The organism is Lederbergia ruris, from assembly GCF_018332955.1.
GTDB classification, from domain to species: Bacteria; Bacillota; Bacilli; order Bacillales; family Bacillaceae_C; genus Lederbergia; species Lederbergia ruris.
This window is the reverse complement of sequence record NZ_BORB01000017.1, coordinates 1-57,671: the sequence shown is the minus strand read 5'-3', so window position 1 is coordinate 57,671 and position 57,671 is coordinate 1. Positions and strand designations below refer to the sequence as shown.

General features: G+C 37.8%; 52 protein-coding genes, 1 pseudogene and 1 riboswitch (1 of these 54 running past the window's edge). Of the genes and pseudogenes, 41 read left to right on the top strand and 12 right to left on the bottom strand.

From position 1 onward, the window contains the following. On the top strand, positions 1 to 291 hold the final stretch of the coding sequence (locus tag KI363_RS11365) for a 3-ketoacyl-ACP reductase (RefSeq protein ID WP_212966371.1). Its footprint begins 435 nt before the window's first position; only the last 291 of its 726 coding nucleotides appear in the window; its start codon lies off the left edge, out of view; its stop codon occupies positions 289 to 291. Positions 292 to 354: 63 nt separating this feature from the next. Here KI363_RS11365 and KI363_RS11360 read toward each other — a convergent pair whose 3' ends face one another. Continuing rightward, a complete protein-coding gene (locus tag KI363_RS11360; RefSeq protein ID WP_212966370.1) occupies positions 355 to 783 on the bottom strand; it encodes a DUF2383 domain-containing protein in 429 nt (142 codons plus the stop codon). 214 nt (positions 784 to 997) lie between these two features. Between KI363_RS11360 and KI363_RS11355 the strand changes: the two genes are divergently transcribed. Then, complete coding sequence (locus KI363_RS11355; RefSeq protein WP_212966369.1) at positions 998 to 1,564, top strand: DUF6036 family nucleotidyltransferase; 567 nt, start codon at positions 998 to 1,000, stop codon at positions 1,562 to 1,564. Then, complete coding sequence (locus KI363_RS11350) at positions 1,551 to 1,928, top strand: hypothetical protein (RefSeq protein WP_212966368.1); 378 nt, start codon at positions 1,551 to 1,553, stop codon at positions 1,926 to 1,928. Before KI363_RS11355 ends, KI363_RS11350 begins: the two co-directional genes overlap by 14 nt. Positions 1,929 to 1,947: 19 nt before the next feature. On the opposite strand, the gene KI363_RS11345 is transcribed toward KI363_RS11350, so the two are convergent. Next, positions 1,948 to 3,111, bottom strand: coding sequence for an MFS transporter (locus KI363_RS11345; RefSeq protein ID WP_212966367.1), 1,164 nt, complete (start codon positions 3,109 to 3,111; stop codon positions 1,948 to 1,950). 664 nt (positions 3,112 to 3,775) lie between these two features. On the opposite strand from KI363_RS11345, the gene KI363_RS11340 reads away from it, so the two are divergent. The 16 genes from KI363_RS11340 (at position 3,776) to KI363_RS11270 (ending at position 20,501) form a co-directional block, all read left to right on the top strand. Then, entirely contained in the window at positions 3,776 to 5,320 is a 1,545-nt protein-coding gene (locus KI363_RS11340; protein WP_212966366.1) for an ABC-F family ATP-binding cassette domain-containing protein, read from the top strand. A gap of 211 nt (positions 5,321 to 5,531) precedes the next feature. Beyond that, positions 5,532 to 6,044, top strand: coding sequence for a hypothetical protein (locus KI363_RS11335; RefSeq protein WP_212966365.1), 513 nt, complete (start codon positions 5,532 to 5,534; stop codon positions 6,042 to 6,044). 201 nt (positions 6,045 to 6,245) lie between these two features. After that, entirely contained in the window at positions 6,246 to 6,683 is a 438-nt protein-coding gene (locus KI363_RS11330; protein ID WP_212966364.1) for an OsmC family protein, read from the top strand. Positions 6,684 to 6,841: 158 nt separating this feature from the next. Continuing rightward, positions 6,842 to 7,045 (top strand): hypothetical protein, encoded by a 204-nt coding sequence (locus KI363_RS11325; RefSeq protein WP_158321802.1) that lies wholly within the window; start codon positions 6,842 to 6,844, stop codon positions 7,043 to 7,045. Positions 7,046 to 7,230: 185 nt separating this feature from the next. Next, entirely contained in the window at positions 7,231 to 8,718 is a 1,488-nt protein-coding gene (locus tag KI363_RS11320) for an MFS transporter (RefSeq protein ID WP_212966363.1), read from the top strand. Positions 8,719 to 9,110: 392 nt separating this feature from the next. Further along, positions 9,111 to 11,180: a bifunctional aldolase/short-chain dehydrogenase gene (locus KI363_RS11315; protein WP_212966362.1), complete on the top strand. Its 2,070-nt coding sequence runs from the start codon at positions 9,111 to 9,113 to the stop codon at positions 11,178 to 11,180. Positions 11,181 to 11,314: 134 nt separating this feature from the next. Beyond that, on the top strand, positions 11,315 to 12,733 hold the full coding sequence (gene rhaB, locus KI363_RS11310; protein ID WP_212966361.1) for a rhamnulokinase: 1,419 nt from the start codon (positions 11,315 to 11,317) through the stop codon (positions 12,731 to 12,733). Position 12,734: 1 nt separating this feature from the next. Beyond that, positions 12,735 to 13,985, top strand: a complete 1,251-nt coding sequence (gene rhaA / locus KI363_RS11305; protein ID WP_246516842.1) for an L-rhamnose isomerase — start codon at positions 12,735 to 12,737, stop codon at positions 13,983 to 13,985. A 109-nt stretch (positions 13,986 to 14,094) separates the two neighbouring features. Beyond that, positions 14,095 to 14,856: a DeoR/GlpR family DNA-binding transcription regulator gene (locus tag KI363_RS11300; RefSeq protein ID WP_212966359.1), complete on the top strand. Its 762-nt coding sequence runs from the start codon at positions 14,095 to 14,097 to the stop codon at positions 14,854 to 14,856. Between the two features lie 89 nt (positions 14,857 to 14,945). Beyond that, positions 14,946 to 15,665, top strand: coding sequence for a (Fe-S)-binding protein (locus tag KI363_RS11295; protein ID WP_158321747.1), 720 nt, complete (start codon positions 14,946 to 14,948; stop codon positions 15,663 to 15,665). A 12-nt stretch (positions 15,666 to 15,677) separates the two neighbouring features. Continuing rightward, positions 15,678 to 17,105: a LutB/LldF family L-lactate oxidation iron-sulfur protein gene (locus tag KI363_RS11290; protein WP_212966358.1), complete on the top strand. Its 1,428-nt coding sequence runs from the start codon at positions 15,678 to 15,680 to the stop codon at positions 17,103 to 17,105. Continuing rightward, a complete protein-coding gene (locus KI363_RS11285) occupies positions 17,105 to 17,827 on the top strand; it encodes a LutC/YkgG family protein (protein ID WP_212966357.1) in 723 nt (240 codons plus the stop codon). Before KI363_RS11290 ends, KI363_RS11285 begins: the two co-directional genes overlap by 1 nt. A gap of 308 nt (positions 17,828 to 18,135) precedes the next feature. Beyond that, a complete protein-coding gene (locus tag KI363_RS22025; protein ID WP_246516841.1) occupies positions 18,136 to 18,270 on the top strand; it encodes a P-loop nucleotide/nucleoside kinase family protein in 135 nt (44 codons plus the stop codon). An 80-nt stretch (positions 18,271 to 18,350) separates the two neighbouring features. Beyond that, entirely contained in the window at positions 18,351 to 18,722 is a 372-nt protein-coding gene (locus tag KI363_RS22020; RefSeq protein ID WP_246516840.1) for a hypothetical protein, read from the top strand. A gap of 112 nt (positions 18,723 to 18,834) precedes the next feature. Continuing rightward, entirely contained in the window at positions 18,835 to 19,536 is a 702-nt protein-coding gene (locus KI363_RS11275; protein WP_212966356.1) for an SDR family oxidoreductase, read from the top strand. 269 nt (positions 19,537 to 19,805) lie between these two features. Then, positions 19,806 to 20,501, top strand: a complete 696-nt coding sequence (locus KI363_RS11270; RefSeq protein ID WP_212966355.1) for a hypothetical protein — start codon at positions 19,806 to 19,808, stop codon at positions 20,499 to 20,501. Between the two features lie 687 nt (positions 20,502 to 21,188). On the opposite strand, the gene KI363_RS11265 is transcribed toward KI363_RS11270, so the two are convergent. Next, entirely contained in the window at positions 21,189 to 21,512 is a 324-nt protein-coding gene (locus tag KI363_RS11265) for a helix-turn-helix domain-containing protein (RefSeq protein WP_158321741.1), read from the bottom strand. 380 nt (positions 21,513 to 21,892) lie between these two features. Here KI363_RS11265 and KI363_RS11260 point away from each other — a divergent pair, with 380 nt between their 5' ends. The 3 genes from KI363_RS11260 to KI363_RS11250 all read left to right on the top strand — a co-directional run bounded on the left by KI363_RS11260 (position 21,893) and on the right by KI363_RS11250 (position 25,183). After that, entirely contained in the window at positions 21,893 to 23,245 is a 1,353-nt protein-coding gene (locus KI363_RS11260) for an ABC transporter substrate-binding protein (protein WP_191967424.1), read from the top strand. Positions 23,246 to 23,328: 83 nt separating this feature from the next. Beyond that, entirely contained in the window at positions 23,329 to 24,234 is a 906-nt protein-coding gene (locus KI363_RS11255) for a carbohydrate ABC transporter permease (RefSeq protein WP_158321739.1), read from the top strand. 28 nt (positions 24,235 to 24,262) lie between these two features. Continuing rightward, on the top strand, positions 24,263 to 25,183 hold the full coding sequence (locus tag KI363_RS11250) for a carbohydrate ABC transporter permease (RefSeq protein WP_158321738.1): 921 nt from the start codon (positions 24,263 to 24,265) through the stop codon (positions 25,181 to 25,183). Between the two features lie 386 nt (positions 25,184 to 25,569). On the opposite strand, the gene KI363_RS11245 is transcribed toward KI363_RS11250, so the two are convergent. Next, positions 25,570 to 26,748 (bottom strand): MFS transporter, encoded by a 1,179-nt coding sequence (locus KI363_RS11245; RefSeq protein WP_158321737.1) that lies wholly within the window; start codon positions 26,746 to 26,748, stop codon positions 25,570 to 25,572. Between the two features lie 106 nt (positions 26,749 to 26,854). Next, positions 26,855 to 26,955: riboswitch (purine riboswitch) on the bottom strand. A gap of 233 nt (positions 26,956 to 27,188) precedes the next feature. Between KI363_RS11245 and KI363_RS11240 the strand changes: the two genes are divergently transcribed. Continuing rightward, positions 27,189 to 27,695, top strand: a complete 507-nt coding sequence (locus KI363_RS11240) for a DoxX family protein (RefSeq protein WP_158321736.1) — start codon at positions 27,189 to 27,191, stop codon at positions 27,693 to 27,695. A 186-nt stretch (positions 27,696 to 27,881) separates the two neighbouring features. Continuing rightward, on the top strand, positions 27,882 to 28,937 hold the full coding sequence (locus KI363_RS11235) for a Gfo/Idh/MocA family protein (RefSeq protein WP_158321735.1): 1,056 nt from the start codon (positions 27,882 to 27,884) through the stop codon (positions 28,935 to 28,937). A 78-nt stretch (positions 28,938 to 29,015) separates the two neighbouring features. On the opposite strand, the gene KI363_RS11230 is transcribed toward KI363_RS11235, so the two are convergent. The 3 genes from KI363_RS11230 to KI363_RS11220 are packed head-to-tail and all read right to left on the bottom strand — an operon-like array spanning position 29,016 to position 32,741. Next, on the bottom strand, positions 29,016 to 30,143 hold the full coding sequence (locus KI363_RS11230; protein WP_212966354.1) for a Ger(x)C family spore germination protein: 1,128 nt from the start codon (positions 30,141 to 30,143) through the stop codon (positions 29,016 to 29,018). Next, complete coding sequence (locus tag KI363_RS11225) at positions 30,140 to 31,237, bottom strand: GerAB/ArcD/ProY family transporter (RefSeq protein ID WP_158321733.1); 1,098 nt, start codon at positions 31,235 to 31,237, stop codon at positions 30,140 to 30,142. Before KI363_RS11225 ends, KI363_RS11230 begins: the two co-directional genes overlap by 4 nt. Beyond that, positions 31,227 to 32,741, bottom strand: coding sequence for a spore germination protein (locus tag KI363_RS11220; RefSeq protein ID WP_246516839.1), 1,515 nt, complete (start codon positions 32,739 to 32,741; stop codon positions 31,227 to 31,229). Before KI363_RS11220 ends, KI363_RS11225 begins: the two co-directional genes overlap by 11 nt. A 214-nt stretch (positions 32,742 to 32,955) precedes the next feature. Here KI363_RS11220 and KI363_RS11215 point away from each other — a divergent pair, with 214 nt between their 5' ends. The 15 genes and pseudogenes from KI363_RS11215 to KI363_RS11145 all read left to right on the top strand — a co-directional run. After that, positions 32,956 to 34,035 carry an AI-2E family transporter gene (locus KI363_RS11215; protein WP_158321731.1) on the top strand — a complete coding sequence of 360 codons (1,080 nt, stop codon included), beginning with the start codon at positions 32,956 to 32,958 and terminating at the stop codon, positions 34,033 to 34,035. Between the two features lie 57 nt (positions 34,036 to 34,092). After that, a complete protein-coding gene (locus tag KI363_RS11210) occupies positions 34,093 to 34,458 on the top strand; it encodes a DUF2188 domain-containing protein (protein ID WP_158321730.1) in 366 nt (121 codons plus the stop codon). An 88-nt stretch (positions 34,459 to 34,546) separates the two neighbouring features. Beyond that, positions 34,547 to 35,377: a S1C family serine protease gene (locus KI363_RS11205; RefSeq protein ID WP_158321729.1), complete on the top strand. Its 831-nt coding sequence runs from the start codon at positions 34,547 to 34,549 to the stop codon at positions 35,375 to 35,377. 211 nt (positions 35,378 to 35,588) lie between these two features. After that, positions 35,589 to 36,551 carry a class II fructose-bisphosphatase gene (gene glpX / locus KI363_RS11200; RefSeq protein ID WP_158321728.1) on the top strand — a complete coding sequence of 321 codons (963 nt, stop codon included), beginning with the start codon at positions 35,589 to 35,591 and terminating at the stop codon, positions 36,549 to 36,551. 183 nt (positions 36,552 to 36,734) lie between these two features. After that, the gene (locus KI363_RS11195) at positions 36,735 to 37,688 is read left to right on the top strand and encodes a hypothetical protein (RefSeq protein WP_212966353.1); all 954 of its coding nucleotides are present in this window, start codon (positions 36,735 to 36,737) and stop codon (positions 37,686 to 37,688) included. Between the two features lie 225 nt (positions 37,689 to 37,913). Beyond that, positions 37,914 to 38,630 carry a GntR family transcriptional regulator gene (locus KI363_RS11190; RefSeq protein ID WP_158321726.1) on the top strand — a complete coding sequence of 239 codons (717 nt, stop codon included), beginning with the start codon at positions 37,914 to 37,916 and terminating at the stop codon, positions 38,628 to 38,630. A gap of 10 nt (positions 38,631 to 38,640) precedes the next feature. Further along, positions 38,641 to 40,176, top strand: a complete 1,536-nt coding sequence (gene gntK / locus KI363_RS11185; protein WP_158321801.1) for a gluconokinase — start codon at positions 38,641 to 38,643, stop codon at positions 40,174 to 40,176. Between the two features lie 28 nt (positions 40,177 to 40,204). After that, positions 40,205 to 41,563, top strand: a complete 1,359-nt coding sequence (locus tag KI363_RS11180) for a gluconate:H+ symporter (protein WP_158321725.1) — start codon at positions 40,205 to 40,207, stop codon at positions 41,561 to 41,563. 458 nt (positions 41,564 to 42,021) lie between these two features. After that, complete coding sequence (gnd, locus tag KI363_RS11175; protein WP_212966352.1) at positions 42,022 to 43,422, top strand: decarboxylating NADP(+)-dependent phosphogluconate dehydrogenase; 1,401 nt, start codon at positions 42,022 to 42,024, stop codon at positions 43,420 to 43,422. A 135-nt stretch (positions 43,423 to 43,557) separates the two neighbouring features. Further along, on the top strand, positions 43,558 to 45,087 hold the full coding sequence (locus KI363_RS11170) for a response regulator transcription factor (RefSeq protein ID WP_212966351.1): 1,530 nt from the start codon (positions 43,558 to 43,560) through the stop codon (positions 45,085 to 45,087). A 69-nt stretch (positions 45,088 to 45,156) separates the two neighbouring features. Then, positions 45,157 to 46,944 (top strand): cache domain-containing sensor histidine kinase, encoded by a 1,788-nt coding sequence (locus tag KI363_RS11165; protein WP_246516838.1) that lies wholly within the window; start codon positions 45,157 to 45,159, stop codon positions 46,942 to 46,944. A gap of 144 nt (positions 46,945 to 47,088) precedes the next feature. Further along, positions 47,089 to 48,378, top strand: coding sequence for an ABC transporter substrate-binding protein (locus KI363_RS11160; protein ID WP_212966350.1), 1,290 nt, complete (start codon positions 47,089 to 47,091; stop codon positions 48,376 to 48,378). A gap of 294 nt (positions 48,379 to 48,672) precedes the next feature. Then, positions 48,673 to 49,545, top strand: coding sequence for a carbohydrate ABC transporter permease (locus tag KI363_RS11155; RefSeq protein ID WP_212966349.1), 873 nt, complete (start codon positions 48,673 to 48,675; stop codon positions 49,543 to 49,545). Further along, positions 49,542 to 50,366, top strand: a complete 825-nt coding sequence (locus KI363_RS11150) for a carbohydrate ABC transporter permease (RefSeq protein ID WP_212966348.1) — start codon at positions 49,542 to 49,544, stop codon at positions 50,364 to 50,366. Before KI363_RS11155 ends, KI363_RS11150 begins: the two co-directional genes overlap by 4 nt. Positions 50,367 to 50,397: 31 nt before the next feature. After that, a pseudogene (locus KI363_RS11145) lies at positions 50,398 to 51,264 on the top strand (sugar-binding domain-containing protein); the annotation flags it as partial. Positions 51,265 to 51,404: 140 nt separating this feature from the next. Here KI363_RS11145 and KI363_RS11140 read toward each other — a convergent pair. The 5 genes from KI363_RS11140 to KI363_RS11120 form a co-directional block, all read right to left on the bottom strand. Then, a complete protein-coding gene (locus tag KI363_RS11140) occupies positions 51,405 to 52,550 on the bottom strand; it encodes a site-specific integrase (protein WP_246516837.1) in 1,146 nt (381 codons plus the stop codon). A 100-nt stretch (positions 52,551 to 52,650) separates the two neighbouring features. After that, on the bottom strand, positions 52,651 to 52,893 hold the full coding sequence (locus KI363_RS11135) for a helix-turn-helix domain-containing protein (protein WP_206093770.1): 243 nt from the start codon (positions 52,891 to 52,893) through the stop codon (positions 52,651 to 52,653). Next, entirely contained in the window at positions 52,890 to 53,687 is a 798-nt protein-coding gene (locus tag KI363_RS11130) for a rolling circle replication-associated protein (protein WP_212966346.1), read from the bottom strand. The genes KI363_RS11135 and KI363_RS11130 overlap by 4 nt, the downstream gene beginning before the upstream one ends. Before the next feature lie 158 nt (positions 53,688 to 53,845). After that, on the bottom strand, positions 53,846 to 55,156 hold the full coding sequence (locus KI363_RS11125; protein WP_212966345.1) for an FtsK/SpoIIIE domain-containing protein: 1,311 nt from the start codon (positions 55,154 to 55,156) through the stop codon (positions 53,846 to 53,848). A 63-nt stretch (positions 55,157 to 55,219) separates the two neighbouring features. Continuing rightward, positions 55,220 to 55,552, bottom strand: coding sequence for a hypothetical protein (locus KI363_RS11120; RefSeq protein ID WP_212966344.1), 333 nt, complete (start codon positions 55,550 to 55,552; stop codon positions 55,220 to 55,222). Positions 55,553 to 55,757: 205 nt separating this feature from the next. On the opposite strand from KI363_RS11120, the gene KI363_RS11115 reads away from it, so the two are divergent. Both KI363_RS11115 and KI363_RS11110 read left to right on the top strand, forming a co-directional pair. Beyond that, positions 55,758 to 56,603: a helix-turn-helix domain-containing protein gene (locus KI363_RS11115; protein ID WP_212966343.1), complete on the top strand. Its 846-nt coding sequence runs from the start codon at positions 55,758 to 55,760 to the stop codon at positions 56,601 to 56,603. Positions 56,604 to 56,622: 19 nt separating this feature from the next. Next, on the top strand, positions 56,623 to 57,612 hold the full coding sequence (locus tag KI363_RS11110) for a site-specific DNA-methyltransferase (RefSeq protein WP_246516836.1): 990 nt from the start codon (positions 56,623 to 56,625) through the stop codon (positions 57,610 to 57,612). Positions 57,613 to 57,671: the final 59 nt, after the last annotated feature.

Below are 57,671 nucleotides of genomic sequence, written 5' to 3'. Positions count from 1 at the left end.
GGATTAAACGGTGCTGCCACATCCAGTGCATACAGTGCTTCTAAATTTGGATTAATTGGGATGACTGAATCGTTAGCCCAGGAAGTTCGAAGAAATAATATTCGTGTGACGGCTTTAGCTCCAAGTACTGTAGCAACAGAACTTGCCATCCAATCCAACTTAATAGCTGAAAATAATGATGAAAAATATATGCAGCCCGAAGACATTGCGGAATTTATCATTTCACAATTAAAAATGAATCCACGTGTTTATGTGAAAACAGCAAGTCTATTAGCCACAAACCCTTTCTAATTGTATTTTAGATTATAAAGGGTGCTGAGTACCGAAATAATTGCTTCGGTACCTAGCACCCTCCTAATGAGATTCTATGTGACGATTTAAAAACTCCACATGCTGTTGGTCGCGCTCTAATATTTCTTTGACTAGACGTAAACTTTCCGAATCCAAATCACCGTCGAGTAGCTCTTTTGATGTTTGGATACCCCTATTTTCCCCAACTGAAGCATCTTTTAAGATTGCGTTGGTATCGGTCGTCGTACCTTTTACTTTAGACATAAATTCAATCATTTTGCCTTTTACCGTCACATCATGAACCGGAACACCACCAAGATCTTGAATCCTCTTAGCAATCATGGCTGCGTGTTGTTTATGGTTCTGTTGAATATTTTGTAAGACATTTTTTATCTTTTGATCATTGGTATGGTGAATATATTGATCATATGTATGGATGGCCATATAATTCCCTTCAAGAAATTGGTTTAATTCTTTAATAATTGCTTCCATAGTGATGCCCCCTCTTTACTGTCATTCCTTTTATTTTAAACAAGATGCAATAAACTATACGGCTCGTGGGACATCGTTTCCGACAGATAGAAAAGGATAATGTTGCTTTAACTAGAAATAATGGACCAGGGCATCATCTTACTAATGAGAATGCTTATATATGATATAATGAAGAAGATCGTATAAGGACGTCTGCGATAAGAGGGGGAGTAAAATGGCTAAATCTAATGATATCGGATTAATGGATAAGAACAAACTGTTAAGAATATTTGAATATCTAAATGCAAGACTAAAAGAAAACCAATTACAGTTAGAAATTACAATTTATGGTGGTTCTATTATGACAATGGTATATGACAATAGGCCGGCCACTAAGGATATAGACTGTGTATTTAGCGAAACAAATTCGAAACTATTAGAGCATATCTTAGACTTAACCCAATTTACTTTTAATCTTTCTGATGGCTGGATTAATGAAGAAATTAAGGAACCACTGAAATCAATTTTAAAAGAAGATAAAGAAACCTATAAAATTTATTCGAATCTAAAGATTCTAAAACCCAGGGCAGAACAATTATTAGCGATGAAGGTATTAGCAGCTAGACCAGAGCCAGCCAAAGATTTTATAGATGCCTATATATTATGTAGGGATTTGAATATTACAACGAAAACGGAACTTTTAAAAGTTTTTGGTGACTATATACCGTTAACCCTTTTAGGGGAAAGACAAATGAATTTTATAAAATATTTAGGAGAGGATTTAGGCTATGATTGGAAATAAATATTTACAATCTTTATTCGAGTATCCTGATGAAGATACAGGTTTAAATCAATTATTGGAGTTGTTAAAATCAAAGGATACAGCATTCTTAGATAGTCTATATGAACCAGTCGATATAGATTTATGTAATAAATTTGAATTGAAATATTTGACAAAAATATCCCCCTTAATCGATTATTATTTGCAAATGTTTGGTATGGAAGTACCAAGTTGGCTTAGGGATGAGAGGTTAACGTTTTCTAAACCTTACTATCACTCAAAACGAATAAGTGATTTTGAAAAATTAAAACTACAATATGAAAGTCCCTCTCCTTTTCGAGCGAAAAATGTTTATTATGATTTAAAAGGGATTGAAAGAGTTTAGTTCCAAAAGAACATGTACCCTAAGATACCTCCACCTCAACCGCTTTCGGTGTGCGGAAGTTTAAATAACCAATAATCGTTAAGAAAAACATTCCGACTAAGAAAGCGACAAAGTAAGGGGAAACCATCTGGCGAATCACAGCTGTTACAAAAGAGCTGACAATCATCCCGAGAGAATAAACCGCCGACATGACGCCGAAAGCTCGGCCATGCTCCTCTTTTGTCACTGCCCCTGTAACCGCTGTTGCCGCCGCAGGCATCGTAAGACCAAAACAAATCCCCATAAAAAATAAAAAGAACGGTAAGCCTAGGAAGCCATTAAAGAATACAGCCAAACTCATACACATTAAAAATAATCCAACCATCATTCGTTTGATCGGATCAAAACGATGGATAAAAAAGAACGATAAGGATATTAGTGTGCCGATTGCCATAAAACTGAACAATTGGCCTGTGTTCATTGTGGAAATCCCCCGTTCCACTGTTAAATATGGAATTTCATAAATAATCACACCATGAATGTACATAACAGCAAATCCTGTTAAATAAACAAGCTGTAGTTGAGGGCTTTTTAAAACATGAAGCAAATGAGCCGGCTTGGACGATTTGTTTTTTACGACTAGCTTTTGCCGATCTCTTAAGAAAATCATCGTGTATACAGCAATAAAAAGCAACGCGATCCCGATAACGAAATAGGTGTTGGCATAGCCAATCATAGTCCCTAATTTTCCGCCAACCAATGGAGCGATAATATTGGCGATCATGCCAAGTATGCCGATAATCGCCATATTTTTCCCTTGTTGTCGGCTATTGGCTGCATATCCGGAGATGAAAGTTAAAGCGGCAGGCATCAAGAAGGCGAGAACAAAGCTGTTCACAGAACGTAAAACGAGTAAACTAGTAGCGTTTAATGTAAAACCATGGGCGATATATAAAAATCCCGAAAAGAGTAGTGGCAGCGTAATAAATAGTCTTTTTCCATATCGATCCACTAATGGACCAACCATTAAATTTCCCGTAAGGCTTGCTAATTGGGAGGTGCTTAACATAAGGCCAATCATCACACTGGAAGCTCCTAACATGGCTGCATAAGGAGTAAAAATGGGCCCTTGTACGCTCATGATTAAGCTAATGATAAACATAGTCATAAAAATATGTAATTGATCGATGTTACTTTCCTTCATACATCTCACCTCTAACCCATTCTATGCTGGATCTGAGAAAATAGACGAGCTTACTGAAAAATTTATGATTATTTGGCTTAGGGTTTCGCGATTTAGTTCGTTCTGTTATAATAGAGTAAATCATTTTACTACGAATAAAAAGGGGGCTTTATCAATGAATTTTTCTACTGTGCTTCAACTTGTTTTGGCTTGATAACGGGATCCGTTTGCCCATTTTTAACAAAGCCAAACACGAGTTCCACAGTAGATCTTCACTGATTAGCTCTTTACCAGGAAAACAGTCACTTTTTTATATTTGCATAGGTCGAGGTTATGGTGTCTTTTTGGCCTCCTCCTCATCTCTTTTTTAGTGATCGTTTTTATTTATGGATGCTAGCAGGGCGAGATCTCGCCCTGCTATTTTTAATGTTAAGGAAACTATAAAATTCTAGCTTGCGGATAAGATCTAATAGTGGGTATTGACGTCTGGCTCCAGCGCCCAGCGACTAGCAAACTTTCGGTGCTTCCTACGATAAGTCAACATCAGCTCGCCTTTCAGGCTCACTGTGTTTCCTTTATCTCGTCAGGCCCCTAAAAAGTTTGTACGTCGCTAAACGGGCGCTTGCGCCTTTGTTCTTTTGTTCTCGTGTTTGGGTAGCTTATTACATTAAAGGAGAGCAAAAAAATGAGTATTTTAGATGTTGAACAATTATCACATAGTTATGGAGACAAGGCTGTTTTACAAAATATATCTTTTCGCATATTAAAAGGAGAGCATATTGGTTTGGTCGGTGCGAATGGTGCTGGAAAATCAACGTTATTTAACTTGTTAACAGGAAAACTTCTTCCAGATTCCGGCCATATTCATTGGAATCCAACCGCCAAGCTTGGGAATTTAGAGCAGCATATTCAATTAGAATCAGGTGTCACGATGATGGCTTTTTTACAAGGGGCTTTTCAGGATTTATTGAATGCGGAACAGGAGATGCTTGCCATTTCTATGGAAATGGGGAATGCGGCCGGTGAGCAACTCGATAAATTATTGCAACGATATAGCCATTTACAGACGATATTGGATCAACATGATTTTTATCAAATGGATGCTAAAATTGAAGAGGTGGCTGCTGGTTTAGGGTTAACCTCTCTTGGATTAAAAACGGATGTAAGCAAACTAAGTGGAGGACAACGAACAAAGCTTTTACTAGCCAAATTATTATTAACTCAACCAGAGGTGCTATTACTAGATGAACCAACCAATTATCTAGATCTGGCCCATATAGAGTGGTTGAAAAATTATTTAAGCACCTATCCGTATGCTTTTGTATTGATAAGTCATGATACAGGTTTTATGAATGAAGTAGTAAATGTGATTTATCATCTTGAACATAACCAATTATTTCGCTATACAGGAAATTATCAACAATTCTTAAAGGCTTATGAGTTGCGGAAGGAACAAATCCATCAACAGTATCAAAAACAGCAGGAGGAAATCCAAAAGTTAGAGACCTATATTCAAAAAAATAAAGCGAGAGCTTCCACGGCCAAGCAGGCGAAAAGCCGAGAGAAAAAACTGGAAAAGATGGTGCGAATTGATAAACCAACGGATCAGCCGAAATCCACTTTTTCTTTTCAGGTTCATTACCAGCCAGCTAGATTGATTCTTGAAACCGAGGATTTAAAAATCGGTTACCATGAATCCTTATTCTCCGCCATGAATATCAAACTTGAACGTGGGGAAAAGGTTGCGATTGTGGGGCATAACGGAATTGGAAAAACAACGACCTTGAAGACCTTGCTTGGACAAATCAAGCCTATAGAAGGAAATGTCATTTTAGGAGACCGCGTCCAGCCTGTCTATTTTTCTCAAGAAGTCCTCATTAAAGGAAACCAAACGGCTTTAGAAGAGACCTGTTCGTTATTTCCACATTTGACTCAGAAAGAAGCGAGAACCATGCTGGCGAGATGTGGATTAAGGAGTGAACATATTTTTCAACCCCTCCGTACCTTAAGTGGTGGTGAACAGACAAAAGTCCGCCTATGTCAATTGCAATTAACAACAGGTAATGTACTTGTATTAGATGAACCAACCAATCATCTAGATACATCAGCAAAAGAGGCTTTGCAGCAAGCTCTACAAGCATACGAAGGGACCATCCTCTTGGTTTCGCATGAACCAGAATTTTATCAATCATGGGTGACCCAAGTATGGGATATGGAAAAATGGGTCTAAATGAGTGAAACGGGGCCGGCCCGATAAAAGAAGAACAAGTTGATCGTTCTTGATCCCTCACTTGTTCTTCTTTTTCTTTGTTTCGTTTTCAAGTTAGAGTGATAGATCTCGCAAGCATGGTTATTCACTCGTATATCTTTCTAAAATAGGTTTGTTATCGAGTTTTTGGTTTAAAATAGAGGTGTTTAGTGAAAGGAACGGAGGCAATAATATGTTTGATCCAACCGTCTTTGAAAATTTAAAAGTAGCTTTTGAAAACCATCTCTATGATTTGGATAATATCGATCAGAAGATCCTGATACAAAATAGAAAGGATCAAATGGATTTTGCGCGCTTATCTAGATGCCTATCCCTTGAATTCATATTGGTTGACCAACCGGAAGTGACAGCAGAGTTAAAATTGGGGACTTTACTTGAAGACTTGGCGGGGGAGATATTAGAAATGCCCGAAGCCCAGCCAGGATGCTTCCTGCTTCTACAATTTAGAAAAGCAGTAAGGGAGCCACATAAGGAATGTGAACAAATCAAACAAGTATTATCCTCCATTTGGGAGGAAGATGTGGAGTTAACACAAACATTAAGTTTCATATATGGCGAAAAGTGGGGATATCTAAACAGGATTGAAGTTCAATTCAAATCAAAATTAACGGAAGAACATATGGGGGAAATAAAGGATTTTTTGACATACGTTTTGATGTCACTGGAACAGTTGAATCAAATCTAAATAGTTATAAGAGAAGCGCAAGCACCCCGCGATCTTACCGCCTGCAGCTAGACATTGAAGGACGAACTGATGTTCGCTTATCGAAGAAGACGTAAATTTGCTAGTCGCTAGGCGCTGGATCCAGCATTTGCCCAAATTCTTTCTTATCCTTAAAATAAAGAGACCCATATCTATTTGGTACTATAAAGAAGAGGTGATCTTATGGCAGAGCATCATTTTCACTTACAGGCACAGTGGCCAGGTGGAAGAAATAGTGAAGGTTATATCAATACGGGAAATTTGCGGACGAAAATATCCATTCCAGCTGAAATGGATGGACCAGGGATCGGGACGAATCCAGATGAAATGCTGTTAGGAGCTGCTGCTACTTGTTACTTAATTACATTAGCCGCAATGATTGAAAGAGCAAATTTACCACTAAAAGAAATGGCTTTAGAATCAGAGGGAATTGTCGAAGTGACAAATGGCGTCTTAACCTATAAAAAGATCATCCATCGGCCTACCGTTGCCCTAGAAGATGCGGAAGAGAAGGCATACACGCTACTTGAAAGACTTATTCATAAAGCGGAACAAACCTGTATGATTTCTAAAGCAATTAAAGGAAATGTGGAGGTGGAGCTAGAAGCAACTATTCGTTAAAAGCATTTTGAGAAAGGCCGGTTTCGTGTAATGCTTCTACAAGAATAGCGCAATGAACTTTAAAACGAAACAAACTATATAAATCTGTTCCATAATGTATTACACTTAATGAAACAATACTAAATGGGGTGATTCCTTTGTGGTGGATTGTAGGTGTCATGATATTTTCCGTGCCGATTATAGCGATTATTACGAATCATATGCAAGAACGTGCACAGATCAAAGGGAAATTCATTCAAGATCAGTTGGAATTAGAAAAGCTGAAGCATGAAAATTTCTTATTGGAAACAGAAAAGCTTAGGCTCGAATTAGAACAGATGCAATTAGAACAGCCTAAAGAGGACATGTATAAATTGAAATAAAAAAGAGGGAAAACTCCTATTGTAAAAAATCTGTTAGAAACATAACAGGTTTTCTACAATAGGAGTTTTGATTTTATGTGCTGCCCCCTTATATGGCTATCCATCCCTAATTGTAAAACTCACAAGTTTAAGAAATTATGATTAGGGAACATTTAAGGATAGAGATATTAGAGAGGGGTCTGTTCATGAGTCAAAAAAGGGATAAAAGAAAAAAGAAAAAATACAAAGTACATAAAGACGATATTACGGTCATTGATGCGGATATTGCGAAAAAGGCTGTGGTTGCAACAGCATTAGGAAATGCCATGGAGTGGTTTGATTTTGGGATTTATTCCTATTTGGTCGTCATCATCGGGCATGTATTTTACTCGGGTGTAAGTGATTCTGCCCAGTTAGTGTTTAGTTTTGGAACATTTGCGGTTGCCTTTCTCGTGCGTCCCATTGGTGGGATGTTCTTTGGTATGTTAGGTGATCGATTAGGGAGAAAAAGGATCTTGGCCGTGACATTGATTATTATGTCTCTTGCTACACTAAGTATTGGACTAATTCCAGTTTACGATACCATTGGAATCACTGCCCCGATTTTATTGCTATGTGCCAGGCTTGTGCAGGGGTTTTCAGCAGGTGGTGAATATGCTGGTGCGATGACCTTTATCGCTGAATCCACTCCAGATAATCGACGTGTCTTTATGTCGAGTGGTTTAGAGGTGGGGACCTTAGTAGGCTACATTGGTGGGGCCGGACTGGTGACACTTCTAACCTTTATTCTTGGTTCAGATAGAATGCTCGATTGGGGGTGGCGAGTCCCATTTTTGATTGCTGCTCCGATTGGTATTATCGGATTGTACCTACGAAACCATCTAGAAGAATCACCAGCCTTTGCGGCAATGGAAGAGCAAAAGCAAGGGGAAGCGAAGGGGAGAGAACATGTTTCATTAAAAGAACTGTTCCTATACCATCGTCGCTCCGTTTTAATGTGTTTGGTCTTAGTTTTCTTCTATAATGTCATTGATTATACAGTATTAACCTATATGCCATCCCATCTAACAGCTGTTTTAGGGTATGGAGAAACAAAAGGACTTTTGTTGATCGTCATTGTCATGTTTATTATGATTCCACTAGTATTAACAATCGGCTATTTTGGAGATCGTTTCGGTAATAAACGGATCATGCAAGTCAGCTTGATTGGAATTATCTTGTTATCAATTCCATCATTTTTATTAATTGGTAGTGGGAATAACTGGTTGGTCTTTTTCGGATTACTCATATTGGGTGCTTTTTTAGCAGCCATAAAAGCAACGATGACCTCGCAATTACCATCTTTGTTTTTTACCGAAGTAAGATACGGAGGTTTGGCACTTACTTATAATATTTCCGCATCGCTATTCGGAGGTACGGCTCCTTTACTAATCGCTTGGTTGATTAATCTTACAGCTAACCGACTCGTTCCTGCCTTCTATTTAATATTCGCTTCACTAATTGGGATCGTAGTTGTCACGTTATTTCTTAAAAATACTTCAGGAAAACCGCTCCGTGGTTCACCACCTGCTGTTACAGAAAATCATGATATCAAACAGGTTATAGAAGACTTAGATGAAGAACTTTGGTGGGGCGAGGAAAAGCATAAGATCGATATGAAAATTGAGGAAACGAATGAGGAGAAAAAAGATTAACGGTGACCACATGTCACTTTTTATAGGATAAGAAATAAATTTAGCCTATTGCTGAATCTAGCTCCAGCACCACCTATTAATATGCTACACAACGAAAATTCCCTATCTAACTTCTGTTGGTTATGGGATTTTTTTTGTGATCTTTTTTTGTTAAAAACGTAAGAGAGCGGAAATTCGTAAGTCTATGCGTTAAAGATAATAACAATAAAAACCAACACAATCGGTAATTCGCTTTATGGAGGAAATTATAAAGTTTTACTATCTCACTTTAGATAAAACACAGGTAAACAAAAGTAAACAAATGTATATACAAAATAAAAAGTGGGTGATATAATATATACAGAAACAAAAGATAATATTCGGAAGATATTAAACGATCAGGAGGGATACATATGGTGCAGAATTTATGGAATCAAGAAACAGCTGAAGGGATGAATAAGGGCCTTGAGGAGCTTGTCTATCGTTCCAATTTATTAGGAGCCGATCGAGCTGTTTGTAATTGGGGCGGTGGTAATACATCTATGAAAACAATAGAGAAAGATTTTCGTGGACGCGACATTGAAGTAATGTGGGTCAAAGGAAGTGGATCAGACCTTGCAACAATGGGGGCTAAGAATTTTACAGGTTTACATTTAGAAGATATTCGCCCGCTGATGGAACGGGATGAAATGACAGACGAGGAAATGGTCGAGTACTTGTCTCATTGTATGATTGACAGTAGTCACCCGCGTGCCTCAATTGAAACATTACTTCATGCCTTTCTACCATTCAAGCATGTCGATCACACACATCCGGATGCGATTATTAGCATTTGCTGTGCAGATAACGGGAAGGAAATTGCTAAAGAAATATATGGAGATCGTTTTGTTTGGGTCCCTTATATTCGCCCGGGATTTACTTTATCAAAAATGATCGCAGAAGGTGTGCAGAATAATCCAAATGCTGATCTTGTCCTAATGGAAAAACATGGACTTGTTGTTTGGGGAGAAACAGCGAAAGAAAGTTATGATAAAACGATTGCGGTCATCAATGAGGCTGAACAGTATATTCAAGCACAGATGGATAAAACCACTGTATTTGGTGGTCAAAAGTACAAGTCATTGGCGGAAGAAGAGCAAAAGGATATTCTTGCTCAAGTTCTACCAATTATTCGTGGTGCTGTAAGCCAAGATCAAAAGATGTTATTAACGTATGATCATTCAGATGATGTATTAGAGTTTGTCAATAGCCAAGACGCCTTTACACTCTCGCAAGTTGGGGCAGCATGTCCAGACCATTTAGTGCATACGAAGCGAGTTCCACTTTATATTGATTGGGATCCATCCAGTAAAGATGTTGCACAATTAATAGAATTGATCCAGTCTGGCATTGAACGCTTTAAGGACGAGTATATCGCTTATTTTGAACGTAATCAGCATGAAGGCGACAAAATGTTTGAACCCGTACCGCGAGTAATATTGATCCCTGGTCTCGGTATGGTGAATTCAGGTAAGAGCTTAAGCGCGGCCAATGTAAGTGCTGGATTATATCATCGTGCCATCGCTGTCATGAAAGGTGCAACCGCTTTAGGTCATTTTGTTTCATTAAATGAAAATGAATCTTATAATATAGAATATTGGCCACTAGAACTTTATAAACTATCATTAGCACCAGCAGAAGCCGAGTTTTCTAGAAAAGTAGCGTTTGTGACAGGGGGAGCAGGTGGAATTGGCAGTGCAACATGCCGCAGGTTCGTATCTGAAGGAGCCCATGTCGTGATTGCCGATTTGAATCTAGAAGGCGCGGAAAAAGTTGCGTCTGAAATAAACGAGCAATATGGCGAAGGCCGTGCGATCGCAGTGAAAATGGATGTGACGAGTGAGGAACAAGTACAAGCAGCATTCGAACAAGCAGCGTTAACGTATGGTGGAGTTGACATCATTGTGAATAATGCTGGACTAGCGACCTCAAGTCCGTTCGATGAAACCTCATTAAAAGAATGGAATCTGAATATGGATGTTCTAGGAAAAGGTTATTTCCTCGTCGCAAGAGAAGCATTCAAACAAATGAAAGCTCAAGCAACAGGCGGAAGTATGGTATTTATCGGGTCCAAAAACTCGATTTACGCTGGGAAAAATGTGACGGCCTATAGTTCAGTTAAAGCACTTGAAGCCCATTTAGCAAGATGTATTGCAGCCGAAGGCGGGGAATATGGTATTCGTGTGAATACAGTGCTCCCAGATGCCATTTTGCAAGGTTCAGCAATTTGGGATTCCAAATGGCGAGAAGAACGAGCACAGGCTTACGGTATTGAGCCGGATCAATTAGAGGAACATTATCGCAAACGGACAACTTTACTAGTCAATATTTATCCGCAAGATGTTGCAGAAGCGATTGCCTTTTTCGCATCATCTAAGTCGGCGAAGACAACAGGAAGCATGCTAACAGTCGATGGTGGAGTACCGGCTGCATTTACAAGATAAGGAAATACATCTGACTCGCATGAGAGTCAGATGTATCTATTAGTTTATATAGAAAACGCTTTAGGGCCTGCAAGATGTTGATTAGGACGGTGGCGATCGTGATCACACCTTTAGCTTTTCGAAGGAGGTACAAAATGGAGTATTGTCTAGCCGTTGATATTGGCGCTTCTAGTGGCAGGGTGATGTTGGGAAATCTTGAAGATAGAAAAATGAAACTTAAGGAAATTCATCGCTTTGCGAACAACCTCATTGAGAAAAATGGTCATTTTTGCTGGGACATTACTCGTTTATTCAATGAGATTAAAACAGGAATAAAGAAGTGCAATCAGTTGGGTGTTAAGCCTGTTAGCATTGGCATTGATACATGGGCTGTTGACTTTGTTTTATTAGATGAACACGACGAACTGTTAACAGATGCCGTTAGCTATCGGGATCCACGTACAGATGGCATGATGGAAGAAGTCGAGAAAATCATCATGAAGGAACGTTTATATTTGGAAACAGGCATTCAATTCCAAAAATTTAACACCATTTATCAGTTATATGCTATAAAAAAGCAACAACCAGAAGTGTTAAAAAAAGCAAAAACATTTTTAATGTTACCAGACTATCTTCACTTTCTATTAACAGGGAAAAAAGCAAATGAATATACCAATGCCACCTCAACACAGTTGCTTAACGCGTTCACAAAAAAATGGGACAAAGAGATTATCAACCAATTAGATTTGAATATTGATATGTTCCAAGAAATCAAAATGCCGAAAGACAAACTTGGGCATTTAAAACCGGAATTAGTAGAAGAATTTGGCTTTGATCTAGAGGTGATCTTACCTGCTACTCATGATACAGCTTCAGCAGTACTTGCTGTTCCGGAACTAGATGAGACAATTTACATTAGTTCAGGGACATGGTCTTTAATTGGAGTTGAAAATGACTTTCCTATTTGTGTTACGAAAGCTTTAGACTACAACTTCACGAATGAAGGGGGGATGGATTATCAATTCCGGTTTTTGAAAAATATTATGGGGCTCTGGATGATCCAAGAAGTTCACCGCAATTATGAGCAAAAATATTCTTTTGCTGAATTAGTTGATTTATCACGAGGAACTTCTAATTTCTCATCGATAGTAAATGTAGATGATCAACGATTTTTAAAACCAGAAAATATGATAGAGGAAATTCAAAACTATTGCCGAGAAACAAATCAACAAGTACCTGAAACACCCGGTGAAGTAGCAAAATGTATATTTGATAGTCTTGTCATTAGTTATGTACAAGCAATAGGGGAAATAGAAGAAATTTATGAAAGAGAATTTAGTACCATCAATGTGATTGGTGGTGGTTCGCAAAACGAACTTCTTAATCAATTAATTGCCGATGTCACGAAAAAAGAAGTGTATGCGGGTCCAATTGAAGCGACTGCAATCGGCAATCTAGTTGTCCAATTGATTGCCTTAGGAGAAATACAAGGTATTCATGAAGCTAGAAGCATCATTAAGCAATCCTTTGAAGTGAAAAAATATGTTCATCATAACGAGCGAGGAGGATTATAAAGTGGGAAACCAATTTGAACTAGCAAAAAAAGAGTATGAACAATGGGGAATTGATGTGGAGGAAGCTCTGGAAAAATTAAAAAATATCCCAATTTCAGTTCATTGTTGGCAAGGTGATGATATTGGCGGTTTTGAGGTTAATAAGAATGAACTATCTGGCGGAATTGAAGTGACAGGAAATTACCCTGGGAAAGCAAGAACACCTGAAGAACTTCGCATGGATTTGGAGAAGGCGTTCTCATTAATTCCTGGGAAACATCGGGTGAATTTACATGCGATTTACGCTGAAACAGATGGGGAAGTAGTGGATCGCGATAAAATCGAACCAAAGCATTTTGAAAAATGGGTAAAATGGGCAAAAGAACAAGGCGTTGGCCTTGACTTCAATCCAACATTATTCTCCCATGAAAAGGCGGCTGATGGACTGACCTTAGCACATCCTGACCCGAAAATTCGCCAATTCTGGATTGATCACTGTATTGCGAGCCGGAAAATTGGTGAATACTTTGGAAGAGAGTTAGGGACACCTTGCTTAACAAATATTTGGATTCCTGACGGATATAAAGATATTCCAAGTGACAGATTAACACCAAGAAAACGTTTAAAAGAAGCGCTCGATGAAATTTTCGCCGTAGAAATTGATGAAGCCTACAACATCGATTCGGTAGAAAGCAAGTTGTTTGGAATTGGTTCAGAGGCCTTTGTTGTTGGCTCCCATGAATTTTACCTAAACTATGCGCTTGCAAATAATATGTTATGCTTGCTAGATACGGGGCACTATCATCCAACAGAAGTGGTCTCGAATAAAATTTCGTCCATGCTTCTTTTCAATGATAAGCTAGCCCTTCATGTATCAAGACCTGTACGCTGGGATAGTGATCATGTCGTCACATTTGATGACGAACTAAAGGAAATTGCGCTCGAAATCGTTCGTAATGATGCATTGGATAAAGTGATGATTGGCCTAGATTTCTTTGATGCCAGTATTAATCGAGTCGCGGCGTGGACAATTGGAACACGTAATATGATTAAAGCCTTGCTGTATGGTTTACTCATGCCAAATGAGCAGCTAAAAGAGCTCCAGGAAAAAGGCGATTTTACAAAACGACTTGCTATTATGGAGGAATTCAAAACTTATCCATTTGGCGCCATTTGGAATCATTATTGCGAACAAATGAATGTTCCAGAGAAGGAACATTGGTTAGAGGAAATTGATCAATATGAAAAAGAGGTACTTTCAAGCAGAAAATAAGTAAATAAGAAATGCAACTCCATTGGGGCTGCATTTCTTTCCTTATATATTCTATTTCATGCTCCTTTCTTGTACAATTAAAATGAATGACAAATAACGAGGTGGCAACATGCTAGTAGCAGAGAGACATAAGAAAATAATCACAATCGTAGATGAGAAAGGGAGCATCCGTGTATCAGAATTAAGTCAAATTTTTAACGTGACAGAAGAGACCATTCGCCGTGATTTAGAAAAGCTCGAGACAGAGGGAAAACTGCAAAGGAGCCATGGTGGAGCTGTTAGTGTGAAACAGGAGGGGCAAGTCGAACTCCCCTATTTTGAACGTGAAATTAGAAATGTAAAGGAAAAAATGGCAGTAGCGGAAGAAGCGATCCATCATGTCTCAATCAATGACCGAATTATTTTAGATGCGAGTACGACTGCTTGGTATATGGCAAAAAGATTGCCTGATATTCCACTAACAGTAATTACAAATTCCATGAAGGTCATAATGGAACTGTCTACAAGGGAAAAAGTAACCGTGATTTCAAGTGGCGGAACGTTAATGTCTAGGTCGTTATCGTTTGTTGGCCCGTTAGCGATGGAAACGATCGAACCTTACCATGTGAATAAGGCGTTTATATCATGCCAAGGTATTCACAATGAACGCGGTATCAGTGATTCGAACGAAATGCAATCATTTGTGAAAAAGAAAATGATTGAAATTGCGGATGAAGTTTATTTGCTTGCTGATTATACAAAATTTGGTGTCCAAGCCCTTTCAAGAATTGCTCCACTCGAAACGATTCACTATATGATTACAGATTCAAAAACAGACCAAGCCTATATTAGGTCATTACAAGAGCTGAATATTGAAGTAATTTGTCTTTAAAGGATGTTCAAAAAGTCGGGTGAAAATGACACTTCGAATTTTTGAACACGTACCTTTAGAAATCCACCTTTGAAAGAAGGAAAAAACAAATGAAAGTATCTTTATTTATTACATGTTTAGCTGACGTATTTTACCCTGGTGTTGGACAAGATGTTGTGGATATTTTAGAACGTCACGGTTGTGAGGTTGATTTTCCAGAAAAGCAAACATGTTGTGGACAACCCGCCTATAACAGCGGCTATCATAAGGATACGAAAGATGTAGCCAAGCATATGATCACAACATTTGCGGATGCCGATTATGTCGTATCCCCATCTGGTTCATGTACCATGATGTTCCATGAGTATGTCCATTTATTTGCGCATGAGCCAGAGTGGCAAGAAAAAGCCCAACGTTTAGCCGAGAGAACGTATGAATTTACACAGTTCCTCGTCGATGTATTGAAGGTTGAAGATGTTGGAGCTGTTTTTCCAGCAAAGGCTACTTACCATACATCCTGCCATATGACCCGTCTTCTTGGTGTAAAAGAGCCTCCTATGAAACTATTGAAAAATGTAAAAGGCTTAGACTTAGCAGAGCTTCCAAATAAAGAAATATGTTGCGGATTTGGCGGGACATTTTCTGTCAAAATGGTGCCAATTTCCGAGCAAATGGTCAATGAAAAAATTGAACATATTGAGGAAACAGAGGCAGACGTTTTAATTGGTGCAGATTGTAGTTGTTTAATGAATATTGGCGGTAGAATGACGCGCCAAGGGAAACCGATTAAAGTGATGCACATTGCGCAAGTCTTAAATAGTAAGGGATAAGGGGTGATTTGTATGCCAATGAAAATAAGTGAAGAACAGTTTTTTAACCGGGTAGATAAAGGATTAAAAGACAATTTCATGAGAAATGCAATGGTCTCAGCACAGGAAAGATTGCGTAGTCGAAAACTAGACGCACAGGAAGAACTAGGAAACTGGGAAGAATGGCGAAATCTAGCGGAAGAAATCAGACAACATACGTTAACTCATTTAGATTTTTACTTAGAACAACTGGCGGATAATGTTGTGAAAAGAGGCGGCCACGTATTTTTTGCCCAAACAGGTGAAGAGGCCAATGAATATATCACGAACATCGTGAAACAAAAAGAGGCAAAAAAGGTAATTAAATCGAAATCAATGGTGACAGAAGAAATTAGTATGAATGAAGCCCTTGAAGATATAGGCTGCGAAGTAATTGAGTCTGATCTAGGAGAATATATTTTGCAAGTGGATGACCATGATCCTCCATCACATATTGTTGCACCTGCATTGCATAAAAATAAAGAGCAGATTCGTGATACATTTAAAGAAAAAAAGGGATATAGCAAAACCTCCAAACCTGAGGAGCTGGCTTTATTTGCTAGGGAACAATTACGTGAGGAGTTTTTAACAGCGGAAATTGGTATAACCGGCTGTAATTTTGCTGTCGCTGAATCAGGTGCAATCTCCCTTGTTACGAACGAAGGAAATGCGCGGCTAGCTACAACTTTGCCGAAAACACAAATCACTGTGATGGGCATGGAAAGAATCGTCCCAACATGGGAAGAACTTGATATATTAGTGAGTATGCTTTGCAGGAGTGCCGTTGGGCAAAAATTAACAAGTTATATTACAGGGCTAACAGGACCAAAAGACGAAGGGGATATAGATGGTCCTGAAGAATTCCATCTTGTCATTGTGGATAATGGCCGTTCCAATATTTTAGGCACTGAGTTTCAGTCTGTTCTGCAATGCATCCGCTGTGCTGCCTGCATTAATGTTTGCCCAATCTATCGCCATGTTGGCGGTCATTCTTACGGTTCCATTTATCCAGGTCCCATTGGCGCGGTTCTCTCACCGCTACTCGGAGGGTATGAGGACTACAAAGAGTTGCCATATGCCTCAAGCTTATGTGGTGCCTGTACAGAAGCCTGTCCAGTCAAAATTCCCTTACATGATCTATTAATAAAACATCGAAAAGTCATTGCTGATGAACAAGGAAAAAGCGGGTTTGGTGAAAAACTAGCCATGAAAGGATTTTCGATGGCGGCAAGCTCACCGAAACTTTTCAATATGGGGACAAAAGTAGCTCCGACTGTTATGGGACCGCTTGCGAAAGAGGGTAAAATTACGAAAGGACCAGGTCCAATCAAACCGTGGACAGATATACGTGATTTTCCAGAGCCTAGTAAACAAACATTTAGAGAATGGTTTAAAAAGCGGGAGAAAGGTAGTGACAATTAATGGGGACTGAGAGAATCCATCATAAAGAGCGCTTTTTAAATCAAATTGCCAAAAGTCTTGGACGAGAACGGATCAAAACTCCCGTTGAACGCCCGGTTTGGAAACAGCAACCACAGAAAGAAGTCTATAAAGGGTTTAGTCAAGATCAATTGGTTGATATTTTGAAAAAACAATGTGAGAACATCCATACACAAGTGGTGGAAGTAGAAAGGAAAGAATCTTTACCTTCAGAACTTGAAAGATTGATAGACCAAATTGGGGGAAAATCAATTGTAAGTTGGGATGATCCTCGGTTTCAAGAGTATCAAATCAACCAATATTTTCAGAAAGCTAGTAGCAAAGGGGTAGACGTCCATATTTGGGATAGGGACCTTGGCGATGAAAATATTCACAAAGCAGAAAAAGCCGATATTGGGATTACTTTTTCAGACATAACTTTAGCTGAATCTGGCACTGTCGTGTTATTTAGTGACTATGGAAAAGGCCGATCCGTTAGCCTGTTACCAACCGTTTATATTGCAATTATCCCAAAAAAGAGTATTGTTCCAAGAATGACGCAAGCAACAAGCTATATTCATCGTATGCAACAGGAGGAAGGGAAGGTACCTTCCTGTATCAATTTTATCTCAGGTCCAAGTAACAGTGCAGACATTGAGATGGATTTAGTTGTTGGGGTCCATGGTCCAGTTCAGGCGTATTATGTGATTGTGGATGAGGATTGAAAACTGATTGAAAGTATAAAAAGAAATAGTCAAGAGGCTATCCAAAGTCGATTTTTCGGCTATTGGTAGCCCCTTTCCATCTTCCTCGCCTACTCGATTCCCCTGTATTCAAAACAGAGTTATAGGTAAATATATATGGAGTGAACGCGTTTTCAGGGATTTCCTAATATACTGGAGGTCCCTTTACGTATTAATTTGCACATACCATACTTTAGAATAGAAGAATCTTGAGGGAATAGAATCTTGGTGGTATAGTAATGAAAAGTTCTGTAAACAGACCAAATTGCTGTTCACTGGGGGAATGGGTTATGCCGAAAGTTATTTTTGTAAGCGGGGTTGCGGGGACGGGGAAAACGACAGTCTCTAAACATCTACATAAGTATATTCCTGCTGTCTATTTGGATAAAGATACAGTAGAGGAAAATTTAGTGAGAATTTCTTAAAAGCAACAGGTTATGATCCTCAAGATCGTGATTCCAAATATTATAAGAAGCATTGTCGTGACTTAGAGTATGATGTGACGATGGATTTGGCAATGGAAAATGCAACACTTGGTCTTGATTCCATTCTAGTTGGCCCATTTACAAAAGAAATTGAGACAGCAGAATGGCTAGACCGAAAATTAGCTGAGTTTGGACTTTCACGAGAAGAGGTTACAGTCAAAGTTCTCTTCGTTACATTGAAGGATACAGAGTTGCAAAAAGAGCGGATCATTGAACGTGGAGCAATGGATCGTGATCAATGGAAAATCGACAATTGGGATGAATATGAACAAAGCTTAGACTTGCCAACTGTCGCTTGGGGAATTCCGGAATCAGATATTCTGGTATTTGATAACTCAGGAGAATTAACTGAAGAGAAAATAAATAATCTTGTAGCTTTTATCGAACGATAGATAGAGCTTTTGCTAAAAGGAATAAGGGACTGGCAAATCAAAGGGATTTGTTCAGTCTTTTTAAATATTTCATGATAAGCTTTTTAATGAAAGAAACAAAGGAGGGACTGTTGTGGGAAAATTAAAGGGAAAGATTGCTGTTGTAACAGGGGCAAGTAGTGGTATTGGGGCAGGCATAGCACGGGAACTTGCTAGTGAAGGAGCTAGTGTGGTGCTAACGGCCCGTAGTATGGAAAAGCTGAAAGAACTAGAGAATGAGATTCACCAACAAGGAAAAGGAAAAGCCCTTGCTGTCAAAACAGATATGGCCAATCGAGATAATGTGGAGGAGATGGTAAAAAAGGCAAATGAGGCCTTTGGAGATGTAGATATTTTTGTGAATAATGCGGGACAGATGCTTACAGGTACTGTCCGTTCTGGGGAAGTAAAGGAATGGGAGCAAATGATTGATGTCAATATTAAAGGCATCTTATATGGCGTTCATTCGGTGTTGCCATCGATGCTGGAGCGATCTACGGGACATATTATTAACATCGCGTCTGTCTCTGGATATGAAGTGACAAAGACAAGCACGGTTTATAGTGCAACCAAATTCGCTGTGAGAGCTATTTCTATGGGATTAGAAAAGGAACTGGCGAGAACAGGCGTTAGAGTGACAAATATCTCTCCAGGGATGGTAGCGACTCGTTTAAGTAACTCCACAGTAATGGATCGGAAAAAATTGGAAACAGAAGATATTGCCAAAGCAGTCGTTTACGCAGTTACACAACCAGCATATGTAAATGTGAATGAAATCACCATCCGGCCGGTCTGAACAAGAATGAATAGGAAAACCCCGAATCTACCTATAGAGGTATTCGGGGTTTTTGAAATTCTGTCATTCACACGGGGAGAAACGCGATATCGTTCTAATAAGCTCTTATATCGCCAAGAAATTAATTTAATTCGCATGAACAGGCAATAGATTGTTTTGGGAAAACAGACGTAATTTATGTAACCCCTTTCTATTTTTGTGAGAAAGAAGAGAATTTTTCTGTTATAATGAAATAGTAGTGAAAATTCTTATAGGGAGGAGGAAACCAAATGGAAGAGATTTTAAAGATATTACAAGTGATACAAAAAGATCAACAAGCTATGAAGAAGGATCAACAAGCTATGCAAAAAGAACTGCAAGCCATGCGGGAAGACCAACGAGCGATGTGGGAAGATCAACGAGCGATGCGAGAAGACCAACAAGCCATGTGGGAAGACCAACGTGCCATGCGAGAAGACCAACAAGTCATGTGGGAAGACCAACGAGCGATGCGAGAAGATCAACAAGCCATGTGGGAAGACCAACGAGCGATGCGAGAAGATCAACAAGCTATGTGGGAAGACCAACGAGCGATGCGAGAAGATCAACAAGCCATGTGGGAAGACCAACGAGCGATGCGGGAAGATCAACAAGCCATGTGGGAAGACCAACGAGCGATGCGAGAAGATCAACAAGCCATGTGGGAAGATCAACGAGCGATGCGAGAAGATCAACAAGCCATGGGGGAAGATCAACGAACCATGCAGGGAGAATTAGAAGGCCTAAAGAAATTCCAAGAGGAAATGAGAGAATTTCGTCAAGAAACAAAAGAGCGATTTACAAATCTTGAAAAACTGGTCATCCAAAACGGTGAAAAATTAGATAACAATCGTCAACATGTAAGTAAGAAGATACACTATTTTGAGCATAAGAACGTTGAACTAGAGCAAAGAATATTTGAACTTGAAACCCGTTATGGGCGCTGATGGGTGTTTCCTTTTTTATATTCAAGTTTCTATTCTAGTAAAATCTCCTATCAAATTCTCCAGCATAAAAGACGTTTCCGTGTTCATAACTTGGAACATGCGCCCCTTATGAAGTACCCCATCCTTAGACCCATTGATTATTCCACAGTGAAAATAAATCTCGTATAGTTATCAAATCCTATCATAATGTATTAACCGTTCCTTGGACGGAGAAAAGGGAATACTAGATTCAGATGTGATGGTTTTTCATAACACGGGGGGAATTAACAGAGGAAAGGGTTCAAAAGATTGTTCAGTTTGTTGAACAATAAAAGCCAGGTTTTTCTTAGTTTGGAACCTCGCTATATTGCGAAAGCAGTGATTTGGGCATTCATACAGCCAGATTATGTAAATGTCAATGAAATAACTGTACTTCCAGTATGAGATTGAAAATAGGAAAAAGACCGAATAAACCTGTCAAGGTATTCGGTCTTTTTAGCTAGAGATTGAGTAGTATCTTCGATAAGAGCAACCATACTAAGTTGATTTTCAGCCATTCCGGTCAGAACCTTTCATTTACATCGAAATTCGGCTTCATTAACAACTTTAGAGCGAATGCTAGGTTCAATGGCTTAAGGTATTGTCACGCCATGTTGAAATCACGATTAATAGAAGAAAAATTCTGCCCTCAATTTATATAGGCAGAATTTATTCATTAATCGATTTTTTTTGCCTTGCTAACATCGACTCAAGAAAATTGCTAAGTAGTTCAATTTCTTGGTTCGTCAATTTTTGTGCATTTTCTACTAACCTAATAATCTCACTCGACATTGTTGGAACGGTTCCAAAAAATTCACTTAATGAGATTCCCAATGCACTACAAATAATATTTAATTTGTCCAGAGAGGGTGCTGTTCTTCCTCTTTCAATATCGCTTAAGTAAGATTGAGAGACGAAGGATTTTTTAGCGAGTTCCGAGATTTTTAAATTCTTTGCTATTCTTAAATGACGAATTCTTTTTCCGATTTCCATTTCACTTCACCTATCCCTTATTATAATATGGCTGAAATTTTAAATAGTAGAAAAGTTCGATTTCAATTACGTAAATAACGTAATATTTTATTGACAAATAAACTATATACGTTATTATGTACTTAAGTTAGTACCTAAGATTTTCATAAGTATAAAAAAGACTATCTCTTCATCACTAGAGGGGGGCTGAAAAAATTGTATTTTAATAGGTTTCTTATTAAATTATCTTTTTAGCAAATTATAATCTCCACTTAACGAAGATTTAATATTGAATGCGTGTTCTACGATTTTATTTTTCATTTAAATGTAATCGCTATCATTAGGATTTGAAGCTTAATGAAGTTTGCAAAGCACTTAAAATGATTAAGGGGTTGTTCTCAATGAAAAGAAAAAAGGTTTTTTCCTCATTGTTCAGTGCTTTTTTCGCTCTAGTTTTAATTTTTTCTTTAGCAGCATGTAGTTCTTCGGAAACAGGGGGAAAGGATAGGGGTAAGAATAAGGTTGAATTGACATGGCTTGTCCGCAGTGACCCAGTTGTAAAGGCTTGGGAAGAAAAAATGGTCAAAGATTATGAAGCAGAAAATCCCAATATTAAAATAAAATTGCAAGAAGTACCCCAAGATCAAATTGATCAAAAGCTCCAAACAATGATCGCAGGTGGAAATGTTCCAGATGTTTGGTCAGCTAACTGGGCAGATTCCGGTTTTGCCACTTATCAAGGATTAGGTGCATTACTTGATTTGACTCCCTATATAGAAAAAGACCCAGATGCGGTTGAAGGGATTGATGAAAAGCTTCTTGATATTTATACGATTGATGGTAAAAAATATGGCGTTCCAATTTTGTCGATGGGTTCATACATTTTTTATAATAAAGAGTTATTTGATGAAGCGGGTTTGGAGTATCCTCCAACCGACTGGGATGACAAATCATGGAATTACGATAAGATGATTGAATATGCTAAAAAATTAACTAAAAACATTGGTGATAAAAATGAGCAAGTCTTCGGTTTATTAAATACTAACCATGGAAATCGAGATGCCTGGCTTTGGGGCGGAGACCTTTTCAAAAAAGAGGCTTACGAGACCGGAGATATCGGAGAACCTAATGTATTAGATGATCCTGCAAATAGACAAGCTATTCAAGCCCATTACGATTTGATCCATAAACACAAGGTTTCGCCAACACAGTCTCAGCAGGATGCGATTTCTCAAATTGGCAGTCCATTTTTAACAGGGCGTGTCGCGATGGTTATTGACGGAGGATGGGGAGTCAGAAGTTACCAGCCTGCTGAATTTCAATGGGGAGTCGCTCCTATTCCTTATACTGTTGACGATAGAAGAATTCCAATGTATGTGGATCCTTGGAATATAAGTGCTAAAAGTAAACATCCTGATGAGGCATGGGAGTTTATTAAGTTTTTAATTGATCCAGAAAAAGGTGCGAAGGAATTTGTTGAGATGACCAACGAAACCCCTGCTAATAGTAAATTGATGGATGTTTGGTTAGATAATATAGCTGAACAAGCGGGAATGACAAATGAGCAATTACAGGAGTTACATGAAGGAGCGATTAAGTACGGATTTGAAGCAGATAATCACTTAATCCGAAACTTCTCTACAATTTTAAATACAATTAACCAAAATATTAATGCGATTTATGATGGGACAATGGATATTGATGAGGGTATGGAGAAATTGGATTCACAATTGCGCTCTATAAAAGATAAATAAAATAAAAAAATATGTAGTATGCCTAAAGTACACTTCTAAATTGAAACGTTTCGGTCTAGAAAATCTTAAAGGAGTGATGATGGGTGAAAAAGAAAAAACGACTAGGTTTGCAGAAACAACAAAAGCGTGAGGAAATTGCCTTTTGGCTGTTTATTTCACCTTGGGTACTAGGTTTTATCTTTTTTATAGGCGGGCCAATCCTCGCCTCCCTCTTTTTTAGTTTCACAAAATATAATATAACAGATGCTGTCGAGTTTATTGGATTTGGAAACTATAAGAACTTATTTTCTGATAATCTCTTTTATAAATCATTAGGGGTAACGGTTTATTATGTAGTGTTAGCTGTTCCTTTTACAATAGGTTTAGGCTTAATATTAGCGCTATTACTAAATCAAAAAATCAAAGGGCAAGCTTTTTTTCGAACGATGTTCTATGCTCCTACTGTTGTTTCTGGTGTTTCCATTGCTTTTTTATGGGCATGGCTGTTGAATCCTGATTTTGGGATAGTGAATTCAATCTTGAATACGCTCTTTGGAGTGGACGGACCTGGATGGTTTACAGATAGTAAAACCGTTATTCCTTCTTTCGTGTTGATGCAATTAACCGCACTAGGAGGCACCATGATCATTTTTTTAGCGAGTTTGCAAAGTTTACCGGGTGATTTATATGAAGCTGCTTCCATAGATGGTGCCGGACCGATCCGAAGATTTTTCAATATTACAGTTCCATTAATATCACCCGTGATTTTATTTAATTCGATAATTGCTATTATTAACTCGTTTCAAGTGTTTACCCAAGCGTACGTCGTGACAAAGGGTGGCCCTAATTGGATGTCGTATTTTTACGTTTATTATTTGTTTGATACTGCTTTTGCAGATTTTAAAATTGGTTATGCTTCCGCTCAAGCATGGATATTGTTTATTATCATTTTTGCATTGACGATGCTTTCATTATTAATTTCTAAAAGATACGTTCACTATCAATCTTAAACAAGGGGGAGAATAGGAGGTGGGACGAATGACACAAAGGAATTATCTACCGGAAGAGAGTTATTCCAAAACGAACAAAACAAAGGTAACAAGAAGGAAACATAGGAGCTTTGCGCCCGGAGAATTATCATTTGCAGGAAAGTGTATTGTATATCTTCTTATTTTCATAGGTTTATTCTTATTTATGTTTCCTTTATTTTGGATGGTGACCACCTCTTTAAAAACACAAGGAGCCGTGTTTAAAATACCACCCCAATGGTTTCCTTCTCCCATTCAATGGGAAAACTATCTGGAAGTGTTTGCAGATCATCCATTTGGAAAATATGTATGGAACACAGTTTGGTATACAGCAGTTTCCGTATTTGCAACTGTATTTACATCATCGTTAGTTGCTTTTGGATTTGCACGTTTGCGGGCAAGGGGTAGTCTTGTTTTATTCGCAATCGTATTAAGTACAATGATGCTGCCAGCGCAGGTGACAATGATTCCTCAATATTTAATTTTTAACAAACTAGGCTGGATTGATTCGTATTTACCATTAATTATTCCTGCCTTTGGAGGAAGCGCCTTTCTTATTTTTTTATTAAGACAGTTTTATACAGGTATCCCTCGTGAATTAGATGATGCAGTAAAAATAGATGGGGGCGGGTATATGATTTTATTTTTTCGGATTATCTTACCACTTTCTGTACCGGCGATGGCGACGGCAGCCATTATGGAATTTATGTTTCGCTGGAACGATTTAATGGGACCACTGATTTATTTAAATGATTCAGAGTTGTATCCATTGTCTCTTGGGTTGGCCAATTTTACAGCAACGTACGCCCAAACTCCATGGAACTTATTAATGGCCGGCTCTGTTATAGCCGTGCTCCCCCCTTTATTATTGTTTTTTTTCGCCCAAAAATATTTTATACAGGGAATCGTCATTTCAGGTGGAAAAGGTTAAGCTATCGGTAAGGAAAAACAGGATTATGTTTCTTGAAAATGTCTGGGTACCCATTTCCCAGACATTTTATGTTCGTCCTTTTTGTAAGAGCGAAAGCCAGTACTGTTCACAAACATCTCAGATGCTCAGGTGGAAGTAAATTCCTCTGCAATAATCTGCCAAAGAGTTCTCTCTATTTTTTAGCATAATAGAAAGAAAGTGTGACTGATTTTTACTTGAAGGGGAAATGCCACTCAAAATTTCGAGGAAATCGAAATGAAGTCTCGCGATGGGGCCAATCACGGTGAATCGTTTGTATTGGAAAAAGAGGCTTATAAAGAGCGGTTAAGCCACTTTTTATCCAGTTATATCGAATAAGCGCAAAGGAGAACGAACCCCCTTTGCGCTTATTTGTAATGGATCGTTGTTTCGGTTTGATGAAGTTGTGCTGGGATTTTCAAAGAAATCACGGCACAAATAAAGGCGATGATGACTACTCCAGAACCAATAGTAGCTGTATGGGTGACCGACCCAGTATGTTCCATGACGAATCCCCCAATACCTGAGCCTAATGCAATTCCAATTTGCAAGGCAGAGTTATTAAAGCTTTGGTGAATATCAGATGTCTTAGGATCTGTGCGAATAATATAATCCTGTTGGGGCGGGGAAATACTCCAACTTAATGCTCCCCAGATCATCATAGCGATTAAAAATATAGGGAAAGAAAAGGTGGAATAAGGAAGAGCGAATAAAATCAAGGCAAAAGCCCCGAGGATGATCAAAATGCTTTTAGGAGAGCCAATTCGATCAGCAAGTCCTCCTCCGATGGCACCGCCCCCAACGGCTGCAATACCAAAAAGAAAATAACAGATACTAATCCAGTATTGATTCAAATGTAAAGTCGTTTCTAAAAAAGGAGTAAAGTATGCATATATCGTGTAATGCCCTGCTAACATAAACATTGTAGCCAAATGGGCGCCAACAATTTTTTTATTGGCAAGGGCCTTAAATTGTACGGATAAAGGCTGAATATTCTCGGAAGGAATTTTTTCCAAAAACGCATAAATAAGGATAAGGGAACCGATTGTAAGGATCGCAATTCCGAGAAAAACCGTTCTCCAGCCTAAGGCATTTGTCATCACAATTCCAAGTGGTACACCTAGAACTAAGGAAGAACTAATTCCCATATAAATGACTCCTAATGCTTTAGCTCGATGTTCAGGTTCCACAATCTTTGAAGTAATCGTTAATGAAAGAACGATGACTAAAGCCGCACTCATTGCTGTGATGACTCTGGCAATCATAATAAATGTAAAATTAGGACTGAAATAAGTGATGATGTTTCCAATGAAAAATATGAACAATGTGATCAGATATAGTTTTTTACGCTCCATTTTTGCTGTTAGCGATAGGAGTACAGGGCCAGCAATGGCATAAACAAGGGCATAAATGGTAATCAGTTGTCCTGCCGTGCCAATCGTAACATGCAAATCATCGGCCATAATCGGCAAAATTCCACCTACAATTAATTCCACCAATCCAACAATAATTGTCGATATGGCGAGGATAAATACTTTAAAATTCATATCAATTCCTCCAAAATCCTTTCTAAAAATGTATATAAGTAGTCGGTTTAAATGAAATGTGGTTTAAAGATGTTCCGTTTTATCCTTATGAAACAGAAAAATCCCGACTACAAAGTGAAGAATTTGTAGTCAGGATTTAATTGGTTCCTGGTAGAGACCCTCAAACCATATTATTGAGGTTATACATTTGTTATATTCGAATATTCCATTTAGCAATATAACATGTTCCTACCCAATTTTCAAGTTTTACAGAAAATGGCAAGTTTGTGTCGATTATAAAAAGCCCTTGTATTTTTAGAGAAATCATAGTATATTAAGAGTGTAGAAAGTTAGTGAAAATATTCACAAATACAAATCAATATAATCAAGCACAGTGCACTTATATTTTTTTACAACTACATGTGAATATTTTCACAAATAATATAATAGGAGTGAGTATCATGAAGAGATGGTATGAAAACCGTTGGGTAGCCATAGTTTGGGCCGCATTAAGAATTTGGTTAGGTGTTCAATGGTTAGAAGCAGGTTGGCATAAATTAGGCGCCTTTGATGCAGCAGGATTTTTACAAGGGGCGATTGCGAAAGCAGGAGGAGATGCCCCCGTTGTTCAAGGTTGGTATGCAGCCTTTCTAGAAAACGTGGCTTTACCAAATGTAAAATTGTTTAACGTCCTTATCCCTGTAGGGGAAGTTCTCGTCGGTCTTGGTTTAATCGTAGGGGCCTTGACAATTCCAGCCCTGATCGCAGGAGCCTTCATGAACTTGAACTTCTTGCTTGCTGGCACGATTAGCACAAATCCAATTCTCTTAGTCGTAGCGATTATTCTCTTGTTTGTTATCAACGGAACAGTCTATTACGGAGTAGATCGTTTCCTTGTCCCAACTACAATCAAAAAGATGAAAAACAAAAATATTTTTAAAAGATTCCATCGTGCACCGGCACAGTAAAAATCGAAGGGAAAGCTTCTTGAGAGCTTTCCCTATTGTGATTCGGCTGATTATATATTTCCTTGCGTGTAGCTTAAAAAAGCCGTATATTTTACTTAATAGGTACGAGGCCTATATTGAATTCATAACAATCAAAAGTTGGAGATAAGTAAAAGGTAAAGAAACAAATAGAAAGGGCTGGTAGTAATGAAACCAATAAATGTTGTGGGGATTGGATATGGAGGAATGGGTTCTTATCATCTTGACCATATTTTACCAAATGAAACAGAACGATTTCATGTAGTAGGAACCTATGATATTCGTTTAGAAAGACAAGAGAAATCTAGAGAAATGGGACATAAAGCGTATGACTCGTTAGAATCTGTACTCGGCGATAAAGAAGTGGAAGCCGTCATTATTGCGACACCTAATGATAGTCATAAAGATATAGCGATACAAAGTCTCAGGGCTGGAAAACATGTTGTGTGTGAAAAACCAGTGACTTTAAATCTTCAGGAATTAGATGAAATCTTAGCCGTAGTCAAAGAAACGGACAAGGTGTTTATGGTGCATCAAAACCGACGGTGGGATCCGGACTTTTTGATCACGCGAGAATTATATCAAAATGAACATATAGGTGAATTATTTCAAATTGAATCCAGAGTTCAAGGCGCAAACGGGATTCCTGGCGATTGGCGTCATGAGAAGAAATATGGCGGCGGCATGCTTCTAGATTGGGGTGTTCACCTTTTGGATCAATTATTATTTATGATAGACAGTCCGATCAAAAAGGTGGCAGCGGATTTTAGCTACATTTTAGGAAATGATGTGGATGATGGCTTTATCAGCTATTTAACCTTTCAAAACGGTATAAAAGCAATTGTAGAAGTAGGCACAACCAATTTTGTAAAACTTCCTAGATGGTATATAAAAGGGACAAAAGGTACAGCGATTATTAAGGACTGGGACCTGTCTGGAGAGCTGGTTGTTCGCTCAGGAGAAGAAAATATTTCAGCTCCGAAACCGATCAAAGCCGGAGTTGGACTAACAAAAACAATGGCACCACCATCAGAAGAAGCAACCGCTTTATTAGAACTTCCTAGAGGCAAGGCAGAGTACGATCCTTTCTATAAAAATTTTTATTCGGTTGTAAGAGAGGGTGCAGAACCAGTCGTAAAAAATGAAGAAGTGAGAAGAGTAATGGCTCTTATTGAAAAAATCTTTGAAGCAGTAGAAAAACATCAAATTTTAGATTTTGAATAAAGCATTCATGTATAAAAAAGGGGCTGTTCAATAAGTCGATTTTTCGGCTACTGGATGCCCCTTTTCGCGCTCAATCTACTAATTAATAATCCCATGCCGAATGATATCTACATGAAAGGTTGTTTCAATCGGAACTTCAGGGTATTCTTTATTCCAATCGATTTTTTTCCATGTGGAATGATGGTAGGCTTTCACTTTTTCGCCCAGCCCCAATGAATCATTATTGGCCTCTTGCATTTTGGCGAGTGTTTTTTTCGCCAATTTATTTAACTGATTTTCTATATTGTTGGACAGGGCTTTCACTTTTTTTTCATTCTTTAAATGATCTAATGGATACTCATCAATTTCCACTTCGAGCTTCACGTTTACCTTCGCACCAATATGCCCATTTTTTACGTTCATCTTTACTTTTCTTTTGATATCACGTATGGCGATATTCACAAAGTTTTTTTCGTGTTTTTTTTGATCATTCCTTACCTTTAGGTTTAATGTTAGGCCATTTGGATTTTGATTGGACAGAATCAGGAACATGCTCGTTTCCTCTATATTCAAATGGCCTGTCAATTGATCACCATGGAACAAAGCCAACCCTTTCACTTTCGCTGTGTTTTCTCCCTGATTTAAACCAACATAAGGCAGCACAAGATCTTTGCCTTCAGTTAAAATAATGGGACATGCTGTTTGCACATTTTCATTTTTTGTAATTCCCGCTTCATTTGCCGTATCAAGAAGTTCTGCATAAAGATCACTAATAAGCATAGACTCGCCTTCCTTGATAGACAACGCATCTTGGGCTTTTCCATCAAAAATAGCCATCTTTGCATTTAATGGACCTCTCAAATCTCGATAGATGGAATCCAAAATTGAAAAAATGCCATGGGAAGCCAATTGTTCACCAAAAAAAATGACCTTGGCTTTGGATCGATCAAATTTTTCAGGAATGCTTTGATCCATACGGTTTTCGGCATCTTTGACTGTATCCCCTGTCGTAGATAAAGTTTTACTTTCATTTAAAGATGTATTTTCCTGACCTCCACCACGCTTGTTTTTTGGAAAGGTAACAGTCTTGAGTATTTTTTCGTCATTTGTCTGGTCGTATCCAATGGATAATACAAGGCTGTGTTCCTTTAATAAGCGCTGATCCCAGCATCCGGCAAGAATGATAGCCAATATAGCTGCCCAAAAAAAAGGTAATCGATCATTCATCCGCTATTCCTCAGCTCCTTCTTGTTGAAAATAATAGATATAAGTAAAAATAAAATCGGTAGACCTAAAGCGAAAGGAAAAACAACAAAGTTATTATAAATCCTGGATATGGTTGCAATCTCATAGGTTTCATGAAAAGTCAGGGCTAACAAAAAGCATATGCATGCAGCTATAATGACGTAATTTCTTATTTTATTTGAATTCATGACCGTTGACAGCCCTAAGGAGGAGGCATAGATCGTATTCATGAATGCGGTGGCCGCTAGCACAATCCACATGGACGTAAACAGCAAATCCGGCCTTTCAATGATTCTAAAAGAAAATGCCTTGATTAAATATAAAACAGGTTCAGGTACAAGCTTAAATTCTTCCGGACTAAAAAAGAGCAAACTCGTTAAGACCAGAAATGAATAAAAAAGTGTGGTAAAGATATTGGCCATCGTTGCCGCTTTTATCACGCCTTTTTTTTTCGATTGAACAAAAGGATAAATGATTAGCAATAACTCGAATCCCTGAAATGCGTACAGACCGCGCTCCATTCCCTGAATAATCGGCAGGACTCCATTTGTTCCGATGGGTAAAATAAATGTAAGGTTTGCATCTTTTAAGGCGTAAGCAGTCAAGCCGATAAATCCGATTAAAACAATGGTGGAAAGAAAAAAGAACCGGACCATAAGTTGCAGATTTTCTTTTACAATATAAACCGCTGTAAACACCATCAGCAAAAGCAAGAGCCATTTGGGTGTCAGTGGCATCATCCAAGCTTTGAGGATATAAGCAAATTTTGCCAGGATCAGGCCTCCAATGGCAATAAAATACATACTATATAGGAAGACGAACAATTTTCCGATCCACTTTCCAAAGAGAGATTGGACAATGCCGTACAAATTATTTGTAGGAAAACGGACCATTAACGCTCCGAATAAAAAAATCATGATTTGAATGAAGGCCCCCGTTAACAAAACAGATATCCAACCATCTCCTTTTGCCTCCATAAAAACATCGAAAGGCAAAGTAATCACACCTACACCTACTTGGCTGTGGATTAATAAAAAGATCAACTGGAACTGAGTGATTTCTTTTTTACCGATCATTTTTCTGCCATTCCCTTGATTTTCCTTGTTTAACCGGCTTTTGCGGTTGCACACTTATTGGACGACGGTTCATTGTCCAGATTGGAAAACGGACAATGGCATCCTTTAAATTTTTAACGTGCAAGGGGGCCAAAGGCGCGATATACGGTGTCCCAAAGGATTCCAATTTACACATATGGATGAAGATGATCATAAGAGCAAATACAATACCGACAAACCCAAGGGTGGCTGCAGCAATCATGACTGGCAGCGAAAGGATGCGGACTGTGTTTCCCATTTCGTAAGAAGGGATACAAAATGACATGATCGCAGTTAAGGCAATAACAATGACCATTACGTTTGACACCAGGCCTACATTGACTACCGCATCCCCGATAATAAGCCCTCCGACAATGCCGATCGTCTGGCCAATTGGCGTCGGGAGCCTGATTCCTGCTTCTCGTATTAATTCAATGGTGATGGCCATGATGAGTGCTTCAAAAAATGGTGGAAACGGAATATTCTCGATCGAGCCTTTTACAATCGTCACCATATCATAGGGAATAATTTCAAAGTGAAAGCCGACAACAGCAATGTATATAGCTGGAAGCGTGAGCGCTCCCCAAAAACTGAATAATCGTAGCAAACGGAAAAAGGATCCCCCGTAAAATCTGATATTAAAATCATCAGGCGTCTGAAAGAAGGAAAAAAATGTGACGGGGACAATCGATACATCAGAGGCTCCTTCACTGATAATGGCTACCCTTCCCTCCATTAAATGAGCCTCTAGACGATCAGGTCTTTCCGTAAACAGAATTTCTTGGAATGGGGAAAACGGATGACCTTCAATACATTCCTCGATATATCCCGGACTGAAAACCATATCGGTTGAAATCGATTCAATCCGCTTTTGAACCTCCTCAACGACCGATGGGTTTGCAAGCTCACTCATATAGATCATCGCTACGTTTGTATTCGATTCTTGTCCCAGTTTAAAATATTTGATCGTTAGCTGGCGATTGTGGATACGCTCCCTAACCAAGTTTAAATTAACATCGAGATTTTCTATAAATCCCGTGTGTGCCCCCCGGACGACCTTTTCATTATCAGGTTCCTCAGGTGTTCGAGGATTAGCTTGAAGGCAGTTAAATAAAATACACTCGGTGCCGCCTTGGAAGAAAAGGGCACAATCGCCTTTTAACAAGGAAGATACAATCTTATTGAGGTCATTCGTCTTACTAAATTCCGGATTTGTTATGAGTTCCTCGACATTTTGTTGGTCAACGGCTTCCGACAAGGGAAGTAGAAAACTTTGTTGAAATATTTCCGTGTCTACCAATGTTTCCAGGTAAATAATGATTCCAGGGACTTCTTTATACGTCATTTCCCGGGTTTTTAAATCATCTGTATTGAATAATGCTTTGCAAATATATTGCTGATTTTCCTCGATAGTGGAATAGATCGTGTTCGTTTTTTCATTTGATTTCGTTTTTAAGGGTTTCCCCTTTTTCTTAAAAAAAGACATGGTCATGGCTCCACTCAACTTCCTGTAATGTTAGTAGAAGTATTCGCAATGAATACCTAGTCTATTCACATAATACAGTCATATTCAAGGCGCTTATGCTTTTCTTTTAGCAACTATTGTAAAAAAAGAACAAAGTCTTGAAACCTTTATCGACATAGCTCGTAATACAACGTATACTTAGATTACTATTTTTTTTGTAAAAGGATGTGAGAGGTTGACGAAGAAGCTCTGGTTTCAAGTCGGGGTTGGCTTATTATTAGCTATATTAATTATTAAGTATTTCATGGAAATCAGCTTTATCTTTTCACCTGTTGTGATTATCGTTAAAGCGATTATCCTGCCCTTATTGCTTGGTGGCGTATTGTATTATATGACAGAACCTGTCCAGCGTCTTTTGGAAAAGTGGAAAGTCCCACGTTGGGGAAGTATCATCATTATATTGGTTGGCCTTGCGTTACTTATTTGGCTTTTTGTGACAATCATTGGTCCGCCGATCACAAAGCAAGTCAATGCTTTAGTTGAAAATGCGCCAATAATTACAAAAGAATTAGATGATATAAAAGATAAGCTTTTACAAGAAAAGAATAATTTGCCACAGAATTTGCAAGAATCGATCAATAGTGCAGCAAATTCCCTTCAATCTGTTGCAATGAAATTTGGAATATGGATTGTCCAATTTTTGCAATCTTTCTTCCAAGCTATGTTCTTACTGATATTAGTTCCGTTTTTCTATATCTTTATGTTAAAAGATCACGAAAAATTTGCCCCGATTATTTATAATTTCTTTTCTGGGGAACGACGGGCTTGGATTAAAAAGACAATGGAGGACATTGATAATGTGCTACGTTCTTATATTCAAGGGCAACTTTTGATTAGTGCCATTCTGGCAACAATGATTTGGATCGGCTATATGATTTTAGGTGTCCAATATGCCTTACTCCTTGCCGTTTTTGCCTTGTTCATGAACTTAATTCCATTCGTCGGGCCGTGGATTGCTGTAACGCCAGCCTTAATCATTGCATATTTACAGGATCCAAAGCTAGTCATCGGGGTAGCGATTGTCACTTTAGTGGCACAGCAAATTGATAGTAATCTCATTACTCCAAATGTGATGGGAAAAACGCTTGATATTCATCCGTTAACAGTCATTACGATTATTTTAGCGGCTGGAAATATCGCTGGATTTCTAGGTATCCTTGTCGCCATTCCTGTCTATGCTGTTGCCAAAGTAGTGGTCCGTAATATTTATGAACAACGGATCAAAATAAAAAGTGCTGCGACGAAAGATGTATAGAATGGGTATGTTTGAAAAAACTCTATTGGGATATGAAGAATCTAAGGAGGAATTCATATGCCATGGACAAAAAATGATTACCCAGCAGCCTTTAAAAACGAAACATCTAAGGTGCGCAATAAAGCGATCGAAATTGCTAATGCTCTTTTACGGGAGGATTATGATGAAGGGCGAGCGATTTCAATTGGTTTAACGCAGGCACGTGAATATTACGAAGATGATGCTAAAAACCGAATTCATTATAAGGTGAAAAACGAGGATGATCATTGGAAACTGATGCAATCAGGTAAAAAACAAGCTATTTTCAAAGAGAAAAATAAAAAAGATCTTCTTGATAAAGCCAAACCTTATGTAACGGACCATGATGGCATTCTCTTTATTTACCATGTAGATGGTTCATTAGAAGATACTTTGTACAAGTGATTCAACAACTGCGAAACCTCTCTACCTAAGGAACTGTAGAGGGGTTTCATATATATTGGGGATCAATAAAATGAGGATGTGGAACTAGATGGGGGATGAACAAGATAAAAAGATTGATAATCCTGATTGTCATTTAATGGAAGACATTGGTGAAGAAGAAATGGCTGAACTAATTCGTGAGGCCCAGCAAGAGGCTCTTTTAAAGGAGCAACAGGAAAAAATAAATCCCACGCCCACTCGACGGAGATATAAATGGGTTCTTTCACTAATCGTTGCTGTTTTTTTATTCAGTACCTTTTCTTTTATCTTGCAAACATATTCCATCCCGGCGATAGAATTTTTGCGTGTTTCGGCAAGATTATCACAGGATGAACAGATTCAGATGTATAAGAGATCGGTCGTGACGGTTGCAACGGAAGAAAGCAAAGGAACAGGATTTTCCATATCTAGTGATGGGAAGATCTTGACCAATTATCATGTGATTGAAGGAAAAGAAGAAGTAACCATTGCCTTTCCAGAAAAGGGAATATATCGTGCGCAAGTGACAGAAATTTATCCGGAAATAGATCTAGCTTTATTAAATATAGAGGCGGAATCAGTGCCATATTTAAAATTAGCTGAACAAGCAGGATGGTATAAAGGTGATCCGATTACTTTCATAGGGAACCCTCTGCGTTTTCACGGGATAGCCAATGAAGGAAAAATAATCGATTCGATCAAATTAACAGATTGGGAAGATGAAGTCGTGATGATCAAGGCTCCTGTTTATCGAGGCAACAGTGGTAGTCCTGTGCTCAATGAGGAAGGAGAAGTCGTGGGCGTAATCTTTTCGACAATGGAGCATGCGGAATATGGAAAAGTGGGCTTATACATCCCCATTACATTGTTTAAACGGACCTCTCCATCCAAAGAAAGTTAAATAAAGTTATAAGTAGATTTTAATTTAATAAAACAGAAATAAACGGTAGTATTTTGCAAACTTCATAGTATAATAGTGAGAAACATTTGAATTTGTAGGAGGGGAGAGAGGAAAAACTGGCGTCCTAAATATCAGATTTTTCGTTAAAGTCTAATTTCAATTTTGTTTTCTTAAAGATCGGGTAATCTATTACGTGTAAGGTGGTTGAATTATGGAGAGAAGTTTATCGATCGAGTTAGTTCGGGTAACAGAGGCTGCTGCATTAGCTTCCGCACGTTGGATGGGAAGAGGAAAAAAAGATGAAGCAGATGATGCGGCAACAACTGCGATGAGGGATGTATTTGATACGATTCCAATGAAAGGGACAGTTGTGATTGGGGAAGGCGAAATGGATGAAGCCCCAATGCTCTATATTGGAGAAAAACTTGGCAATGGGTATGGGCCGCGTGTTGATGTGGCGGTGGACCCCTTAGAAGGAACAGATATTATTTCGATCGGTGGGTGGAATGCGCTCTCCGTTATCGCAATCGCGGATCATGGGAATTTACTGCATGCGCCAGATATGTATATGAATAAAATCGCCGTTGGACCAGAAGCTGTTGGATTGGTTGATATTGATGCACCTTTGATTGATAATATCAAAGCTGTCGCAAGAGCGAAGAATAAAGATATTGAAGACGTCGTTGTCACTGTCTTAAATAGACCTAAACATGAAAAGCTAATTGAAGAGTTACGGAACATAAAAGTACGCATTAAGGTTATCAATGATGGTGATGTAGCGGGTGCGATTAATACAGCTTTTGACCACACAGGCGTAGATTTATTATTAGGGGAAGGTGGTGCTCCTGAAGGCGTTCTTGCCGCTGTCGCATTAAAATGTCTTGGTGGAGAAATCCAAGGGAAACTATTACCCTCCAATGATCAAGAGCTAAGTCGCTGCCAAAGTATGGGCTTGGATGTACATAAGGTACTAAGAATGGAAGATTTGGTCAAAGGAGACGATGCCATCTTCGCTGCAACAGGCGTCACAGATGGAGAATTATTAAAAGGTGTTCAATTTAAGGGAGATATTGGAACAACCCAATCCTTGGTCCTGCGATCCAAATCTGGAACCGTTCGTTTTATAGATGGTCAGCATAGTTTAGTTAAGAAGCCTAATCTTGTCATGAAATAAGCGATAGTTCATATTGTATAGCCCATTCTGAAGAGGGGATCAGATGGGTTATTTTTTTATGATTCTCATTATATAACCAGCAAGAGGTCTGAAGCTTCGTTCATATATCGAATTTCCTATTTAAATTAAAAAGAGGTTCGTTTATGCTGAGTGCAATAGGCTTTCCTAAAAGAGGCGTATCGTTTGTTAAAAAAAGCTGGAGAGATTTTAGGTTATCTAGGATTAATTTTATTATTTGTAGTAGGAACTGTTGCACTAATTACCGATTATATTGATGATTATAACTTATTAAATGCAGAGAAAGAAGAAGCGACTATTGTTGGAAAAACAGCTGAAAAAGGCTTGTTTTTATCCCCGGCCTATTATGTTAAAGTCGATTTAAATGGAGGAAAGGAAGAAGCCCCTTTTAAAGGCTATTTAAATCGGATATCGAAAAAGCAAATGAAGAATCTACAGGTCGGTGATAAAATTAATGGCTTTTCCACGGATAAAGATTTTTCAACGATCCGCGATTTTTTATTTGATAGTATATTTTATTTACTTGGTATTACCGTTTTTGGGCTATTGGCATTGGCATTAGTTTTTGCCGTGATCTTGGAAATAGAGGTAGTTGATCGCTTTTTCACAAGGCTAGATGAAACCCGCGGCGCCAAGTTTCTTTGGAAAATAATTGGCCGGTGTTGTACGGTTCTGGCTATAGCTGTAGTTCTTTACTTTTCTACTCGATATCTATCTAATCTCCTTCATAAAATAGTGCCCATAGCTCAAACGAAAACAGAGGCACTAATCACGGAAAAACATGCGGATATTTCCTATAAAGAATACCAAGATTCCGCCTATGAGTTTACTTTAGAATTTACAAGTCAAACAGGTGAAAAAATAAGAGTTGTCAAGGCTGTTACTAGACATACCTATAACAAATATGAAATATATGAAAAGCTTCCGATTTCTTATCGTAATTCCGATCCCTATGATCTATTCGTTCAAGGTACCAGTGAAATCGATCTGTTAAATATGATGACTTATACGGAATGGATGCTTTATGCCATGTTATTGTTAATTTTATTTGGAATCGGCTTTTTTTATTTTCGCAAGGGCAAAAGTAAACATAACGAAAAACAAATAATAGAAAGTTAAAATTATACCTAAAAAGTATTTAGGGAGAATATTCAGAAGTTATAATCATCCTCGTGTTAGAAATATCTGAAATTGTACTTACACCAAAGTGAGCAAGGGCTTGGTCTTCCGGGCTCTTTTTTTTGTGTCTTATATCGTAAAATAATCAAGCCTCAAACGAATATACAATTTAAAATCATTATGTTAGTATACTTGTATACAGATATACAAGAAGAAGGTGAAGGTATGAAAAGGTTCTATCCGGAAAATAGATTAACGGAATCCTCAATGGGTGAACGGGTGATGGCGGATCTAAGGATGAGAATTATTTCTAAGGATATTCATGAGGGAGCGATCCTTTCCGAAAATAAATTATCTCAGGAATATAATATGAGCCGATCGCCAATTCGTGATGCGCTCAAGCTACTAGAAAAAGAAGGCTTGGTTCAACTAAAACGAATGGGTGCTAAGGTCATTGGCTTATCGGAGCAAGATATAGATGAAATTTATGATATTCGGATTATCATTGAGTCCTTTGTATTTAAAAAATTGCTGAAGTCTGAAACGGCTTCATTGATTCATGATTTATATAAAATTTTAGAAATGATGAAAGTCGCAGTTAAATACCATGATGCCGATGAATTTTCATTTAGGGATATCGAGTTTCATGAGAAGATCATCACATTTATCCAACACCGTCATATTGAAATTCTCTGGTCTAATTTGCGCCCGATTATGGAATGCCTGATTTTATTATCGATGCGGCATCGAATGGAAGAAAATAAAGCCGATTTTAACCGAGTCATTGAAAATCATGAATTACTCATTCAGGCAATCGAAAATAAAGATGAGCAATTAGTGGATGAAGCTTTTTATAAAAATTTTAATGATGTACACAAACAATCAGATGATTTATGGAGTAACCCTATATTTCTAAAGAGAGCGAGTATGTATCATGAATAAGAATAAATATATGATCGGTGTGGACATAGGTACAACAAGTACAAAGGCAGTATTGTATCGCGAAACAGGTGAAATACTAGCCATAGAAAACAATGGATATGAACTATATACACCTGATAGTGAGACAGCCGAACAAAATCCAGAAGAAATTTTTGCAGCGGTCCTATTAACGGTTGGGAACGTGATGAAAAAATCAGCCATTGAGCCGAAAAATTTATCGTTTATTTCCTTCAGTAGTGCCATGCACAGTGTGATTGCAATGGATGAAAATAATCAACCGCTAACAAATTGTATCACTTGGGCTGATAATCGCAGTGCTAAATGGGTAAAGAAGATAAACGAAGAATGGAATGGTCATGAAATCTATCGGAGAACAGGAACACCGATCCATCCGATGTCACCGCTTTGCAAAATTACTTGGCTTGAACAGGATTGCCCGGAAATTTCTCGGAAAACAAAAAAGTATATCGGGATTAAAGAATATGTTTTTTACAAACTTTTTAACCAATATATGGTCGATCACTCGATTGCCTCTTGTATGGGAATGATGGACCTCCAGTCATTGGAATGGGATCAAGAAGCTTTAAAAGTAGCAGGAATTTCAGCCGAAAAATTATCACGCCTTGTTTCGACAAAGGAAATTATAACCGGATGTGACCAAAAATATGCGGAGAAAATGAACATTTTGCTAGAAACCAAGTTTGTGATTGGGGCGAGTGATGGCGTTCTATCCAACATTGGTGTAAACGCGTTAAAAAAAGGAGAAGTCGCCGTAACGATTGGAACGAGTGGCGCGATCCGGACGGTGATTCCGAAACCGCAGACAGATCCGAAAGAGCGGATTTTTTGCTATGCCTTGACAGAAGATCACTGGGTGATTGGCGGCCCTGTCAATAATGGCGGCATGATTTTCCGGTGGATTCGTGATGAGCTAGCTGCAAGTGAAGTGGAAACAGCAAAACGTTTAGGGATGGATACATATGATGTGCTTACACAAATTGCGAGCCGTGTCCAACCAGGTGCAAACGGCTTATTATTCCATCCGTTTTTATCAGGTGAAAGAGCGCCGCTATGGAATGCCAATGTCCGCGGATCTTTTATGGGCTTAACATTAAGCCATAAAAAAGAACATATGATACGGGCTGCTTTAGAGGGGGTTATTTTTAATCTGTATTCCGTCTTTTTAGCGCTAGTCGAAGTGATGGACGAGCCTGTGACATCGTTAAAAGCAACGGGTGGATTTGCCAAATCGGCTTTATGGAGACAAATGCTGGCTGATATTTTTGATCGCGAAGTGGTGATTCCAGAAAGTTATGAGTCGTCTTGCCTTGGTGCTTGCCTATTAGGATTATATGCTTTGGGAGAAATTGATTCGTTTGATGTGGTGGAAGAATTCGTCGGAACAAGCCATAAGCACACTCCGATTCCAGAGCACACAAAAGAATATGAACAATTAATGCCGATTTTTATTAGTATTTCTCGTGCCATGTTAGGAGAGTACGAGAAAATTGCTCAATATCAAACGAGAAATAACAATAATGAATAACAGTCTATAACAGAGAGGAGAAGACAACATGGAACATTTACTTCCACTTTTTATTGTGGCATTGGGAGTGATCGTTTTATTACTCTTGATTACGAAGCTGAAGCTGAACACATTTATCTCGCTTATTATAACAGCTTTCCTTGTAGCCTTGGCATTAGGGATGCCACTAGACCAAATTGTGGAATCGATTGAAGGTGGGATGGGAGGAACTCTCGGAAGCATTGCGTTAATCTTCGGGTTTGGTGCGATACTTGGAAGATTGGTAGCAGATGCGGGAGGAGCCCAGCGCATTGCTGTGACTTTAATTGACAAATTTGGAGAAAAGAAGATCCAATGGGCGGTTGTGATTGCTTCTTTTATTATCGGGATTGCCTTATTTTTTGAAGTTGGGCTCGTATTATTAATCCCGATTATTTTTCAAATCGCAAAAGAATTAAAAGTTTCTCCGTTATACTTAGGGATTCCAATGGCAACCGCCTTATCGGTGACACATGGATTTTTACCACCTCATCCAGGTCCAACTGTGATTGCCCAGCAATATGAGGCGAATATTGGCATGGTTTTAATCTATGGGATCATCATTTCCATACCAGCGGTCATCATTGCCGGGCCTCTATTTACAAAAATAATTCGAAAAATCATCCCAGCTTCTTTTGAAAAAGAGGGGAATCTTGATTCCTTGGGAAAAGTTAAAACATTTGATATTGAGGATACACCTGGATTTGGTATTAGTGTGTTAACATCCCTTTTTCCAGTTCTTTTAATGGCCATTTCCACGATCGTGGATTTAATTCAAGACCTTGGACATGTATCTGATCATGTGTTGTTTAGAATTATTCATTTAATTGGACAACCGACGACCGCTTTATTAATTTCTGTTTTGATCGCTGTTTATTCCATGGGCATAAAGAGGAATATTCCGATGAAGCAAGTGATGCAATCTGCGGAAGAATCGATCAAGGCGATTGGGATGATGCTCTTAATTATCGGGGGTGGCGGTGTATTAAAACAAGTTTTGATTGATGGTGGTGTCGGGGATGCGGTCGCAACCCTTTTTGAAGGTAGTCATATGTCCCCATTATTATTAGCTTGGATCATTGCGGCTATTTTAAGAATTGCGCTTGGTTCTGCAACCGTTGCGGCCCTAACGACAGCCGGACTCGTCATTCCGTTAATGCAAGGAACAGGTGTGGACCCTGCTTTGATGGTGCTTGCGACAGGTTCTGGTAGCCTAATCGCTTCTCATGTCAATGATGCAGGATTTTGGATGTTCAAGGAATTCTTCGGGTTAAATTTGAAGGAAACCTTTGCAACCTGGACATTTCTTGAAACAATTATTTCGATTGTCGGTTTAGTCGGTGTAATGGTGATAAATTTGTTTGTTTAAAAAGTGAGGATCAAAGGCTAAATTCGTGACAACAACGTGGATCCAAAGGTGAGTTGGATGTACGAAAAGTCGAGAGATCCTTGAAAACATAGATCCAAAGGTGAGTTGGATGCACAAAAAGTCGAAAGCTTCTTGAAAACATAGATCCAAAACGGCGTTGGATGTACGAAAAGTCGAAAGCTTCTTGAAAACGTAGATCCAAAGTGGAGTTGGATGCACGAAAAGAGTAGATCCCCTTGAAAACGTAGATCCAAAGGTGAGTTGGATGCACGAAAAGAGTAGATCCCCTCGAAAACGTAGATCCAAAGGTGAGTTGGATGCACGAAAAGTCGAGAAATCCCCGAAACCATAGATCCAAAACGGAGTTGGATGTACGAAAAGTCAGGGAATCTCGAAAACGCTACTCCTTTGTGACCTACGTCCTGGAGGACACAAATTTATAAAGGATGGAACGAAAAGTGAAAAATACAATAGGTGTTTATGGTTTAGGTGTTATGGGAGCGAATTTGGCTAAGAATATGCTCCATAATGGAGAGCGTGTAGCCATTTTTAATTATACTCGAGATTTAACGGATGCTTTTATGGATGGATATTCTCACCCAGAGGTATCTCCTTATTTTGAATTGGAAAGTTTTATTGATTCACTAGAAAAACCACGTAAAATATTTATAATGGTGACGGCTGGGCCGATTGTCGATTCGGTGATTCAATCGCTTGTCCCTTTATTAGACCCAGGCGATATCATTATGGATGGGGGAAATTCGGATTTCCACAATTCCAATCGGAGATACCAGCAATTAGAAGAACAAGGGATTCATTTTATTAGTGTCGGGGTATCAGGAGGAGCAGAAGGAGCTTTGCATGGTCCCGCGCTTATGCCTAGTGGTAATCCTAATGCCTATCAACAGGTCGCCCCGATTTTGGAAAAAATCGCCGCAAAAGTCGACGGTAAACCATGTTGCACTTATATTGGCCCTGAAGGATCTGGTCATTATGTAAAAATGGTGCATAATGGAATTGAATATGCGGACATGCAACTGATTACAGAAGCGTACCTGTTTTTGCGTAAAATCCTTGGTTTAACGGTTCAAGAGATTGCAACAGTATTCCAGTCTTGGGATGAAACAGAATTAAAAAGTTATCTAATGGAAATTACGGCTGAGATTCTAACCAAAGTGGACGAGGAAACAGGAAAGCCAATGGTTGATGTGATTTTAGACAAAGCTGGTCAGAAAGGGACAGGAAAATGGACAAGCCAAGATGCATTAGATAGAGGTGTACCATCTTCTATTCTGACAGAGTCCGTATTCGCTCGCTACTTATCTTCTTTAAAAGAGGAAAGGATCTATGCGGAAAAGCATTTAAATGGACCAAAGTTTGAAGCAGGTGCATTGGATAAGGAAGCCTGGATTCAATTCGTTAAAAAAGCTTTATATATGGGGAAAATCTGTGCTTATGCCCAAGGGTTTTATCAATATAAATCAGCTTCTAGCCAGAAAGGTTGGGAGTTAGATTTAGGTGAGATTGCCTTAATTTTCCGAGGAGGATGTATTATAAGAGCAGACTTCCTCAATGATATTAGTGACGCGTATAGGGAAAACCCTGAGGTCACCAATCTATTATTAACTCCCTTCTTTATGGAAAGAGCGAATCAATTTGAGTCCTCCTTAAGGAAGATTGTCATCAAAGGTTTTGAAAATGGCCTATCTTTACCATGCTTCAGTGCAGCTTTGTCCTTTTATGATGGTTATCGTTCATCTGAAAGTGGAGCTAACCTCATCCAAGCTCAGCGAGATTATTTCGGTGCACACACATATGAACGGATTGATCAAGAAGGAACTTTCCATACGGAGTGGTAAAAATACCTCCTCTTTTATGTCTTGCTCGAAAGATTGAGCAGGACAATGAAAGAGGGGGTTATTCGTCTAATTAGAAGTCTCTTAAAAAGCAATGATATAATATGGTTACCTTTACAACAAGGAAGAGGATATAAAATGATCGAGCAAGGACGATGTAAGGTACTGATTGTTGATGACGAAGTGTTAATTAGGCAAGGCATTAAGCATTATGTGAACTGGGAAGAAGAAGGATTTACAATGATTGGAGAGGCTTCTAATGGCGAGGAGGCACTCGCCATTATAGAAAAGGAAAATCCCCATATTGTGATTACAGATATTGTCATGCCGATTATGGATGGAATCGAACTGACCAAAAAGGTGAAAGAGGAATATCCAGAGATTGAAGTCATTATTTTAAGTAGCTTCAGTGACTTTGATTATGTGCGTTCGACTTTTCAAAGCGGTGTGGCTGATTATATTCTGAAACCTAAATTAGAAGGTTCGGAGTTATTAAAGGCTCTCAAACAAGCATTGCATCGATTGCCCAATTTTGATTTAGGTTTGTCTAAACAATCGCTTACAACGATGGAAGAATGGATCCGGCATTTAATGGCTGGTTATGAACCTGTGAATCAAAAACAATTAGAATATGAGTCTTTTCCGAAAAGTCATTTTTGCTTAATGGGGATCGACCTTAAATTAGAGCAGGATACTCAAAAAATGAAAAAGCATATCCTGGAACAACTGCCCTCTATATTAGAAGGCTTTATCTATTATCCCATTTTGTTAGAAGATTGCAGTTTCTCATATATCATTAATATGGATAAGGGAGAATTTTCATCGCTTGTTACCACAATCAAAGAGGTGGCAAGAAGGTCAGCCCAAACAATTTGGTTACTTGGGGAGCCATTTGAAGATATGATTCAATTGCAAAAGCATTATGAAGATGGACTGAAACGCTTAAGAGACTATCAATTTTATTTTCCAAATCGAAACTTTTTAATGCTGAAAGAATTGCCAAGGCTTACAGAAGAAAGTAGCTTTGAGTTGAATCATTTCATCGATGTATTTAAGCGCCGTGATTTTGATAAGGCTTTCGAAGATTTAAATCAATATATTGAATATATGGCTCAGCAATACACTGTGAAAGAACATGAATTGAAAGCGATCTTTGGGAATATTATCTTCAATATTACGATCCTTTTAGAAGGCATGAAGTTCGATATGAATGAAATGCAACAAGACAGATATCAATATTTTGCGATGATTAACGAAGCGGACAATGTGGAGAGGGTAAAAGGTTATTTATACTCATTTCTAGAAGAAGTTCAGGACCTGATTTCTTCGCAAATGAACGATCAAAGTCAATCCAATATGCCGCAATTACTAAGCTATATTGATCAACATTATAACGAACCGATCAGTCTTGCCGATTTAGCCGAGCATTTCCATTTTAATCCATCCTATTTATCGACTTATTTTAGTCAGCATTATGGTATTGGGTTTAATGAATACCTTAATCAAATTCGTATTGAGAAAGCAAAGTCTTATTTGGAAAACAAACATGTTTCCATATCAGAAATCAGCGGCTATGTTGGCTATTCAGATCATAGTTATTTTTGTAAAGTGTTCAAAAAGATGACAGGAATGTCACCGAGTAAATATAGAAAAAGCCGGCTTGTATAAGGTGTTTAAAAGGTCTGATAAAAAGGATGTCGAATTTCTAAGTTGGCATATGTTTAGGAATGGATGAACATGATGAAAAATTATATAGGCAAGTTTAAAAGAAACAGTTTGTTTTTTAAAATGTTTCTTGTCATGGTGACGAGCATTGTGGCGGTTTCGATCTGTATCACATTCGCCATGATTCAAATGTCTGAAAAGCTATTCATAGACCAATTTAGCATTACCAATTCAAAAGTAGTAGAACAAATTACAACTAATTTTGAAAGTTATAGCTATTCGACCGCTTCGGTGATCCATCAAGCCCAACAAAGCGGAACCGTTAAAAGTTTTTTGACAGATAAAAATACAGAGCCGATTAATTTGGCAAAGGCTACTTTTAAGATTAAACAGCAAATGGACTATTATGATTCTTTAGTGAATCATAATGGGGCTAATATTGTGATCATGGGAGAGAATGGGCGGTTATTCTCCACCAATAATGTGAAATGGCCTGTCTCGGAAGCCACATTGCGGCAACATCCCATCACATTAAATGCTTATGAACATCCAAAACAAATCCTGTATCAATATGCTCCTGAGAACCCAGATCATTCTTTAGAACCTTCCATCGTTGTATCAAAAGCATTGTTGGATCGTTCTATGAACCAGATCTATGGAGTTATTTATATATCTCTGCAAGAAGATGACTTTAGGCAGATGTATTCAAGATACACAGGAAATGGAAATGATGTGTATCTGATGGATCAATCTGGAAGAATTGTTTCAAGTAATAAACGGGCTTTGGTTGGTCAAAAAGAAGCTGATTTATTAAAACAGGTAAAAGAGATTGAGAATCATGATTTGAAAGTAAAACAAATCAATGTATTCAACAAAGATTATTTGTTGTTCTCTAGATATTTGCCAACATTTGATATGTATCTTATTAATTTGATCGATCGTGAAAATGTACAAAAGAATTTAGTGGACAAGAAAACCATTGTCTTAATTAGTGCGAGTATCGTGATGCTTACATTATGTATTGTTTTTCTCATTTCTCGTAGCATAACGAAGTCATTGTCAGGGCTAGTGAAGCAAATTTCCAATATGAGTAAAAGCAATTTTGACTTTTACGTAACGGAAACAGGTAGTTATGAAACAAAACAACTTGCCCAATCATTTAATTATATGTTGGATGAACTCCATGAGTATGTGGAACAATTAATGGTCACACAAAAGAAACAAAGGAATGCAGAATTAGAAGCCCTACAACAGCAAATTAATCCGCATTTTTTATATAATACATTGGCATCCGTTAAATTTATGGTGCAACAGGGGGACCGAGAAAAATCGACCCAAACGATCAACGCATTAATATCTTTACTTCAAAACACGATTGGGAATATTAGTGAAACGAACACAGTGAAGCAGGAATTAAATAATCTGAAAAATTATGTCTATATTAATCAAATGCGTTATGGTGATGGTATAAAGGTGCATTATTTTGTTTCTCCTGATTGTTTGGAGTATGAAATTCCAAAGTTGATGATTCAACCATTTATAGAAAACGCCTTTTTTCATGCTTTCAATCAAAAGAAAGAGGGGTATATTCAACTGCTTATTTCTCAAAGCGAGGGAGTATTGCTTTGTGAAGTCGTCGATAATGGAGATGGGATGCAAATAGAGTCTGGGGGCGATCTGCCAAAATCGAAGGGAAAACGCCATTTCTTTTCTGGCATTGGCATTCACAATGTTCAAGAACGGATTCAACTTCTATATGGGGAGCAATACGGGGTGGAGGTGGAGAGCGCCATAGGAAAAGGAACGCGAGTTAGAATTTATCTCCCTATAAAGGAATCTAAAAATAATACAAATCCCTAAATAAAATACAATTAGTTGGTATCCGCTTACAAAAGACCGAAATAAAGTCAAAGCTTTATCTAAAGATCGTTCTAACGGTCTTTTTTTGTGCATGCTAAAATTTTAATTGAAGTAATCGTTTTCAATTAATAGGAGGTTTAGAAGATGAAGAAGATTTTATTTATTCTTATTGCAAGTATCCTCGTGTTAGCCGCATGTAGTTCCGGCTCCAAAGAAGGAAAAGAGTCAGAGGGGGACGGGAAAAAAGATCCTAATACCATTACTGCATGGGCATGGGATCCCAAATTTAACATTGCTGCACTTAAACTTGCGGAAGAGAAATACTCCGGTGAAGAAGAGGTCAAACTTAATATTATTGAAAATGCGCAACCGGACATTGTATCAAAATTAAACACAGGTCTAAGTTCCGGAACAATGAAAGGGATGCCAAATCTTGTATTAATTGAAGATTATCGTGCTCAAAGCTTTTTACAAGCTTATCCAGATGCCTTTTACGATTTATCGGACTATTTTAATTCAGATGACTTCGCAAAATACAAAATTGAATCCGCAAGTTTAGATGGAAAAATTTACGGTTTACCATTTGATACAGGTGTGGCGGGTTTATATGTAAGAACAGATATGTTGGATGAAGCGGGTTATAGTGTTGATGACTTTACGAACATTACTTGGGATGAGTTTATCGAAATGGGTAAGAAAGTAAAAGAGAAAACCGGAAAGCCAATGTTAACAGTGGATCCTAATGATTTAGGAACCATTCGCATGATGATTCAAACTGCAGGAGAATGGTATTTGAAAGAGGATGGTACAACCCCGAATCTTGGAGGAAATGCCGCTCTAGCCGATGCGTTTCGAGTCTATAAAACAATGCTTGATGAAGGGGTTGCCGGGATTCATTCAGATTGGAGTCAAATGCTTGCTGGATTTAACGGTGGAGATGTAGCCGCAGTTGCTCAAGGTAATTGGATTACACCTAGCATAAAAGCAGAAGAATCACAATCTGGTAAATGGGCCGTTGTTCCAATTCCGAGATTGAATGTACCAAATGCTGTAAATGCTTCAAACTTAGGCGGAAGTTCTTTCTATGTTTTAAATATTGATGGAAAAGAAAAAGCAGCTGAATTCCTTGCTAATACATTCGGATCTAATGCGGACTTTTATCAAGATCTTGTTTCCGAGGTTGGTGCGATTGGCACGTATATACCTGCGGCTGAGGGGGACGCGTATAAAACGGAAGATGAATATTTTAGCGGTCAAAAGACAGTTTCCGATTTCTCCAAATGGATGGAAGAAATCCCAGAAGTAAATTATGGTATGCACACTTATGCGATTGAGGACATTCTTGTTGCTGAAATGCAAAATTACTTGAATGGACAAGATATTGATGAAGTGCTTAATAATGCTCAAAAACAAGCGGAAGCACAACTAAAATAAATGGACAGCATTTCAGGAGGCTGGGACAAAAGTTTTTTTGCTTAAGAAAAAGCCGAACTACTAGCGTGCGTATAACCCGCTCCGGAAATATACTTCGCTTTCCGCGGGCGAGTGTCAAGCCTCCTCAGGCTTCGCCTTCCGGGGTCTTGCCGAACTCTCACTTCCCGCAGGAGTCTACGTATATTTCCTCCGCTAAGGTAATGCATTGTTCGTCTTTGAAGTATAGCATTTTTGTTATGTCCCTGCCTCCTGAAAATAAGATTCTATTGTTTCCTTCAGTAAGGAGTGAGAATAATGAGCAGTAAGTTTAAAAATAATACGATTGGTTGGTCGTTTGTTTTAGTAGCCACTTTTTTCATCGTCTTGTTTTATTTTTATCCAATGGTACAAGCGTTTATTTTATCTTTTAAATCAGGGATGGGGAATAATCTAGAGTTCGTTGGGGTAGATAATTACACGCGATTATTTAATGATCCGACCTTTATTGCCGCCCTTAAAAATACATTTATTTATTTGATTTTTCAAGTGCCGATCATGATCGTTTTAGCGTTAATTTTTTCAGTATTACTAAACGATCCGAAATTAAAATTGAAAGGGTTCTTCCGGACAGCGATTTTTTTACCTGCCGTCACTTCACTTGTTGCGTATTCCATTATCTTTAAATACTTGTTTGGCCAAGATGGCATTATTAACCAATTTTTGCTGAATATTTCACTTATATCAGAGCCGATTCAGTGGTTAACAGATCCACTACTAGCGAAAGTGACGATTATTATTGCCATCACATGGCGTTGGACGGGATATAATATGATTTTCTATTTATCTGGTTTACAAAATATCGATCAATCGATCTATGAAGCTGCGAAAATGGATGGGGCGAATGCCTTTCAGGTCTTTACCAAAATTACCGTTCCAGCCTTAAAACCGATTATTTTATTTACATCGATTACGTCAACGATTGGAACATTGCAATTATTCGATGAAATTATGAATATCACCAAAGGTGGACCAGGCAATGCGACGGTCTCCATCTCTCAGTATATTTATAATTTATCCTTTAAATATACGCCTGATTTTGGCTATGCGGCAGCTGTTTCCTTTGTGATTGTGATCCTTATTGTCATATTCTCAGCTCTACAATTTAAAACGGCAGGTGATCGAAATTGACTACATTTAAAAGAGTGTTTGCGTATGTTTTCTTATCGATAGCTGCATTTATCTCCATTTTTCCCTTTTTATGGATGATCATTAGTGCAACGAATAAATCGAGCGATGTGACGCAAGGTCGTTTGCTTCCAGGGGGTCACCTTTTTGAAAATACAAGAAATTTATTTGATACTGCTGACATGGGAACGGCTCTAACTAATTCTGCGATTATCGCCATTGCTACCACCGTTCTAGCGCTGCTCATTGGTTCTATAGCAGGTTATGGCTTTGAAATTTATCGAAGCAAAAAGAAGAATATTGTTTTTAACATTCTTTTATTATCGATGATGATTCCATTTGCAGCCTTAATGGTTCCCTTATATCGTATGTTTGGAAGTATTTCATCCACGATTCCATTTATTGGCATTGATACATTAGCTGCGGCTGCTTTACCAACGATCACAACTGCCTTCCTTATCTTTTTCTTTCGACAAAACACAAAAATGTTTGCGAAGGAGTTGGTAGAAGCCGGAAGAATGGACGGATTGTCGGAATTAGGCGTCTTTTTCCGAATCTTTATGCCTTCTATGAAAACGGCGTATGCTGCTGCTGCAATTATTACCTTTATGAATAGCTGGAATAATTATCTATGGCCATTAGTTGTTTTACAATCACCTGAAAATCAAACGATCCCGCTCCTTATTTCTAACTTGGGATCAGGATATACCCCTGACTACGGTGTTATTATGATGGCGATTGTCATTGCAACACTTCCCACTGCATTAGTATTTTTCCTAATGCAAAAACATTTTGTGGCTGGTATGATGGGGTCAGTTAAGTAAGTTAAATTAAATAAGAAAGAAGGGTTGGAATGTGTTAAAAAACGTAGAGAAATTTCATTACACTCCACCGAAAAATGGTTATCCTGAGTGGAATAATAATCCAGAGATTTTTCAGTTGAATCGATGTGAGGCTCATGCTACTTTAATGCCGTTCGATACCGTGGAAGAGGCCTTACAGGGGAAACGTGATGCTTCTAAAAACTATCAATCATTGAACGGACAATGGAAGTTTTCTTTCTCTGAAACTCCCGAAACAAGGAATTTAGATTTTTATAAGGCCGATTTTGATAGTAGCCATTGGGATACGATTAAAGTCCCTGCTCATTGGCAATTAGAAGGATATGATTACCCGCAGTATACAAATGTACGCTATCCTTGGAGTGATACCGAAGAAATTCAGGCACCTTTTGCCCCAACGAAATATAATCCAGTGGGACAATATATTCAAACTTTTACTCTTCCGGAACAATGGCAAGGTCAACCTGTTTATATTCACTTTGCGGGTGTGGAGTCGGCCTTTTATATTTGGGTGAATGGAGATTTTGTTGGTTATAGTGAGGATACGTTCACACCAGCTGAGTTTGATCTCACTCCTTATTTAAAGGCTGGTGAAAATAAAGTAGCTGTTGAAGTTTACCGTTGGAGTGACGCTAGCTGGCTTGAAGATCAAGACTTTTGGCGTTTAAGCGGTATTTTTAGAGATGTTTATCTTTATACGACACCAGTTGTTCATATTCAAGATTTCTTTGTGCAAACGGATTTAGACAAACAGTATCGAGATGCAGAATTGAAAATTGATGCTAAGCTTCGCAATTATTTAAAGCAAACGCATGCAAATGTGAAGTTTGGTGCAATGTTGTATGATCAAAAGCAAAATCTAGTAATGGATCCTGCTATGCTCCACCATACAGTTTCAATGATTTTTATTAAGTGTCAAACTCCTTGATATGAAAGGAATTTGATGCTTTTTTTTTTCATGGAATTTCAATTTACTTCATTTAAACGTAGTCAAATACGTAGTCAAAATGTTGTCGTTTTTTACAGATTTACATAGCTTGAAAACTTTTGTATGGCTTGTTCTTGAGCTTTTTTTGTAACATGTGTGTAAATGTTCATTGTTGTTTTGATATCACTATGACCGAGCCGATCTTGTACTTCTTTTAACGTAGCACCTGCTTCAAATAAAAGCGAACAGTGGGTATGACGTAAACCATGTGTCGTCACTTTCTTTAAATTGTACTTCTCTTGAACGTATAGTATCCATTCACGAGTTTTTGACGGTTGTATAAATTCATTCTTCTCATTGCTGAAAACGAGTTGAGATGGTTTAGATGTATTAAAACCAAGCTTGAAATAATCTTCTTTCTGTTTCTTTTTCCACATCCTTAATACGCCCATTGTTTTTTCATCCATCTTTATCGTTCGAGCTTCATTCGTTTTTGTTGACTTGATATAAAGCTTACTGTTTTTCCCGCGAGAAAGCGCCTTGTTAATGCGTATTTCTTTTGTTTTAAAGTTTATGTCGCGCCATGTCAGCGCTAACGCTTCTCCTTTTCTCATGCCACTGAATGCGAGCAAACGAAATAGCACGTATGCTTTCACGTTTGTTTCTTTTTCCAAACATGAAAGAAATTCAATTAATTGTTCACGAGTGTAAAAGTTCTTTTCGTCTGTTTCATCAGGTAATTGTTTATTCCTTTTTCTTGGAAGCTCGACTATATCAAACGGGTTTTTTTGAACAAAATCACGTTTGACAGCAAAGTTAAATACTCGAGAAGCATATGCTTTAACCTTACTAATGTTTTTAAGTTTTTTCGCCCAATCGTTTACAGCTTTCTGGCATATATCAACCGTAATTTTTTCAATTTTATATTCACCAATGCTAGGAAGGATATGATTATCAAATAAGCTAACCGTTTTTACAAACGTGCTTTGTTCTACAGTGTTTTCATACTGAAGTAACCACAACTCATAAACTTCTTTAAATGTTTCTGCCCGTTCTTTTCTAAACTCGCCACTTGCAACTTGTAATTTAATTCGTGCCAATGCTAGTTCCGCTTCTTTTTTCGTTTTAAAACCGCGTCTAGTTGTTCGCATTTGTTTTCCTGTGGCTTCATCTGTTCCTAAATAAACTTGAAATTCATATCTAATCTCCCCATTTTTCAATTTGTATTGTTTAATCACTTAGTAAAACCTCCTCTAATCAATTGCGGGGGCAAATGATTAAAAAGAGGGTTTACCTCATAAACCATTATACTCATTTATGAGATAAACCCACAATGCGCTAAAAACTATGCTCTTGTAAAAATCGGTCTATCTCTGATTTTTTCACCCTTTTTACCCCATCAATTTCAGCAACCTTTAAACCCATTTGCCGAAATTTCATAAATGTATTGTAAGAGACATTGGCATATTTAGCGGCTGATTTCAGATCGAGCCATTCTTGATGCGGATTCATTTTGTTAAAATATATTTCTAACTGGTCCTTAATAGACTGTATAATATCGTAATCAATTTGTTGTGTCATTTATTATCACTCCTATGCTTCAGTTTTGTGTATCGAATACGATATTCCTGGTATCCTCCACCGACTTTTTTGTAACCTGTGTACGTTTTTTGGAACAAAACCTCGTCATCTGAAAATGTCTTCCATTCCTCGTTTAATTCAAGTCTAACTTTGGGCTGCTTTAAGTTTTTGGATTTAAACACTCTTTTTTTATTCATAAATTTTACAAGTAATTGCGGATCATCAATGTTTTTTTCAAAATATTTACTTATATACCGTCCGATATTTTCTCTTTGATCTACATCAATCTTTTTTATATTCACTGACCCGTGTGGCCAGATTTCTTTCAAATCTTTATAAGGAATTTTAGGTACAGAAAACAAAACAATATGATAATGGATCGCTCCTCTTTTTTGTAACTCCCACACACCAATATATTTTAACTTTGCTTCTTTCGATTTATATATTTTATAATTCAATCTCTTTATAAATTTATTAAATTCATAATTCGTTTTTTGAATATCATCTATATTTTCTTTAAATGTTAAGGTTAAAAAGCTAGTTCGATGATCAAAGTTTGCATCGATCAATCGACCGAGTTCCCAACGCTCATTTCTATGATATTTCTTCATTCGTTCCACACGTTTACTTTTCTCTTCGTATGAAGCATCTTCAAACTTTATATATTCCCTATTCGTTTCATTTGATGGACGTGTAAATCCATAGCCAGTCACTTCTTCATACTCGTATACTTCTGTAAAACTGGTTTCAATTATTTTTGTATTGTAATACTTTAATTTTCCATGTTTAAACACCACCTTTTTCTCTTCAAATTTGCATATATAACAAGTTAACAGCTTTCGCTTCGCTCAAGCTCTCGACCGTTAGAAAAGTGACCGCTCCGCTTGACCGTTCCACTCTGCTACTGACGTAGCAGTCATCACTTTTCTACGGTCGAATACGACGAAGCAAACTATCTGTTATTCATCATTGCTGAATACAGTTCTTGACGATAATTTAATCCTTCAAAGTTCAGATACGGAGCTTCAAAGGGTCTAGGTAAAGTCCACCCTTCACCATCTAAAAATACGAATCCTTTTCCAGTTCCGGTTTCGGCTGAAGGCAATTCATCCCATTCGTCACCTAATGTCATCCGATATCCACTTTTCGATAGTTGTCCTAAAGCAATCCTTAATCCGATTTGATCACGTATGACCGTTGATACAGCTTCTGCATTCGGTTTTTGAGTACTTAAAATCATGAATATCCCCGCTTGCCTGCCTTTTAGAATGAGTTGCTTTAAATATGAATCGATTTCTTTGGCGATTTTTTTGTCTTCTTCCATTGCAGCGGCAACTTCATCAAAAACAATAACGATCGGTTTCAAGTTATAATGATTATAATTTTTACCCAATTCGACATCGGTTTTATTAAACATCGTCTCATAACGTTTATTCATTTCATCGTTGGCTTCCCTTAATATTTTTGCCATCGTTGCTGGAGTGCTAGCAATTCGATTTAAAGCATTAGGAATGTTAGATTTTAAACTGGATAAATCGCTTCTTTTCGGATCTAATATGAAAATATCAGCCCCTCGAATGGCAAATTGCAAAATTAAATAATAAATCATAAACGTTTTTCCTGAACCAGTCGCTCCAGCGATTAAAGCGTGTGGAATACTTGTAAACTTCCAATCTTTTTCGGAATCTAAAGGAATTGTTAATGGATCAAAATCATTTAATAATGCTTTATTGACGATAATGCGGTCTGGTTTATTTACGCTAAATTCATATGTGACAAAATGAGGTGAACGATGTTTTATATCTGTTAAGTTCATTGATAAAGCGGATTCAAGCTTCTTGGCCAGACTATCCGGTTGTAACGTATAGGGCGCTCCGTTTGGATACGATTCAATGATTAATGAATGATTTTGAAAGTAAATTTTAAACTTCATGGACGTTACGGCTTTGTATGGATTGGTATCTTTATCCGTTACATACAATTGATTAAAAAGGATAACGTGTCTAAGTTTCGCTTTTATTTGTTGGATTTTAGAGAATGAATAGCGACTCGTATAAAAAAGGTAAAAAGTGAGAGATGCGAATGCTATAATTGGTATGAGATAAAATATAGTAGCAATCTCATATGAAAAACGCGTGAGTAAATAATGATCGAATACAAAAATCGTGACGAAGAATAAAACGATAAAAGAATAGGCATAAATGATATGGAGCAATCTTCGTCTTTTAAACGTGACAGTATGTTTCTTTTTCAATCTGAACATCTGTACCAGCCTCCTTTCATCATGCTCTAGGTAATGGAGATGCATTTACCTAGAGCATGATGGTTATTGTTTCACTACAGAAATGGATGAAGCTTTAAAAGATAACGCCACTCTGCCGTTTTGACTAAAAGGGTTGACTTCTAGATTCTCAAAAGTCACTTTAATCGGCTTTCCGTCTTTGATTTGTTCTGGATTAATTTGTGGCGTTTGCCCTTCGATTTTGACTTGAATTTTGTCCCAATTGTATTCAGTCAAAACGACCGGGTACCTGTAACCCGCGATTTCACCCGTATTTTTGCCGTCAACAAATCGGGTGTAAGGTGAAGGCGCTTCGACCAATAACATTTCTTTGCCCAGTTTTGAAACATCAACCAGATCTTTAATATTGACAGCCATTTTCTCACCTCCTAAATCCTGAATTTTGGTTTACGTTATACATTTACGTAAACCGTAATTTTATTTTCATAATACCATATATTTTTGGTTTTTCAAGTATTATTTTGCTCAATATTTGAATTACAAGTATGAAGAAGGTATATTTATGGTAATAAAAGTACGTAAAACAAAAATGTAAAATGTAATAAAGGAGTGGAATGATAATATGTTTGAATATAACAAACTAAGCATAGGTTCAAGGATTCGGCAAATTAGAAAAGAAAAACAAATGACATTAAAAGAATTTAGTCAATTATTAGATGTGCCTATTAGTAGCATTAGTTCTTGGGAGAGAGGAGCTAATGTACCGAGTTCTCAAAATTTAAAATTGCTTTCTGAAAAAACAGGAGTAGATAGTAACTGGATACTTTATGGGGATATAGCTGATTATCTACAAGATATATTTGATTACTATCATTTAAATGAAGTGATTAGCGAAGAAAAATTTTTTGAGTTAGAAAAGGTTTTAAAAGAAATGCATTATAAACCGGGGGATTTTAATCGATTAAAAGACACGGCAGCGCTTATTATTCCTAATTTTGAAGAGTTAATTAATCATGAAGATGAGGAAAAAACATTATCTGCACATATGTTGAAAAATGAATTTCCAATATTGAATGACTATCATTTCCAAACGAATTACTTACCGTTGCTTCAGGGACTATTGTCAGATGAGAATAAAGAACACAACAGTGATATTATTTTATTTTTATTGGATTTATTATCTAGAATGAACAATACGACGAAACCTATAATTAAAAAGATCTTTAGAGATTTAAATTGGTTATTAAGCAACAATATTTTTAGACTGGAAAGAGAACATCAGAGTAATTACCCTTCATTTGGTGGAATTCATTCAGCTGATGCATATGAAAAACAGGAAGATAGGGATTACAGGGATATTAAAGAAGATGCTGAACAGTTAATCCAAGAGATAAGTACAAGACTGAAAGATGTTGTTGAATTAAATTATGAAGCGTTTAAGAAGAGGGAGCATAAATCAATCTTTTAATGTTTATGGAGGGGAAGTCATGAAAACAAAAATTAATAAAGCAATTAAAGAAGTGTTGGAACAGTTCGGAGAAAAGTACATGATTGAAGGACAACTGAATAAAAGTAAAGTCATTCAAGATTTAGACGCTTACGATAAGGATTTACTAGGTGCATTTATTGAGAATGAAACGATTAAAGAGAACTTCACCATCACGATTAACGGTCATATGGTTTTACAAACGAATAAGTTAATCGAGCTCTTTGAAGCAGATGAGTATTGGCAAGATTCGTTTACAAAGTACTCAAAAAAAATCGGCTTAACTGCCGGCGGCAAGTTTATCGATGAATCGACTGATGTCGTATTAGATTTTCCTTATAAAGACACCATTTTAAAAGCAAGTATGTCGAAAGAAGATACGGATAAAGATGATTTAAGACCTGACGAGCCTTTTTTAAATGAAGTGATTGCGAAAGAAGAGATTGATGTTCTTTTAGATAAGAAGATATTAGTAAACGCCAAAAAATACGATCAAGATGGTGTACGAGAAGTAAACAGCCTTAGTGAAGACGATAATTTGATTATTAAAGGAAATAATTTGTTGGCATTACATACGTTGAAAGAAAGATACGCTGGGAAAGTAAAGATGGTTTATATCGATCCACCTTATAATACAAAAAGCGCAGCAACAACCTTTCATTACAATAATCGATTTAATCACTCTACTTGGCTAACTTTTATGAAGAATAGGGTTGAAATAGCAAAAGATTTTCTTAGAGAAGACGGGGTATTTGTTGTAGCAATAGATGATAATGAACTATTTTATTTAGGTGTATTATTAGATGAAATATTTGGAGAATCAAATAGATTGGGAGTTATATCGGTTGTACATAATCCAGGTGGTAGACAGGACGAAGAGTATTTTCCAACTGCACATGAAAATATGATAATTTATGCCAATATGGATCTACGTCAATATTTAGGACACATAAAAGTTAATTTTTTTCATTGTGCTTCGAAACTTATTTAAATGTGTATTTGAAGGCTTGACATGGAGCCTCTGTGTGCGTGGTGATTTGCGAAAGACGA

Bases quoted from the DNA above. Each gene is read 5' to 3' on its own strand.
- KI363_RS11360 (WP_212966370.1), bottom strand. From the start codon at position 783: ATGGAAGCAATTATTAAAGAATTAAACCAATTTCTTGAAGGGAATTAT.
- KI363_RS11355 (WP_212966369.1), top strand. From the start codon at position 998: ATGGCTAAATCTAATGATATCGGATTAATGGATAAGAACAAACTGTTA.
- KI363_RS11350 (WP_212966368.1), top strand. From the start codon at position 1,551: ATGATTGGAAATAAATATTTACAATCTTTATTCGAGTATCCTGATGAA.
- KI363_RS11345 (WP_212966367.1), bottom strand. From the start codon at position 3,111: ATGAAGGAAAGTAACATCGATCAATTACATATTTTTATGACTATGTTT.
- KI363_RS11340 (WP_212966366.1), top strand. From the start codon at position 3,776: ATGAGTATTTTAGATGTTGAACAATTATCACATAGTTATGGAGACAAG.
- KI363_RS11335 (WP_212966365.1), top strand. From the start codon at position 5,532: ATGTTTGATCCAACCGTCTTTGAAAATTTAAAAGTAGCTTTTGAAAAC.
- KI363_RS11330 (WP_212966364.1), top strand. From the start codon at position 6,246: ATGGCAGAGCATCATTTTCACTTACAGGCACAGTGGCCAGGTGGAAGA.
- KI363_RS11325 (WP_158321802.1), top strand. From the start codon at position 6,842: ATGATATTTTCCGTGCCGATTATAGCGATTATTACGAATCATATGCAA.
- KI363_RS11320 (WP_212966363.1), top strand. From the start codon at position 7,231: ATGAGTCAAAAAAGGGATAAAAGAAAAAAGAAAAAATACAAAGTACAT.
- KI363_RS11315 (WP_212966362.1), top strand. From the start codon at position 9,111: ATGGTGCAGAATTTATGGAATCAAGAAACAGCTGAAGGGATGAATAAG.
- rhaB (WP_212966361.1), top strand. From the start codon at position 11,315: ATGGAGTATTGTCTAGCCGTTGATATTGGCGCTTCTAGTGGCAGGGTG.
- KI363_RS11300 (WP_212966359.1), top strand. From the start codon at position 14,095: ATGCTAGTAGCAGAGAGACATAAGAAAATAATCACAATCGTAGATGAG.
- KI363_RS11295 (WP_158321747.1), top strand. From the start codon at position 14,946: ATGAAAGTATCTTTATTTATTACATGTTTAGCTGACGTATTTTACCCT.
- KI363_RS11290 (WP_212966358.1), top strand. From the start codon at position 15,678: ATGCCAATGAAAATAAGTGAAGAACAGTTTTTTAACCGGGTAGATAAA.
- KI363_RS11285 (WP_212966357.1), top strand. From the start codon at position 17,105: ATGGGGACTGAGAGAATCCATCATAAAGAGCGCTTTTTAAATCAAATT.
- KI363_RS22025 (WP_246516841.1), top strand. From the start codon at position 18,136: ATGCCGAAAGTTATTTTTGTAAGCGGGGTTGCGGGGACGGGGAAAACG.
- KI363_RS22020 (WP_246516840.1), top strand. From the start codon at position 18,351: ATGGATTTGGCAATGGAAAATGCAACACTTGGTCTTGATTCCATTCTA.
- KI363_RS11270 (WP_212966355.1), top strand. From the start codon at position 19,806: ATGGAAGAGATTTTAAAGATATTACAAGTGATACAAAAAGATCAACAA.
- KI363_RS11265 (WP_158321741.1), bottom strand. From the start codon at position 21,512: ATGGAAATCGGAAAAAGAATTCGTCATTTAAGAATAGCAAAGAATTTA.
- KI363_RS11260 (WP_191967424.1), top strand. From the start codon at position 21,893: ATGAAAAGAAAAAAGGTTTTTTCCTCATTGTTCAGTGCTTTTTTCGCT.
- KI363_RS11250 (WP_158321738.1), top strand. From the start codon at position 24,263: ATGACACAAAGGAATTATCTACCGGAAGAGAGTTATTCCAAAACGAAC.
- KI363_RS11245 (WP_158321737.1), bottom strand. From the start codon at position 26,748: ATGAATTTTAAAGTATTTATCCTCGCCATATCGACAATTATTGTTGGA.
- KI363_RS11240 (WP_158321736.1), top strand. From the start codon at position 27,189: ATGAAGAGATGGTATGAAAACCGTTGGGTAGCCATAGTTTGGGCCGCA.
- KI363_RS11235 (WP_158321735.1), top strand. From the start codon at position 27,882: ATGAAACCAATAAATGTTGTGGGGATTGGATATGGAGGAATGGGTTCT.
- KI363_RS11230 (WP_212966354.1), bottom strand. From the start codon at position 30,143: ATGAATGATCGATTACCTTTTTTTTGGGCAGCTATATTGGCTATCATT.
- KI363_RS11225 (WP_158321733.1), bottom strand. From the start codon at position 31,237: ATGATCGGTAAAAAAGAAATCACTCAGTTCCAGTTGATCTTTTTATTA.
- KI363_RS11220 (WP_246516839.1), bottom strand. From the start codon at position 32,741: ATGTCTTTTTTTAAGAAAAAGGGGAAACCCTTAAAAACGAAATCAAAT.
- KI363_RS11210 (WP_158321730.1), top strand. From the start codon at position 34,093: ATGCCATGGACAAAAAATGATTACCCAGCAGCCTTTAAAAACGAAACA.
- KI363_RS11205 (WP_158321729.1), top strand. From the start codon at position 34,547: ATGGGGGATGAACAAGATAAAAAGATTGATAATCCTGATTGTCATTTA.
- glpX (WP_158321728.1), top strand. From the start codon at position 35,589: ATGGAGAGAAGTTTATCGATCGAGTTAGTTCGGGTAACAGAGGCTGCT.
- KI363_RS11190 (WP_158321726.1), top strand. From the start codon at position 37,914: ATGAAAAGGTTCTATCCGGAAAATAGATTAACGGAATCCTCAATGGGT.
- gntK (WP_158321801.1), top strand. From the start codon at position 38,641: ATGATCGGTGTGGACATAGGTACAACAAGTACAAAGGCAGTATTGTAT.
- KI363_RS11180 (WP_158321725.1), top strand. From the start codon at position 40,205: ATGGAACATTTACTTCCACTTTTTATTGTGGCATTGGGAGTGATCGTT.
- KI363_RS11170 (WP_212966351.1), top strand. From the start codon at position 43,558: ATGATCGAGCAAGGACGATGTAAGGTACTGATTGTTGATGACGAAGTG.
- KI363_RS11165 (WP_246516838.1), top strand. From the start codon at position 45,157: ATGATGAAAAATTATATAGGCAAGTTTAAAAGAAACAGTTTGTTTTTT.
- KI363_RS11160 (WP_212966350.1), top strand. From the start codon at position 47,089: ATGAAGAAGATTTTATTTATTCTTATTGCAAGTATCCTCGTGTTAGCC.
- KI363_RS11155 (WP_212966349.1), top strand. From the start codon at position 48,673: ATGAGCAGTAAGTTTAAAAATAATACGATTGGTTGGTCGTTTGTTTTA.
- KI363_RS11135 (WP_206093770.1), bottom strand. From the start codon at position 52,893: ATGACACAACAAATTGATTACGATATTATACAGTCTATTAAGGACCAG.
- KI363_RS11125 (WP_212966345.1), bottom strand. From the start codon at position 55,156: ATGTTCAGATTGAAAAAGAAACATACTGTCACGTTTAAAAGACGAAGA.
- KI363_RS11120 (WP_212966344.1), bottom strand. From the start codon at position 55,552: ATGGCTGTCAATATTAAAGATCTGGTTGATGTTTCAAAACTGGGCAAA.
- KI363_RS11115 (WP_212966343.1), top strand. From the start codon at position 55,758: ATGTTTGAATATAACAAACTAAGCATAGGTTCAAGGATTCGGCAAATT.
- KI363_RS11110 (WP_246516836.1), top strand. From the start codon at position 56,623: ATGAAAACAAAAATTAATAAAGCAATTAAAGAAGTGTTGGAACAGTTC.